At 70.4% G+C, this 43,521-nt stretch carries 62 protein-coding genes (1 of these 62 only partly in view); 57 read left to right on the top strand and 5 right to left on the bottom strand.

What is annotated here, in order from left to right; all coding sequences use genetic code 11:
- Nucleotides 1-197 precede the first annotated feature (197 nt).
- A complete protein-coding gene (locus ACIRJR_RS09610; protein ID WP_403776330.1) occupies nucleotides 198-1,433 on the bottom strand; it encodes an NADP-dependent malic enzyme in 1,236 nt (411 codons plus the stop codon).
- 527 nt (nucleotides 1,434-1,960) lie between these two features.
- Here ACIRJR_RS09610 and ACIRJR_RS09605 point away from each other — a divergent pair.
- Genes ACIRJR_RS09605 through ACIRJR_RS09595 form a run of 3 tightly spaced genes read left to right on the top strand, consistent with a single transcriptional unit; the run spans nucleotide 1,961 to nucleotide 4,649 of the window.
- Nucleotides 1,961-2,920, top strand: coding sequence for an ABC transporter substrate-binding protein (locus ACIRJR_RS09605; protein ID WP_403776327.1), 960 nt, complete (start codon nucleotides 1,961-1,963; stop codon nucleotides 2,918-2,920).
- A 29-nt stretch (nucleotides 2,921-2,949) separates the two neighbouring features.
- Nucleotides 2,950-3,891, top strand: coding sequence for an amino acid ABC transporter permease (locus ACIRJR_RS09600; protein ID WP_403694583.1), 942 nt, complete (start codon nucleotides 2,950-2,952; stop codon nucleotides 3,889-3,891).
- Complete coding sequence (locus ACIRJR_RS09595) at nucleotides 3,888-4,649, top strand: amino acid ABC transporter ATP-binding protein (protein ID WP_329040499.1); 762 nt, start codon at nucleotides 3,888-3,890, stop codon at nucleotides 4,647-4,649. The genes ACIRJR_RS09600 and ACIRJR_RS09595 overlap by 4 nt, the downstream gene beginning before the upstream one ends.
- 117 nt (nucleotides 4,650-4,766) lie before the next feature.
- Here ACIRJR_RS09595 and ACIRJR_RS09590 read toward each other — a convergent pair whose 3' ends face one another.
- Nucleotides 4,767-5,522, bottom strand: a complete 756-nt coding sequence (locus ACIRJR_RS09590) for a class I SAM-dependent methyltransferase (protein WP_403776324.1) — start codon at nucleotides 5,520-5,522, stop codon at nucleotides 4,767-4,769.
- A 102-nt stretch (nucleotides 5,523-5,624) separates the two neighbouring features.
- Here ACIRJR_RS09590 and ACIRJR_RS09585 point away from each other — a divergent pair, with 102 nt between their 5' ends.
- The gene (locus ACIRJR_RS09585; protein ID WP_403776321.1) at nucleotides 5,625-6,254 is read left to right on the top strand and encodes a CGNR zinc finger domain-containing protein; all 630 of its coding nucleotides are present in this window, start codon (nucleotides 5,625-5,627) and stop codon (nucleotides 6,252-6,254) included.
- On the opposite strand, the gene sodX is transcribed toward ACIRJR_RS09585, so the two are convergent.
- Nucleotides 6,158-6,595, bottom strand: coding sequence for a nickel-type superoxide dismutase maturation protease (gene sodX / locus ACIRJR_RS09580; protein WP_403776318.1), 438 nt, complete (start codon nucleotides 6,593-6,595; stop codon nucleotides 6,158-6,160). The two genes, ACIRJR_RS09585 and sodX, sit on opposite strands and share 97 nt — an antisense overlap.
- A 180-nt stretch (nucleotides 6,596-6,775) precedes the next feature.
- Between sodX and sodN the strand changes: the two genes are divergently transcribed.
- Nucleotides 6,776-7,171, top strand: coding sequence for a superoxide dismutase, Ni (gene sodN / locus ACIRJR_RS09575; protein ID WP_403776315.1), 396 nt, complete (start codon nucleotides 6,776-6,778; stop codon nucleotides 7,169-7,171).
- 124 nt (nucleotides 7,172-7,295) lie between these two features.
- On the opposite strand, the gene ACIRJR_RS09570 is transcribed toward sodN, so the two are convergent.
- A complete protein-coding gene (locus tag ACIRJR_RS09570; RefSeq protein WP_403776312.1) occupies nucleotides 7,296-8,663 on the bottom strand; it encodes a LysM peptidoglycan-binding domain-containing protein in 1,368 nt (455 codons plus the stop codon).
- A gap of 406 nt (nucleotides 8,664-9,069) precedes the next feature.
- Nucleotides 9,070-9,510 (bottom strand): hypothetical protein, encoded by a 441-nt coding sequence (locus ACIRJR_RS09565; RefSeq protein ID WP_403776309.1) that lies wholly within the window; start codon nucleotides 9,508-9,510, stop codon nucleotides 9,070-9,072.
- 175 nt (nucleotides 9,511-9,685) lie between these two features.
- Here ACIRJR_RS09565 and ACIRJR_RS09560 point away from each other — a divergent pair, with 175 nt between their 5' ends.
- The 52 genes from ACIRJR_RS09560 to ACIRJR_RS09305 form a co-directional block, all read left to right on the top strand.
- A complete protein-coding gene (locus ACIRJR_RS09560) occupies nucleotides 9,686-9,931 on the top strand; it encodes a helix-turn-helix domain-containing protein (protein WP_403776306.1) in 246 nt (81 codons plus the stop codon).
- A 10-nt stretch (nucleotides 9,932-9,941) separates the two neighbouring features.
- Nucleotides 9,942-10,163, top strand: a complete 222-nt coding sequence (locus ACIRJR_RS09555) for a helix-turn-helix domain-containing protein (RefSeq protein WP_403776303.1) — start codon at nucleotides 9,942-9,944, stop codon at nucleotides 10,161-10,163.
- A 94-nt stretch (nucleotides 10,164-10,257) separates the two neighbouring features.
- Entirely contained in the window at nucleotides 10,258-10,629 is a 372-nt protein-coding gene (locus ACIRJR_RS09550; protein ID WP_403776301.1) for a hypothetical protein, read from the top strand.
- Entirely contained in the window at nucleotides 10,626-10,994 is a 369-nt protein-coding gene (locus ACIRJR_RS09545; protein ID WP_403776298.1) for a phiSA1p31-related protein, read from the top strand. The genes ACIRJR_RS09550 and ACIRJR_RS09545 overlap by 4 nt, the downstream gene beginning before the upstream one ends.
- On the top strand, nucleotides 10,991-11,641 hold the full coding sequence (locus ACIRJR_RS09540; RefSeq protein ID WP_403776295.1) for a hypothetical protein: 651 nt from the start codon (nucleotides 10,991-10,993) through the stop codon (nucleotides 11,639-11,641). Before ACIRJR_RS09545 ends, ACIRJR_RS09540 begins: the two co-directional genes overlap by 4 nt.
- Nucleotides 11,638-11,763, top strand: a complete 126-nt coding sequence (locus ACIRJR_RS09535; protein ID WP_403776292.1) for a hypothetical protein — start codon at nucleotides 11,638-11,640, stop codon at nucleotides 11,761-11,763. Before ACIRJR_RS09540 ends, ACIRJR_RS09535 begins: the two co-directional genes overlap by 4 nt.
- Nucleotides 11,764-11,766: 3 nt before the next feature.
- A complete protein-coding gene (locus tag ACIRJR_RS09530) occupies nucleotides 11,767-11,976 on the top strand; it encodes a hypothetical protein (protein WP_403776290.1) in 210 nt (69 codons plus the stop codon).
- Entirely contained in the window at nucleotides 11,973-12,176 is a 204-nt protein-coding gene (locus ACIRJR_RS09525; RefSeq protein ID WP_403776287.1) for a hypothetical protein, read from the top strand. Before ACIRJR_RS09530 ends, ACIRJR_RS09525 begins: the two co-directional genes overlap by 4 nt.
- Nucleotides 12,173-12,580, top strand: a complete 408-nt coding sequence (locus tag ACIRJR_RS09520; RefSeq protein WP_403776284.1) for a hypothetical protein — start codon at nucleotides 12,173-12,175, stop codon at nucleotides 12,578-12,580. Before ACIRJR_RS09525 ends, ACIRJR_RS09520 begins: the two co-directional genes overlap by 4 nt.
- Nucleotides 12,573-13,304, top strand: coding sequence for a hypothetical protein (locus ACIRJR_RS09515; RefSeq protein WP_403776281.1), 732 nt, complete (start codon nucleotides 12,573-12,575; stop codon nucleotides 13,302-13,304). The genes ACIRJR_RS09520 and ACIRJR_RS09515 overlap by 8 nt, the downstream gene beginning before the upstream one ends.
- Nucleotides 13,304-14,878 (top strand): hypothetical protein, encoded by a 1,575-nt coding sequence (locus tag ACIRJR_RS09510; RefSeq protein WP_403776278.1) that lies wholly within the window; start codon nucleotides 13,304-13,306, stop codon nucleotides 14,876-14,878. The genes ACIRJR_RS09515 and ACIRJR_RS09510 overlap by 1 nt, the downstream gene beginning before the upstream one ends.
- Nucleotides 14,875-15,201 (top strand): hypothetical protein, encoded by a 327-nt coding sequence (locus tag ACIRJR_RS09505; protein ID WP_403776274.1) that lies wholly within the window; start codon nucleotides 14,875-14,877, stop codon nucleotides 15,199-15,201. Before ACIRJR_RS09510 ends, ACIRJR_RS09505 begins: the two co-directional genes overlap by 4 nt.
- Complete coding sequence (locus ACIRJR_RS09500; RefSeq protein WP_403776271.1) at nucleotides 15,198-15,389, top strand: hypothetical protein; 192 nt, start codon at nucleotides 15,198-15,200, stop codon at nucleotides 15,387-15,389. The genes ACIRJR_RS09505 and ACIRJR_RS09500 overlap by 4 nt, the downstream gene beginning before the upstream one ends.
- Entirely contained in the window at nucleotides 15,386-15,895 is a 510-nt protein-coding gene (locus tag ACIRJR_RS09495) for a hypothetical protein (protein WP_403776269.1), read from the top strand. Before ACIRJR_RS09500 ends, ACIRJR_RS09495 begins: the two co-directional genes overlap by 4 nt.
- On the top strand, nucleotides 15,895-16,308 hold the full coding sequence (locus ACIRJR_RS09490; RefSeq protein WP_403776266.1) for a helix-turn-helix domain-containing protein: 414 nt from the start codon (nucleotides 15,895-15,897) through the stop codon (nucleotides 16,306-16,308). The genes ACIRJR_RS09495 and ACIRJR_RS09490 overlap by 1 nt, the downstream gene beginning before the upstream one ends.
- Entirely contained in the window at nucleotides 16,305-16,625 is a 321-nt protein-coding gene (locus ACIRJR_RS09485) for a hypothetical protein (RefSeq protein ID WP_403776264.1), read from the top strand. The genes ACIRJR_RS09490 and ACIRJR_RS09485 overlap by 4 nt, the downstream gene beginning before the upstream one ends.
- Nucleotides 16,622-16,933, top strand: coding sequence for a hypothetical protein (locus ACIRJR_RS09480; RefSeq protein WP_403776261.1), 312 nt, complete (start codon nucleotides 16,622-16,624; stop codon nucleotides 16,931-16,933). The genes ACIRJR_RS09485 and ACIRJR_RS09480 overlap by 4 nt, the downstream gene beginning before the upstream one ends.
- Nucleotides 16,934-16,954: 21 nt before the next feature.
- Complete coding sequence (locus tag ACIRJR_RS09475; protein WP_403776258.1) at nucleotides 16,955-17,710, top strand: hypothetical protein; 756 nt, start codon at nucleotides 16,955-16,957, stop codon at nucleotides 17,708-17,710.
- A gap of 445 nt (nucleotides 17,711-18,155) precedes the next feature.
- Nucleotides 18,156-18,500 (top strand): hypothetical protein, encoded by a 345-nt coding sequence (locus ACIRJR_RS09470; RefSeq protein WP_403776255.1) that lies wholly within the window; start codon nucleotides 18,156-18,158, stop codon nucleotides 18,498-18,500.
- Nucleotides 18,500-18,652, top strand: a complete 153-nt coding sequence (locus ACIRJR_RS09465) for a hypothetical protein (RefSeq protein ID WP_403776253.1) — start codon at nucleotides 18,500-18,502, stop codon at nucleotides 18,650-18,652. Before ACIRJR_RS09470 ends, ACIRJR_RS09465 begins: the two co-directional genes overlap by 1 nt.
- A gap of 64 nt (nucleotides 18,653-18,716) precedes the next feature.
- Entirely contained in the window at nucleotides 18,717-20,027 is a 1,311-nt protein-coding gene (locus ACIRJR_RS09460; protein ID WP_403776250.1) for a DUF2637 domain-containing protein, read from the top strand.
- A 73-nt stretch (nucleotides 20,028-20,100) separates the two neighbouring features.
- Entirely contained in the window at nucleotides 20,101-20,658 is a 558-nt protein-coding gene (locus tag ACIRJR_RS09455) for a hypothetical protein (RefSeq protein ID WP_403776247.1), read from the top strand.
- Entirely contained in the window at nucleotides 20,655-21,167 is a 513-nt protein-coding gene (locus ACIRJR_RS09450; protein WP_403776244.1) for a hypothetical protein, read from the top strand. Before ACIRJR_RS09455 ends, ACIRJR_RS09450 begins: the two co-directional genes overlap by 4 nt.
- Nucleotides 21,164-21,745: a hypothetical protein gene (locus ACIRJR_RS09445; protein ID WP_403776241.1), complete on the top strand. Its 582-nt coding sequence runs from the start codon at nucleotides 21,164-21,166 to the stop codon at nucleotides 21,743-21,745. Before ACIRJR_RS09450 ends, ACIRJR_RS09445 begins: the two co-directional genes overlap by 4 nt.
- 102 nt (nucleotides 21,746-21,847) lie before the next feature.
- Nucleotides 21,848-22,042 (top strand): hypothetical protein, encoded by a 195-nt coding sequence (locus ACIRJR_RS09440; protein ID WP_403776238.1) that lies wholly within the window; start codon nucleotides 21,848-21,850, stop codon nucleotides 22,040-22,042.
- Nucleotides 22,043-22,120: 78 nt separating this feature from the next.
- Entirely contained in the window at nucleotides 22,121-22,264 is a 144-nt protein-coding gene (locus ACIRJR_RS09435) for a hypothetical protein (RefSeq protein WP_403776236.1), read from the top strand.
- An 8-nt stretch (nucleotides 22,265-22,272) separates the two neighbouring features.
- Complete coding sequence (locus tag ACIRJR_RS09430) at nucleotides 22,273-22,569, top strand: hypothetical protein (RefSeq protein WP_403776233.1); 297 nt, start codon at nucleotides 22,273-22,275, stop codon at nucleotides 22,567-22,569.
- A 209-nt stretch (nucleotides 22,570-22,778) separates the two neighbouring features.
- Nucleotides 22,779-23,024, top strand: coding sequence for a MerR family transcriptional regulator (locus ACIRJR_RS09425; RefSeq protein ID WP_403776230.1), 246 nt, complete (start codon nucleotides 22,779-22,781; stop codon nucleotides 23,022-23,024).
- An 18-nt stretch (nucleotides 23,025-23,042) separates the two neighbouring features.
- Nucleotides 23,043-23,282 carry a hypothetical protein gene (locus ACIRJR_RS09420; protein ID WP_403776227.1) on the top strand — a complete coding sequence of 80 codons (240 nt, stop codon included), beginning with the start codon at nucleotides 23,043-23,045 and terminating at the stop codon, nucleotides 23,280-23,282.
- Nucleotides 23,283-23,486: 204 nt separating this feature from the next.
- Nucleotides 23,487-23,711: an HNH endonuclease gene (locus tag ACIRJR_RS09415; protein ID WP_403776224.1), complete on the top strand. Its 225-nt coding sequence runs from the start codon at nucleotides 23,487-23,489 to the stop codon at nucleotides 23,709-23,711.
- Nucleotides 23,712-23,740: 29 nt separating this feature from the next.
- Nucleotides 23,741-23,956, top strand: coding sequence for a hypothetical protein (locus ACIRJR_RS09410; protein ID WP_403776221.1), 216 nt, complete (start codon nucleotides 23,741-23,743; stop codon nucleotides 23,954-23,956).
- 135 nt (nucleotides 23,957-24,091) lie between these two features.
- Complete coding sequence (locus tag ACIRJR_RS09405) at nucleotides 24,092-24,574, top strand: phage terminase small subunit P27 family (RefSeq protein WP_403776218.1); 483 nt, start codon at nucleotides 24,092-24,094, stop codon at nucleotides 24,572-24,574.
- Nucleotides 24,543-26,324, top strand: a complete 1,782-nt coding sequence (locus ACIRJR_RS09400; RefSeq protein WP_403776215.1) for a terminase large subunit — start codon at nucleotides 24,543-24,545, stop codon at nucleotides 26,322-26,324. Before ACIRJR_RS09405 ends, ACIRJR_RS09400 begins: the two co-directional genes overlap by 32 nt.
- A gap of 15 nt (nucleotides 26,325-26,339) precedes the next feature.
- A complete protein-coding gene (locus tag ACIRJR_RS09395) occupies nucleotides 26,340-27,680 on the top strand; it encodes a phage portal protein (RefSeq protein WP_403776212.1) in 1,341 nt (446 codons plus the stop codon).
- Nucleotides 27,677-28,375, top strand: coding sequence for a hypothetical protein (locus tag ACIRJR_RS09390; RefSeq protein ID WP_403776209.1), 699 nt, complete (start codon nucleotides 27,677-27,679; stop codon nucleotides 28,373-28,375). The genes ACIRJR_RS09395 and ACIRJR_RS09390 overlap by 4 nt, the downstream gene beginning before the upstream one ends.
- 2 nt (nucleotides 28,376-28,377) lie before the next feature.
- Nucleotides 28,378-28,653 carry a hypothetical protein gene (locus tag ACIRJR_RS09385; protein ID WP_403776206.1) on the top strand — a complete coding sequence of 92 codons (276 nt, stop codon included), beginning with the start codon at nucleotides 28,378-28,380 and terminating at the stop codon, nucleotides 28,651-28,653.
- Nucleotides 28,654-28,655: 2 nt separating this feature from the next.
- Nucleotides 28,656-29,483: an HK97 family phage prohead protease gene (locus tag ACIRJR_RS09380; RefSeq protein ID WP_403776203.1), complete on the top strand. Its 828-nt coding sequence runs from the start codon at nucleotides 28,656-28,658 to the stop codon at nucleotides 29,481-29,483.
- Nucleotides 29,480-30,766: a phage major capsid protein gene (locus ACIRJR_RS09375; RefSeq protein WP_403776200.1), complete on the top strand. Its 1,287-nt coding sequence runs from the start codon at nucleotides 29,480-29,482 to the stop codon at nucleotides 30,764-30,766. Before ACIRJR_RS09380 ends, ACIRJR_RS09375 begins: the two co-directional genes overlap by 4 nt.
- Nucleotides 30,767-30,768: 2 nt before the next feature.
- Nucleotides 30,769-31,119 (top strand): hypothetical protein, encoded by a 351-nt coding sequence (locus ACIRJR_RS09370; RefSeq protein WP_403776197.1) that lies wholly within the window; start codon nucleotides 30,769-30,771, stop codon nucleotides 31,117-31,119.
- The gene (locus ACIRJR_RS09365) at nucleotides 31,106-31,651 is read left to right on the top strand and encodes a mobile element protein (protein ID WP_403776194.1); all 546 of its coding nucleotides are present in this window, start codon (nucleotides 31,106-31,108) and stop codon (nucleotides 31,649-31,651) included. The genes ACIRJR_RS09370 and ACIRJR_RS09365 overlap by 14 nt, the downstream gene beginning before the upstream one ends.
- Nucleotides 31,648-31,992 (top strand): hypothetical protein, encoded by a 345-nt coding sequence (locus ACIRJR_RS09360; protein WP_403776191.1) that lies wholly within the window; start codon nucleotides 31,648-31,650, stop codon nucleotides 31,990-31,992. The genes ACIRJR_RS09365 and ACIRJR_RS09360 overlap by 4 nt, the downstream gene beginning before the upstream one ends.
- Entirely contained in the window at nucleotides 31,992-32,306 is a 315-nt protein-coding gene (locus ACIRJR_RS09355; RefSeq protein WP_403776188.1) for a hypothetical protein, read from the top strand. The genes ACIRJR_RS09360 and ACIRJR_RS09355 overlap by 1 nt, the downstream gene beginning before the upstream one ends.
- A complete protein-coding gene (locus ACIRJR_RS09350; RefSeq protein WP_403776185.1) occupies nucleotides 32,306-32,695 on the top strand; it encodes a hypothetical protein in 390 nt (129 codons plus the stop codon). The genes ACIRJR_RS09355 and ACIRJR_RS09350 overlap by 1 nt, the downstream gene beginning before the upstream one ends.
- Nucleotides 32,696-32,757: 62 nt before the next feature.
- Nucleotides 32,758-33,423, top strand: a complete 666-nt coding sequence (locus ACIRJR_RS09345) for a phage tail protein (RefSeq protein ID WP_403776182.1) — start codon at nucleotides 32,758-32,760, stop codon at nucleotides 33,421-33,423.
- 110 nt (nucleotides 33,424-33,533) lie between these two features.
- On the top strand, nucleotides 33,534-33,854 hold the full coding sequence (locus tag ACIRJR_RS09340) for a hypothetical protein (RefSeq protein WP_403776179.1): 321 nt from the start codon (nucleotides 33,534-33,536) through the stop codon (nucleotides 33,852-33,854).
- Between the two features lie 227 nt (nucleotides 33,855-34,081).
- Complete coding sequence (locus ACIRJR_RS09335) at nucleotides 34,082-34,276, top strand: hypothetical protein (RefSeq protein ID WP_403776176.1); 195 nt, start codon at nucleotides 34,082-34,084, stop codon at nucleotides 34,274-34,276.
- A gap of 46 nt (nucleotides 34,277-34,322) precedes the next feature.
- Nucleotides 34,323-38,642: a phage tail tape measure protein gene (locus ACIRJR_RS09330; protein ID WP_403776173.1), complete on the top strand. Its 4,320-nt coding sequence runs from the start codon at nucleotides 34,323-34,325 to the stop codon at nucleotides 38,640-38,642.
- A gap of 7 nt (nucleotides 38,643-38,649) precedes the next feature.
- Nucleotides 38,650-40,071 (top strand): hypothetical protein, encoded by a 1,422-nt coding sequence (locus ACIRJR_RS09325; protein WP_403776170.1) that lies wholly within the window; start codon nucleotides 38,650-38,652, stop codon nucleotides 40,069-40,071.
- Nucleotides 40,071-41,222 carry a phage tail protein gene (locus tag ACIRJR_RS09320; protein ID WP_403776167.1) on the top strand — a complete coding sequence of 384 codons (1,152 nt, stop codon included), beginning with the start codon at nucleotides 40,071-40,073 and terminating at the stop codon, nucleotides 41,220-41,222. Before ACIRJR_RS09325 ends, ACIRJR_RS09320 begins: the two co-directional genes overlap by 1 nt.
- A complete protein-coding gene (locus tag ACIRJR_RS09315) occupies nucleotides 41,219-42,145 on the top strand; it encodes a hypothetical protein (protein ID WP_403776164.1) in 927 nt (308 codons plus the stop codon). Before ACIRJR_RS09320 ends, ACIRJR_RS09315 begins: the two co-directional genes overlap by 4 nt.
- Before the next feature lie 11 nt (nucleotides 42,146-42,156).
- Nucleotides 42,157-42,768 carry a hypothetical protein gene (locus ACIRJR_RS09310; RefSeq protein WP_403776161.1) on the top strand — a complete coding sequence of 204 codons (612 nt, stop codon included), beginning with the start codon at nucleotides 42,157-42,159 and terminating at the stop codon, nucleotides 42,766-42,768.
- Between the two features lie 13 nt (nucleotides 42,769-42,781).
- Nucleotides 42,782-43,521: the 5' portion of a glycerophosphodiester phosphodiesterase gene (locus ACIRJR_RS09305; RefSeq protein ID WP_403776158.1), read on the top strand. The gene runs 1,069 nt beyond the window's last position; only the first 740 of its 1,809 coding nucleotides appear in the window; it begins with the start codon at nucleotides 42,782-42,784; its stop codon lies beyond the right edge, outside the window.

Below are 43,521 nucleotides of genomic sequence, written 5' to 3'. Positions count from 1 at the left end.
TTATTACCCGTCACTCTGTTTCACCACCCGCCCTAGCCCCCGGGGGGGGCCCCCCCGTGGGCTCCGGGCCGGCCTGTGCGCCGCAACGGTCGGCCCGGGGGGCCCCCCCCGGGCCGGGGCACTTCGTGGAGGGGCGGCCCGCGCCGGGGCCCCGCGAGCGTGCGGCTCGCCGGCGAACCGCCCCGCCCCGTGCGGTGTCAGCGTCGCGCGACGCCCTCGGCACGGGCGGCGGCGGCCACCGCGGCGGTGACTGCGGGAGCGACCCGCTCGTCGAACGGCGACGGGATCACGTACTCCGCGGCCAGCTCGTCGCCGACGACGTCGGCCAGCGCGTTCGCCGCGGCGATCTTCATGCCCTCGGTGATCCGGGACGCCCGCACCTGCAGCGCGCCCGCGAAGATTCCGGGGAACGCCAGCACGTTGTTGATCTGGTTGGGGTAGTCCGACCGCCCGGTCGCCACCACGGCCGCGTACTTGTGCGCGACGTCGGGGTGGACCTCGGGGTTCGGGTTGGCCATGGCGAACACGAACGCGCCGGGTGCCATCGAGGCCACGGCCGGCTCGGGGACCGTACCGCCGGAGACGCCGATGAAGACGTCGGCGCCGGCCAGCGCCGTCTCCAGCGAGCCGGTGATGCCGGCCCGGTTGGTGATCTCGGCCAGCTCGCGCTTGACGTCCGTGAGGTCGTCGCGGTCGCCGCTGACGATGCCCTTGCGGTCGGCGACGGCGACGTCGCCGATACCGGCCTCCAGCAGGAACTTAGCGATGGCCACACCGGCCGCTCCGGCTCCGGAGATGACGGCGCGCAGGTCGCCGAGCGTCCGGCCGGACAGCTTCGCCGCGTTGCGCAGGGCGGCGAGGGTCACCACGGCGGTGCCGTGCTGGTCGTCGTGGAAGACCGGGATGTCCAGGCGCTCCTGGAGCTTGCGCTCGATCTCGAAGCACCGCGGCGCCGAGATGTCCTCCAGATTGACCCCGCCGAAGGAGGGTGCGAGGCGCACGACGGTCTCGACGATCTCGTCCGCGTCGGTCGTGGCGAGCGCGATCGGCACCGCGTCGACCCCGCCGAACTGCTTGAAGAGAATCGCTTTGCCCTCCATCACCGGGAGGGATGCCTCGGGGCCGATGTCCCCCAGGCCGAGGACGGCGGTGCCGTCCGTCACGACGGCCACGACCTGCGACTTCCAGGTGTAGTCGTGGACGAGCTCGGGATGCTCGGCGATGGCGCTGCACACCTTCGCCACGCCGGGCGTGTACGCGAGGGACAGGTCGTCCTTGTCGCGGATCGGAACGGTGGCCTGCACGGCCATCTTCCCGCCGCGGTGAAGGGCGAAAGCCGGATCGAAGGGCTCGTCCGCACCGATGGGGCCGGTCGTCCCGGCCGTGTCGTGCGTCGTGCTGTCGCTGCGAGGATTGACGATCTCCGCTGCCATTGTGTTGACCCCTTAAGTCTTCATCAGTTGAGGGTGGCCACTCCTGGTTGAGGAGGGGTGGGCGGGCACCGCGTACGTTCCCGGCACTGAGCGGGTTGGCCCGCTCCGGCAGGGGAGACACGTACGCGCGGGCGCGCCGCACACGCGCCCTGAGCCCCGGATGAGGGGTGTAAAGGTCTTTCTTACCGGACGGACCGGGCCGCTTACGAGTCGGTATCGGCTCGGTGACATGACTCATAGCCGAAAATCTGGACAAGTCCACTAAGGGCTACGAAGGTCGTCCGACGGTCGAGACGCACCGGAGTTTCTCCGGAGAGGTGCGCACTTTCCAGCAGATGGTCCGGCCTTGCCGTACCGGCCCATTGAGGTTCGGGGGTCGCCCGTTACCCGATTTTGACATGCCCGGCCCCCTGATTGGGTGAGTCCGAATGGCAAGATGCCCTAATCACACAAGGTGGCGACACTCGAAGGTGCGTGCGTATCCACCTGACCTGCACTCTCTCCCTCACCGCCGGAGGATTCCGATCATGACCGCAAGCACCCTCTGTCGTACGGCCGCGAAGTCCCGGATTGCCGCGGTCTGCGCAGTCGCGGTCGCCGGCACCCTGCTGCTGACCGCGTGCGGCGACCAGACCGACAGCGCCGGCAAGAAGGAATCGGGCTCCGCCTCCGCCGACAAGGCGCCGCTCGCCGACCTCGTCCCCCAGGCCATCAAGGACAAGGGCGAGATCAAGGTCGGATCCGACATCGCCTACCCGCCGGTCGAGTTCAAGGACGAGTCCGGCAAGACGGTCGGTATCGACCCCGACCTCGCGGACGCCCTCGGCAAGCAGCTCGGCGTGAAGTTCGTCTTCGAGAACGGCACGTTCGACACCCTGCTCACGGGCCTGCGCTCGAAGCGCTACGACCTGGCGATGTCGGCCATGACCGACACCAAGGACCGCCAGGAGGGCGTCGACTCCGAGACGAAGAAGAAGGTCGGCGAAGGTGTCGACTTCATCGACTACTTCACCGCGGGCGTCTCCATCTACACCAAGAAGGGCGACGACAAGGGCATCAGCACCTGGTCGGACCTCTGTGGCAAGAAGCTGGTCGTCCAGCGGGGCACGGTCTCCCACGACCTCGCCAAGGCCGAGAGCGCCAAGTGCGGCGGCAAGGGCAAGATCTCCATCGAGGCGTTCGACAACGACCTCGAGGCCCAGACCCGCCTGCGCGGCGGCGGCGCCGACGCCGGTTCCTCCGACTTCCCGGTCGCCGCGTACGCGGTCAAGACCTCGGGCGGCGGCAAGGACTTCCAGCTGGTCGGCGACCAGGTCGAGGCGGCCCCGTACGGCATCGCCGTCGCCAAGGGCAACGACGAGCTCACCAAGGCCATCGAGGCGGCCCTGAACGCGGTCATCAAGAACGGCGAGTACGACAAGGTCATCGCCAAGTGGGGCGTCCAGGCCGGTGCGGTCACCGAGGCCAAGATCAACGGCGGGTCCTGAGCCGGGACCGGCGCTGAAAGGCATCATCTGTGACTGACATCAAGAAGGCGGGCCCGGCGGACACCCCGCCCACCCCGTCGGCGGGGCCGGAGGCGATCAAGGCCATACCGGTGCGCCACTACGGCCGGTACGTCTCTGCGATCATCACACTCGGCCTCCTGGCCACGCTCGTCTACGCCTTCGCCCAGGGCGACATCAACTGGGCGGCGATACCGGACTACTTCTTCGACGACCAGATCCTCGAGGGTGTCAAGAACACCGTCATCATCACGGTCCTCTCGATGATCATCGGTGTGGTGCTGGGCATCGTGCTCGCCGTGATGCGGCTCTCCAAGAACCCGGTGACCACGTCCATCGCGTGGGGTTACATCTGGTTCTTCCGCGGGACCCCCGTCTACGTGCAGCTGCTGGTCTGGTTCAACCTGGGTATCGTCTTCGAGTACATCAACCTCGGGCCGATCTACAAGGACGAGTGGTCGTCCTTCATGACCCCGTTCCTGTGCGCGCTGCTCGGCCTCGGCCTCAACGAGGCGGCGTACATGGCGGAGATCTGCCGCGCGGGCCTCCAGTCGGTCGACGAGGGCCAGACCGAGGCGGCGCACGCCCTGGGCATGAGCCACGGCAAGACGCTCCGCCGGATCGTCGTCCCGCAGGCCATGCGCGTGATCGTGCCGCCGACCGGCAACGAGGTCATCAACATGCTGAAGACCTCCTCGCTCGCGGTCGCCGTGCAGTACACCGAACTGCTGCGGTCCACCCAGAACGTCTCGCAGACCTCGGGTGCCACCGTGGAGATGCTGTTCCTGGCGGCCGCCTGGTACATGGTGCTCACGTCGGTGCTCAGCATCGGCCAGTACTACCTGGAGCGGTACTACGCGCGCGGCTCCAGCCGCAGCCTGCCGGACACCCCGTTCCAGAAGATCAAGGCCAACATGCTGTCGCTCGGACGCCCGAAGGGAGGGGCCGCATGACCGCCATGGTGAAGGCCGAGGGCGTACACAAGTCCTTCGGCCCCGCACACATCCTCAAGGGCATCGACCTGGAGGTCGCCCCGCGTGAGGTCTTCTGCCTGATCGGCCCGTCCGGTTCCGGCAAGTCGACGTTCCTGCGGTGCATCAACCACCTGGAGCAGATCAACGCCGGCCGGCTGTACGTCGACGGCGAGCTGGTCGGCTACCGGCAGAAGGGCGACAAGCTCTACGAGCTCAAGGACAGCGAGGTCGCGCTGAAGCGCCGGGACATCGGCATGGTCTTCCAGCGCTTCAACCTGTTCCCGCACATGACGGCCATCGAGAACGTCATGGAGGCGCCGATCCAGGTCAAGGGCGAGGCCAAGGCCGTCGCCCGGGCACGTGCGGAACGGCTGCTGGACCGGGTGGGCCTGTCCGACAAGGCCAAGAACTACCCCTCCCAGCTCTCCGGCGGCCAGCAGCAGCGCGTGGCCATCGCCCGCGCCCTGGCCATGGAGCCGAAGCTGATGCTCTTCGACGAGCCGACCTCGGCACTCGACCCGGAGCTGGTCGGCGACGTCCTGGACGTCATGCGCGGACTTGCCGAGGAAGGCATGACGATGGTCGTCGTCACCCACGAGATGGGATTCGCCCGCGAGGTCGGCGACGCGTTGGTCTTCATGGACGACGGCGTGGTGGTCGAGTCCGGCCACCCTCGCGACGTCCTGACGAACCCGCAGCACGACCGGACGAAGTCCTTCCTGTCGAAGGTGCTGTAAGCCACCGGCGGCGCCGAGGAGGGCGGCCCGGGCTCCTGGCCCGTGCCGCCCTCTCGCACGTCCGGCGCCGGGGCGGTCCGCTCGGGCGGACCGCCCCGGCCCTCCGCGCGCGCCGCCCTACTTCACGGCGAGGACCAGGCTGTCCGACGGCGAGGACCAGACCGTGCGCGCCTCACCGAAGCCGGACCCGCGCAGGGTGCGGGCGTGCCACTCGGCGGACGGCATGTCGCCGTCCGCGTGCTCGCCGTAGATCACGAACCGCTCGGCGGTGGGCGCCGCGAGGGCGGGGTCCTTCGCCGCCAGGGCCCACCACTCCCGCCAGTCCACGGCCCCTGCGGCCTTGGCCCGGTCCATGGCCGCGTGCCGGTGGGCCCGTTCGGCGGCGTTGATGCGGGGGGTGCCGGTGTCGATCATGTGGTCCGCGTTCATGAAGACCCCGCCGTCCCTGACCACTCCGCCGATCTGCCCGTAGAGGGCGGCCAGCGGTTCACTGTGCAGCCAGTGCAGAGCGGTGGCGGTGAGCACCGCGTCGTACGAGGTGTGGGGCAGCCGCTCGGTCCAGTCGGCGCTCTTGAGGTCGGCGGTCACGAAGGTGACCCGGTCGTCGCCCTCGAAGGTCCCGCGCGCGATGGCGAGCAGCGCGGGGTCCAGGTCGACACCGGTACTGGTGGCGCGGGGGAACCTCTTGAGGAGCCGGTCCGTAATACTGCCCGTACCGCACGCGAGGTCGAGCACCCTCGGTTCGGGCCCCACGACGGCCTCGACCATGTCCAGCATCACCCGGAACCGCTCCTCGCGGTCCGGCATGTACCACTCCTGCTGCCGGTCCCAGCTCTCCTGCCAGGACTGCCAGTCGGTACCCGTCACCGTCATTCGAACCTCCACCTGCACCCGCGTACGTAAGACTCATTAGTGGCGACCACCTATTACACTGGTCGGCACACCGACGATAGACCGACGCCGTAAGGACTACAAGTGGAACTGGCCTATTACTCGGACTACGCCGTGCGTCTGGTCAACACCGAGGAACCGGCCCGTGGCAAGGACTCACTCACCACGGTCGAGTCCGTCCGGGAACTGTTCGGTGCCAACGCCCAGGCGGCCCGCCGGGCGACGGACGCGGACGTGACCCGTTTCCGGTCCGTACGGGGCCGGCTGCGCTCGGTCTTCGAGGCGGCCGACGACGGCGACCAGACACTCGCGGTCGACCTGCTCAACTCCCTGTTGCTGGAGTTCCCGGTGAGCCCGCAGATCTCCGGCCACGACACCCGCGACGAGGACGGCAGGCCGGACTGGCACATGCACCTCGCCGACCACCCGTCGAACGCGACGGCGGGCTTCGCCGCGATCGCGGCGATGGGCCTCGCCTTCCATCTCACCTCGCACGGCGTGGACCGGCTCGGGCTGTGCGAGGCGGCGCCGTGCCGCAACGCCTACCTCGACACCTCCACCAACCGCTCGCGGCGGTACTGCTCGGACCGCTGCGCGACCCGGGCCAACGTCGCCGCCTACCGGGCCCGCAAGCGCCTGGAGGGCGAACGCTCCGGCGACACACGGCGCACCGCGGACGCCGCCCAGGCGAGCAGTCCGGGCAGCGACCGCTGATCCTTGCTCAAGGGCCGATAGCGGGCCCGCACACGGGCCAGCACCAGCTCCTCGGGCACCGCCCCGTAGTCCGTGCTGTCCCCGCCCGCGTACGCGTTGTCGCCCAGCACCCACCAGCCGCCGTCGCGTCGTTCGGCCGCCCGTTTGACGACCAGCAGATCCTGCTGGAACGGGTGACGCAGGATCACCACGTCGCCGGGGCGCACCGGCGCTCCGTGCTGCACGAGCAGCCAGTCCCCGTGGTAGAGCGTGGGCACCATCGAAGGGCCCGTCACCTCCACCACCTGGAACGGCCTGCGCTCCGCCCGCCCGTTCCACGGCTCCTGCGCCGGTTCCGGCATCTGTGGCACCTCCCGGTCCATCCTCCAGTACACGGCCTCGCGCACCGCTTCGTATTTTCGGCCGACGGTCTCGTCCTCACCCCGGACTTTTGGCCTAAGCCCTAGGGGGCAGCCGCTAAAAGCGGCTTCCTACGGAGTAATGTCCCACCTGAGAAGACGATCACGAGGAAGGACAGCTCCATGCTTTCCCGCCTGTTTGCCCCCAAGGTGAAGGTCAGCGCCCACTGCGACCTGCCCTGCGGCGTGTACGACCCGGCCCAGGCCCGCATCGAGGCGGAGTCCGTCAAGGCCGTCCAGGAGAAGTACCAGGCCAATGAGGACGCGGACTTCCGCACGCGCGCCGTTCTGATCAAGGAACAGCGTGCCGAGCTCGCGAAGCACCACGTCTCGGTGCTCTGGAGCGACTACTTCAAGCCCCCGCACTTCGAGAAGTTCCCGGAGCTGCACCAGCTGGTCAACGACACCCTGAAGGCGCTCTCCGCGGCCAAGGGTTCGAACGACCCGGCCACGGGCCAGAAGGCTCTGGACCTGATCGCCCAGATCGACAAGATCTTCTGGGAGACCAAGAAGGCTTGATCGGCCTCCCGTTCGGCTCCGGCTGGACAGCAGGTCAGAGGCACAAGACAGAGCGCCCGGCCGTACAAATCGGTCGGGCGCTCTGGGTTGCCTAGATCGTTTGGGAGACGTTTGGGAGACGAGGTCAGGCGGAGCGTCTGCCTCGCCACTCGGGGGCCTCGCTCACGTCCTCGCCCAGCGACTCCTCCCACGCTCGCTGGAGGCCCTTGGCGATACCGACCTCCATGTCCGGGGAGGTATGGGAGTACGTGCCCTCAACGCCTTTTAGGCGGTGACCCATCCGTTCCTCGACGGCAACGCGCGGATGGCCCTGCTCGTCCAGCCACACCTTGTGCCCGTGACGAAGGCCGTGCGGCACCATGTCGGCGATGCCCTCGACGGCCGGCAGCGCGACCTGCGCCTTGCGGCCGCGACGAACGGGCTCCGCATCCTGGCCCTCAACGATGGGATGCCAGAACCGGCCGTAGAACTGATCGTCCACCCGGAGCGGCCTACCACGCTGGGACTGGAAAACGAGGTGCTCGTGCCCGCCCTTCTGCGCCAGGAGTTCGGACAGCAGGTCGCCCAGGAACGGGGGCAGGATCAGGGTGCGGTACGAGGAGTACTTCGGCGGTAGCAGCGTGAAGCCCTTGGCCAGGAGGAGCTTCTGCCCGACGCGTACGCGGTCGCCCTCGCCCAGGCTGTTCGCCGTAGCGATGTCCGCGGCCCGCTTCGCGTCCGCGTGACGTAGCGCCGCGATCGATCCGAGCGTCTCCCCCTTGTTCACAGTGTGGGTCGCGGGCTCGGTCAGCCACTGCCCCTGCCACTGGACGCGCAGCGATTTCCCGTACTCGAGGGCGAGCAGCTGCAGCTGGTCCCGGCGGAGGCCGGCGACCTCTCCCATGCGGAGCCCGGTGTACGCGACGGTGAGGATCATGACGTACCAGGGGAAGCCCCGGAGCTCGCGCGCGTTTTCGGCCAGCGCCAAGGCCTGCCGAGGCGTGGGCCACACGTAGTCATCCTCGGCCGCGACAGCAATGTGCCGACCGCGCTTGCGCTTGGACCCTGAGGGCATCGGGTTGAACGGGATCAGCCGCTCCTCCACCGCGTCGTCCAGGAGCATGCGCATCAGGCCCTCGATGGCATCCACGTAGTTCTTCTTGTGCGCGTGCTTCAGCTGAGCCTGCCAGGCGCGGTACCCCATGGATGTGATGTCCCCGAGCGCCGTCTCACGCCACTTGGGCAGGATCACTGCGTTCAGGCGGCTGGCGTAGGTCTGCTTGGAGGTCTCTGCGACGTCCATGACCTGGCGCCATTCCTCGGCCCACTCGCCGACTGTCTTCCGCCCGTCGGACGGGTTGACGAAGACTTTCCGCTGGACGTCCGTCTCCTGCGCACGCCCCCAGTCCAGGGCGTCCTGCTTGGTCTCGAACCCACTCTCGGAGTCGTACTTCCCGCTGGGCAGCTGGTATCTGACACGCCAGCTCTTCCCGCGCTTCTCCGCGTATGCCAACTCTCGTTCATCCCCTCGGCGCGATGGCCGGCAGGCACCCCTGACTGCCGCTCATCATTCAGACGACGCCGTGACGACTAGCGGAGCGGGCAGCTCCGACAGTCGCAGGAGGCGCAATCGCCTCCTTGGCGCCGGACCAGTCTCCTTGCGGCGAGCTTCTCTGACTCGTCGGTAAGGACTCTCGGCGTCATGACACACACGCGCGTCTCGCCTACTCGACCCACGAGACCGACAAAGCCCGGCCCTTGGTCCAAGGTGATGAACTCGTGATGCATGGCCCTCCCTTCGGTGCGTTCGGAAGACCCGAAACATGAGCCTTACACAGAGACGCATGGCCGAAAAGAGATTAGGTGAGGCAACTATCGAACACACAGTAACGGTTTCGCTACACAAAATGGTTGTATGACTAAGGGCTTGCATCCCGGCCGCCGATGATGCCTCGCTTGCGGAGCTCCACGAGAATCGCCGTGGTCATCTCGGCCATCTCTCCGGCGGGCGTCTCCGGTCGCGTGGCGATGTAGGCATCCTGTACCGCCTGCCGCGCATCGTCATCCTGGCCGAGAGGCGCCGGCGCGTACCGCACGCCGTCAGCAACCTCCCCCGCCAACTGCGCCTCATTGGCACCCTGCAGGACTGCGTCACAGGCGCCAGGCGCCCAGCCGAGCGCGCGCTCGATCTTCGCGTAGGTCACGTCCCGGACCGGCAGGCCCTTCTCGACCCGCGCGTACGTGGTGATGGTGAGCTCCGCCGCGTTCGCCGCGTCGATCTTGTGCCAGCCCAGTTGAATGCGCCGCTGGATCACGAGATCAGCGAGCCTCTGCTGGCGGTCGTTGTCGGGAGTGGCCATGTGGAGATGTTCCCAGGAACTACTAGGAACCGCCAGGAACACCTTTCGGCCTGCGCCCATTCGGAGGATTTTTTGAGGTTCCGTTAAGGTCCTGAGCTGCCAGTTTCTAGTAGAAGCTGTTCGTTACTGGCCGGTACTGCTAGATACTGCTAGTAGATACTGTTAGCTTCTCGCTATGACAGCAGCGCCAGCCACCTACGAGGTGGACGGGGCGGCAATCCGGAAGCGTCGCATGTCACGCGGCATAAAGATCGCCGACCTCGCCAGTAACGCAGGTATCACCCGCAGCTACCTCCAGCGGCTGGAAACCGGCGTTCGGCGCCACATGCGCCCCCCGGCGTACGTGGCGCTCCGCTCGGCGCTGGACCTGCGACCCGACGACGAACAGCTCCTCGCCACGGGCGAGACCGATCCCGAATGAGGTGACCACAATGCCCCCCACCGCCGTGGAGGACTTCACCAACGTGGACGAGACCGCGCGCCGCTTGGGCATCGGCCCTCGACGCCTGAGAGACGGCGTCAACCACGGCGGATTCCCCGCACACCGCATGGGCCGCCGCCTGATGTTCAGCGCCCAGGACCGCGCCGAGATCGCCGAGATGCACCGCATCCCCGCCCGGCCGTCTAGGCGCCGGCGACCGGTCGCCGCCTGAGCTGGCGTACGCAACCGGGGCCGCCCCGGACCGGGCCTGGTCCCTGAGCGGCCCCTCTACCGGCATACCTCAACCCACTGAAATCGAGGTCACCGTGACCACTGAGACTACCGACTCCACCCTCACCCTGAGCACCGCGCCTCGGCCCGGACAGATGGACGCGCTGATGCACGCCCTGGCCGTCGCCGAGGAAGCCGTCAGCGTATTGAAGATCACGATGCCTACGGACGTGAGCCTGTCGGAGAACGGCGCCGTCTACGACGTCAGCCTGTACTTCCCCCAGCAGCCCGAGCGGGTCACCGAGTTCGCGAACGCGTGGGAGTCGCACGTCGACCACGTCCCGCACCACTCGCGCGAGGACGCCGAGTTCCTCGAGGTCACCATCACCATCCGGGGCATCCGTGTCCGCGCCTGGACCATCCCCGAGACGACCGCTGCCGCCGAGTCCACTGGCGGTGCGGCATGACGGCCACCCCGCAGGACTGGGTCCTGGATGGTGTGCCGTTCGACCTGACCCGCACGTGGATCGACGTCTACGGCTCCCGGTGGCACTGGAACGGCACCTGGGGACAGACGATCCTCCCGAACGGCACCTCGGCCACCGAGCCGCTCATGCAGTGCGACGGCCACACCCCCATGGTCCTGTCGCTCGTGTACGGCACGTACGGCCCCCTCATCCCGGCCCCGCGCGAGACCACTCACGCCGAGCGGTGCGCCGCCATCGCCCCGCCGGTCATCGCCGACCAGGACGACGAGGACCAGGCCGTCCCGACCCCGCGCACCTTCGCCGCGATCCTCCGGCGCCTGCGCGGCCGCGGGGTGTCGGCATGAGCGGTCTCACTGATACCTATCTCGCGTGGGACGAGCTGGGCCACGCCCCCGAGTGCGCCGACCCGCGATGGATCGTCGATGTCCGCACCGAGTTCCGCGCGTTCCGCGACCTCAGCAGCCAGTCGCACAACTGCCCGTCCGAGGGCTGCGGCCACAGCGACCGGTACGAGAAGACCAGCGTCCGCATCGTGTGCCGCTCCTGCGGCAAGGCCCGCATCATGTCCGGCGAGTCCGACTCCCTGCGGCAGACCAGCACCACGGCCCTCGGGTACGGGCAGCAGCCGCGCAAGACCGCCGGCCTGTGGTTGTACCCGGGCGAACCCCTTCTCTACGGCTGGGGCTCCGTTGGTGGTGACGAGCCGACCGGTTACCTCGCCACCCGCACCCGCGTCGACCGCGTCACCGGCGAGAACGTGATCGGGGCCATTTACCAGGAGCGCGGTCCCCGCCGGGGCATCAAGTGGGCTGCCACCGCGATCGTCGACGCGTTCGGTGAGTACGGGTACGGGCAGGTCCGCTGGGCGCGCAGCCAGAACGGCCTGCCGACCAAGGCCGCGGCCGCGAAGTGGATCGCCACCGCCGACCAGGAGAAGGACACCGCGGCCACGGTCGAGGCGACGTCCACTCCTGAGGACGCCGACGAGTGAACCCCGAGCCCTGGTTACTCCTCGCGCTCATCGCGCTCGGCCTTTTTGATCTGGCCGCGCTCATCACCGGGTGGCTCGCCGACCGGCACATCACCCACACCACCCGACACCGCAGGGAGTGACCGATGCCTGAGTGGATGCCCTACGCCCTGGCCGTAGTGCTGGTGCTCACCGTCGCCGCCCGCGTCTGGGCTGCAGCTGCCCGCCCGGCCGACAGCTCGGTGCGCACGCCGTGTGCCAGCACGGACTGCCGGGGCCTGCAGACCGTTCATCACGTCACCGAGTCCGGCGGGCTGCGCTGCGCCGAGTGCGGCCATTACGCCGGTACTTCGTGAGCGGCTCCATCCGGCCGTGCGAGACCCCGCCGCCGTGCGGCATCCGCTACGCCCGCCTGTACCCGCGGGGCTGGTGCTGCGACCGCCACACCCCCGCCGCCCTGCAGGGCCACCCTGAGCCCTCGCCGGGCCCTGGGTGGCCCGCCGGGTCCTACCTCCACCTCGCCCAGCTCGAGTCCGAAGAACAGGAGCAGTCGTGACCACTGCTGCAGCACCTCGAAGGCCGTCCCCCGGGGACGTTGCCCGCCGTGCCGCCGACCGGCGGTTGACCGCCGTCGGCCTCGCCCATCGGGCCGTGTACGAACAGGCGATCCTCGCGTCCGGCATGAACGCGAACACGCGGTACGTGGCGATCGCCCTGGCTACGCACGCCGACACCGCCGGCCACATCGAGCAGCAGCCGCGCCTGCTCGGCCTCGTCCACGACACCGGCCTCCGGCCGAATCAGGTGGCCGTCGCCCTCGAGACGCTCCAGCAGCGCCTGTGGATCCGGGCATCCCCCGCCGGTGCCCGGTACGACGTCGCGGACCTGGTCCTCACCATCCCCGACCACATCATCGCCCGCCTCCTCCGTAAGCCCATGGAACGGACCACCGATGCCTGAGCGCACCCAACAGCACTGGGCGGACTCGCTGTTCGACAGCGTCTACGCCCTGTACGAGACGGCCCGCGAGTACCAGACCGCGCACCGCGCCGCCCTCGTCGCCGTGGAGACGGTGGACGTCGACCGCAGGCAGCTCCACGAGGGTCACGTCGCCCTGCGCGGACTGCACGGCCGCATTGATGCCGACTACTACCGGACGAGCCGGGTCTCGCCGCACATGAAGGCAGTGTTCGACCTTTACGACCTGTACAGCCGGACTGAGCGGGAGCTCCACCGCCGGTACGAAGAGGCCGCCCTGCTGTACGCATCGGGCGCGGCCTGGGCCATCGCGGTGGTACAGGGCGATGAAACGCCGGCACAGGTCGACTTCAACACCGCCGAGGACGGCACGCCGGTGCTCCACCGGCTGAGCATCACCGGCCTGGATCGCTATGCCGGGGCCGGGGAACTCGCTGCCGCGTACGACCAGGTACGTAACCGCATGGATGCCGCCGAGTACGCCGGGGATCTGGCGGACCGAGGCGAGCTCAGCGACCACCAGGCCGGAGAGTTGGACCACGCCATCGGCGTGGCTATGGGTCTGGCTGACATGGCATTCGCCTACGGCCTCCTGGCCCAGCGCGCCGTGTCCTTCGTGCTCCTGGAGCCGCGCCGTGCCCGGGCCGCCGAGCTCGCCTACGCCCGGGCCGTCGCCCAGCAGACCGCCGAGGAGCCGTCGGCCTGATGTCTGCTGGTCTGCTCGCTGCCGCTGAGCCCCGCCGCATTCGCGGCGGGGCCGGTGGTGTTCGCTTCAACCGGCCCCGCCGGCGCAGCGAGCAGACCGTATGGATCCCCGAGTCCCTTTTCCGCGGTGCGCACTTCAACGACGAGGCCGTGACCGTCTACATGAAGGTCGCCGCCCTGGACGCCCGCCGCTCCTTCCCTGGCGCCCGCCAGGGAACCGACCCGTGCACCGCCTCCACCGTCGAGCTCGCCGACATGCTCGGCATGTCGGAGTCCGGTGTGGAGCGCGGCCTGAAACTCCTCAACCGGCCCGGCCCCACGAACGAGGAGCCGTGGCTCCGTACGAAGCAGCGCACCCACACCGGCGGCCGCGGCCGTACCGCGCTGCGCTACGCCCGCCTGGTGCCCCGCGACGCCGCGGCCCTCGAGGTCCCCGTACGGGTCGCCGAGGCGCTGTCCCCGCGCCGTCTGCGCGCCTACCTGCACCTGGCCCGGGCCACCGCGAAGGGCCTGCCAGTCACCGGGGCCGAGCTCGCCGGAGAGCTGTACCACCACAGCGGCAAGTCCGCCGGGAAGACGCTCAGCCGGAAGACCGGGCTGCGGCTCCTGGACGAGCTCGAGGACCTCGGCTGGCTCACCCTGAACCGCAGGGGCGGAGAGCGCGGCCGCCACGCCGTCACCGTCAACACCCACCCGCTCCACACCGTCCCCGACGCCGAGCAGCTGCCGCTCACCAGCGGGCAGCCGAGTGTGGACAACCACGGCGGGGTGGGTCTGGCCGATCATGACGGGTCCCTCGCGTCTAAGGAAGACACCTCCCCCTCTACTGACGTCGTCGCACAGGCTGGTTCGGGGATCCGCCGGAGGCGCTCTACCGGTAGTAAGCCCGCCCGCCCTGTGGATAACTCGGTTCCGGCCACGTTCCGGGGTGCGGGTCACGGCAGAAAGCGCAGCAACACCAGCAGGCCGCAGATCGCCGAGGCCGGTGGGCACCTGACCCGCCGCTCCTGGCAGGTCCTGCAGCCGGTGCACCACCTGCTGCCCGGCCTGTCCGCCTGGGTCCTGCGCCGGATCGATGCGGAGATCGGCCGCCAGCTCGCCCACGGCACCGGCATGGAGCGCCTCACCGCCCGCCTCACCGCCCGCTACGCCTCCACCGAGACGCCCCGGGATCTGGGTCAGTGGATCCTCGGCCCGGGCCTGGTCCGCCGCGGCTGCCACCACCCCGGCTGCGAGTCCGGCGCCATGTGGCACACCGGTCTGCCCTGTCAGGTCTGCCTCGAGGACCAGACACCCGCCGAAGACGCCGCCGGGGCGCAGCAGCCGAGCCCTGTACGGGTGCAGCCACCGGTGCGGCCGGTGGACGTGCCGTCGGTGCCGTGGACGCCCCCGGCCGCCGACGGCCCGCAGCGGCCCGATCTGACCCGGGAGCAGCTGGCCGAGCTCCGGGCGGCCGCCACCCCCGACACCATCCGCCAGGCCGTCGCCGAGCACGGGCGTGCCTGTGCTCTCTACCTCTACGGCCACGCCCTGGTCCTGCCCCACCTCGCCGCCCTCGAAGGGAACCCAGCATGAAGCCGAGCCGAGCACACATCACGAACTGCCGCCGCTGCCACGCCCGGATCTGCTGGGCGCTCACCACCGCCAACGGCCGTCGTCAGCCCGTGGACGCCGAGCCGACCGCCGAGGGGAACTTGGCGGTGATGCAGGGCGCAGACGGTGTCCTCTACGTCCGCTCCGTCACTGTGGCCCGCCCGGAGATCCGCCCCGGGGAGTGGCAGGCCATGCCCCACCACGCCACCTGCCTCGCCCCGCCCCCGCCCCGGCGCAGCAGCGGTACGGGGCAGCGTGCTCGTTCCGGGGTGCGGCCGGTCCCGTGGCAGGGGCGTCAGCCGTGATCAGCGAGGACGCCACGACGCTCGCCCGGATGGAGGCCGCCCTCGAGGAGTTCCCCGACGGCACCTACGGCGGGCCCCGGGGCAGGCGGCCGGACCCACAGGCCGCCGAGCACGTCCAGGAGCTCCTCGAGGGCCTGGACGGATGGCTCCTCGGCGACCGGGCCAAGCACCCCTGGCCCCCGGCATGACGATCGCCGCCCTGCAGCGGCTCCTGGCCGAGGAGCAGCCCGACATCGTCCGCCACCCGGCACCCGAGATCCCTCACATCACCCGAAGGAAGAGGAAGACCATGCAGCAGTCCGTACCCGGTCCGCGCAGTCCGGAGCAGTCCCCCTTCGCCGGCACTGCCGGAGCGCTCATTGCCTGGGCTTCCCAGCACACGGACAAGACCATCAGCCGACTCGGCAAGGAGGCCCACACCGCCCTGGGCGAGCTGCGCGCCCGCAAGGCGGGCGAGGAGGAGCTGATCCAGGTCGACGCCGAGGAGGCGCGCCTGGTGGAGCAGCTTGCCGAGGTCCGCGCCCGCAAGGACAAGCTGCGCCCCACACAGAAGAGGAAGTCCCCGACCCGGGACTATGTGCCGGCCGAGGTTCGCGCCTGGGCGAGGAAGGCCGGCCTGGACGTCCCTGCGGCCGGGACCGTGCCGAACAGGATCGTGGATGCCTGGCGCGGGGCGACCGGCGGTGCGCAGTGATGGCGACGCCTTCCGAGCTGGTTACCCGAGCTCTCGAGATGGCGGCGGCCGGCTCCTCGGACTCTGAGGTCGCGGCTGCGATCGGGGTGTCCTCGCGCACGGTCATCCGGATACGGCAGCGCCACGGCGTGCCGAGCACTTGGCAGCCTGAGACGGCTCTGTGCGGGTCCCCCGGCCGGTACAAGGCGGGCTGCCGGTGCCCGGTCTGCTGCAAGGCGCACGGCGCGCGCCTCCGTACGGCGAAGGCCGCCCGCTACGCCCGGCGCAGCGAGGGCTTCACCGGGTTCGCCCACGGGGCCAGTGCGTACAGCAACTGGGGCTGCCGGTGCCCGATCTGCACCACGGCCCACGGCCTCAAGTCCGCCCGCTACAAGCGCGACCGGAGCGCGGCGCGGAAGGGAGGCAACCAGTGATCTCCGCTCTCCTGCGCTACGTCGCGCTGGCCCTGGCCGGGTCCACGTTCGCTGTCCTCGCCTACCTGTACGCGGCCGCCGGCCACCCGGTCGCGGTCGCGCTCTGCCTGATACTCACCGGCGCCTGCTGGGAGGCCTGCTCGTACGTCCGCCGTGCCGCCGAGCAGCTGCAGGACCTCCACCACCAGGCCCGCCGCCGCGCCCGCGCCGAGATGCGGTCCGGGGTTGAGCCGTGGGCCAGCTGGTGCTGCGCGGCAGGGTTCGTCACCCGCGGCCGAGACCACGACTCCACCGTCTGCGCCCGGGAGCAGCCGTGAGCCTGTCCATCGTCATCAGCTGCGAACAGCCCTTCCCGTACGGGACTTGCGCGGCACGGTTCCACACCAGCGCCACGACGGAGGCCGAGGCGTACGCGGCCGCCGAGCGTGCCGGATGGAACGCCGGCCGAGGCACCGACCGCTGCCCCGGCCATGCGCCCCGCCCTCGACGCCGCAGCGGCCCGCCCGGCGGCAACAACCCCCAGACGCCCCTGGCCCCCGGCGACCAGGAGGCCGTTGCCGAGTTCAAGGACTACTTCAAACGCCGCGCGGCCGGAGCTCCGCCCGCCGCGCCCCACACCACCTGACCCACCGCACGGGAGCACGACATGGACGACACCTGCCGGATCTGCCACCACACCATCGCCGAGGACCGCTACCTCTGCGACGGGTGCGAGTACCGGGCTCACCGGTGGCTGCGCGGTATGCCCGGGCAGGCCGCTCTCCTGCAGGCGTGCCTGCAGCCCGCGGCCGGCACCGCTCAGCGAGGCGGCACCGGCCGCGCGCACTCCCCGCTGCCCCTCGATCTCCGGTCCCTGGACCTCCTCGGCCCCGGGCAGCCGGTGCCGCCCCTCGATGACCCGCACGGCGACCAGACCGGCGGCATTCCCATCACCGCGCTCCTCGCCGGATGGGCGCACTACATTGCCGCGGACATCCCGGCCGCCTACCGCGACTCGTACGGCACCGAGCGGGTCGAGCGGCAGGGGCACGCGGCGGCCTGGCCGCGGACCGGCACGGGCATCGCCGCCTGGTCGACGTGGCTGGTGGGCTACCTTCCGTACGCGGTGACCCGCCCGTACGCCGAGGAGCTCTACACCCAGCTCGAGGACCTCATGAGCCGGATCCAACGGATCACCCACACCGAGGAGCGCCGCACCGTCAAGGACGCGCCCTGTCCTGCCTGCTGCGCTTTCGCCCTTGTCCAGCGGGAGGACGCCTTGCACATCACGTGCGACGTGTGCGGGCACCGGCTCACCCCCGAGGCGTACGACGCCCACCGGGCCGCCGTGATGCCCGCGCTCGCCCGGACTGCCCTCCTCATGCAGGCCGCCCGCGAGACCGCCCGCCAGGTCGCCGCCTAGGCTGCAGACGCAGCTGCGCCCCGCCCAACACTCCTGGGCGGGGCGCAGCTGCGGTTCAGTCCTGCGGGCCCTGCAGGTCCGTGCGCCGCCCCTGCGTCATACCAGCCTGCCTCTGCGCCCAGTACTCATCGAACCAGGCCACGTCATACTCCGGGCGGCTGCTCCCCGGGCGGAACACGGGGGCCGGCCATCCCTCGGCCGGGTTCGTCGCCAGCCGGTGAATCAGGGTCCGGCTCCTGCCGACTCGCTCGGCCAATCGCGGGATCGTCATGGTCCTCTTCTCCGGCTCTGGGCCCTCGGGCGGTTCGGGCATGCGGACATCCTCTCGGAGAAGTGTGGACAATGTCCACACTTCTCGCTACGGTCGTACTCGCCAACAACACGGCCCCGGACGGAGTTCGCACCTCCGGCCGGGGCCAGCCATCCGCCTGATCCACCAGGAGTGATGACCGTGACCGATCGTATCCGCGGGGCCGCTGTACCGGCAGCCCGCACCGAGATGGACGCCCGCCTGCAGGAGCTCATGGCCCTGCCGAGCCTCGCCGCGCAGCTCCTCCTCCACGCCGCCGAGCAGCTCACCACGAGCTGCCCCGGCGAGGACCTCACCATCACCGGCTGGGGCCGCACGCTCGCCCGCGCCGACCAGCGGATCCTCAGCGGCTACCCGCAGGCCGTCGCCCAGCACGCCGCCCGCCGCGCGATGAGCGCTCTCTCCGCCGAGCTGTGGGCGAGCGCCCGCACCCGCGGCGAGTGGGCCATCTGCCTGCGCTTCGCCGCGAAGACCGTCTGATGGCCCGCAAGCAGGAGCAGCCCGCCGAGGGGCGCGTCGTCCTCGGCCGCGAGCAGCGCGCAGCCCGCGAGCAGGACCGCCAGGACTACCGCGCCGCCGAGGACCGCCGCCAGGAAGAGAGCAACCGCCGGCCCTTCCTCGGCCTCGGCTGACACCACGTCGTACGGCCGGGCCCGCCCAATACAGGCCCGGCCGCTCAACCCGGGAGATCTGATCGTGTCCCGTCCCACCCTGACCCGCCTGCAGCGCGGACTCATCTACACCATCGGCGCCCTGGTCCTCGTCCTCGCCGCGATCGGGTTCACCGGCTCGTACGCCGCCGTGCGCGGCCTCGCCAAGGAGCAGGGCTTCGGCCAGTTCGCCCTCGTCTTCCCGGTCGGCATCGATGCCGGGATCATCGTGCTCCTGGCCCTCGATCTGCTGCTGGCCTGGCTGCGCATCCCGATGCCGCTGCTGCGCCACACCGCATGGCTCCTCACCGCGGCAACGATCGCGTTCAACGCCGCCACCGCCTGGCCCGACCCGCTGGGCACCGGCATGCACGCCGTGATCCCGATCCTGTTCGTCGTCGCCGTCGAAGCCGCACGGCACGCCGTGGGCCGGATCGCGGACATCACCGCCGACAAGCACATGGACGGCGTACGGCTCGCCCGCTGGCTCCTCGCCCCCTTCCCCACGTTCCGACTGTGGCGCCGCATGAAGCTGTGGGAGCTCCGCAGCTACGAACAGGTCATCAAGCTCGAGCAGGACCGGATCATCTACCAAGCCCGGCTGCAGGCCCGGTTCGGCCGCAACTGGCGACGCAAGGCACCCATCGAAGCCCTGATGCCGCTGCGCCTGGCCAAGCACGGCGTGCCGCTCGCCGACACCGCCCCGGCCGGGCTCGCCGCCGCCGGCATCACGACCGCGCTGCAGCTGCACCCGGCTGCACCCGCCCCGGTGCAGCCGCAGCCGGACGCACAGCCGACTGCACCCGAGGGCCTGCGGCCGGACGCAGCCGACGCGTTCGACGTCGCCGCGGACGAGGCGCTCGCACTCGCACCACCCGCGCCCCCTCCCGCGCTCGAGGCCGCGCCCGCAGCCGAGGCGCAGCCGGATGCACCCGCGACTGCAGTCGTTCAGACGGACGCACAGCCGACTGCACCCCCGGCGCCACCGAACACAGCACCGCCCGGGGCGCGGCTGCTCCCGGTCATCTGCAGGCCCGTCCTCGGACGCAAGGGCCTCCACCTCGCCCTCGCCCCCATGTACGGCCCGTCCCCCGATGTCACCTCGGATGCGCATCTGCCGCCGGTGCAGCCGCAGCCGCGTCTGCCCGCGCAGGCGACCGACGAAGAGCTGATCGCCGCAGCCGTCGCCCTGGCAGCGAAGCAGCCCCTGTCCGAGCGGCTGCTGCAGCGCGAGCTCCGTGTGGGTCAGACGCGGTCCAAGCGCATCTGCCGCGCCGCCCGGGAGCGTGCGGCCGCAGCCGCAGCCGCAGCCGCAGCCGAGGAGCGCAACCGCACCGCACTCGCCACCACCGGCTGACCGCAGCCGCACCCGACCGCGCATCCGACTGCACCCGGCTGCGCACCCGCATCCACCACCGAGGACTGCACCCATGACAGACCGTCCGATCATCCCGACCCGGATCATCCCGGCCGGCGCACCCCTGCCCGACCGCGGCCCGCTCCCCGGTGAACTCCCGCCCTGGTGGAAACCGCCCACCCCACCGGTGCCGCCCCCGGCCGCCACACCACCGCCCGCACCCGCCCCTGCTCCGCTGCCCGTCCCGGTGCCGCAGGTGCACGTTCACCTCGTCGCCCCGTACTACGAGGCGCCCGAGCCCACCCGCCGGGAGCGCCTGTGGGCATGGGTGCGCACCATCGGCCGGCCCTGGCAGGTCTGCGGCGCGCTGTTTCTGGCCTTCCTCCCCATCGTCGGCGGGGACAGCGTCGCCACGCTCTGGGCCTCTGTCGTCACCGAGGCCCGCGCCGAGGGCGGCCAGAGCGCCGGCTACGCCCTCGCGCTGACCCCGCTCGCCATCGCCGTCATCCGCATCACCACCGACGGCGGCACCCTCAAGCGCCTGCTGCTCCTCGCCATCAGCCTCGTCGGCCTGGCCGGCGCCATCGACCTCTACGACCCCGTCACCTGGATCACCGGAGTACGCCCGTGAACACCACTCAAACCATTGGCGCCAGCCTCGCCGGATGCACGATCGCCATCGTCATCCTCCTGTTCACCCTCCGGACCTGGTGGACCGGCGGCCGAGCCCTGAAAGACCTGGTCATCCCCGTACAGGGCTTCCTCACCGGAGGCCTCGCCACCATCTGCGTCGGAGGCCTCGCAGGCTGGCTGTCCGGCTGCGCCGTCCAGGTCGTGAGCGGCGCCGGCGGCACCGCCATCAGCAGCACCACCGGCACGGACGCGGGCGCGCCCATCGCCACCGGATCCCTCGGCCGGCTCACCGAGGAGGGCGGCGTCGTCACCTTCGTCGTGTTCCTCGCGCTGATCGCCTCGTACAAGGCGGCGCCGAAGGCCGACAAGGGACGACTCCTCGGCTGCCTCGCCGCCGGAATGGTCCTCTGCGTCACCGCCGGAATCGCCGGAGCCCTCGACGGCCTGCCCGGCCTCATCAACGAAGCCGGCAGCGCCGCGCGCGGGCTGCTGGAGAGGCAGCTGTGACCGACACTCAGCCTCAGCCTGGCACCGCGGCGCAGCGCCAGGCACGCACCCTCACCGCCGGAAACCGGCTCCTCGTCCAGCGCCTCGCCGGGCGGGCCACCGCCTGGGTACGCGCCGGACGCCGCGAAGACCTCGAGGGCATCGCCGCCGCGCTCGGCCCGATCGTGCGCACCGCCGTCCTCGCCGCCGGCCTGTACGTCGGATGGCGCGTCATCCGGCACTGGCCCGCACTCCTCTGGGCCCTCGTCCCCCTGTGGATCTGGGCCGCCGTCCGCGCCATCCCCGACGAGGCCCCCGACGCAGCCGAGGTCAGCACCGAGCAGCGCGAGCAGCTCCACGCCCTCATCCGCGACCTCGTCGGCGACCGCCCCGGCGTCCACCTCTCCACCCTCCTGGACCACCTCCAGAAGCACGGCCAGGGGGAGGGCTGGACGGTGGCCATCCTGCGCACCCGTCTGCCGCTCCTCGGAGTGCCCGTCAGACGGTCCGTGAAGGTGGCCCGCCGGGTGGCGTACGGGGTGCACCGTGACGACCTCCCGCAGGCCTTCCCAGCCGAGGGCGAGCAGCAGGCCGCGTAACCGTCTACCACCCCGGTCTACCTGCGGATCTACCACCGCAGCGACCCCGATCTACCGGCCCATCTACCGCCGATCTACCCCACGTTCGAGGAGAGCTGACCCATGGACGCCAACGAGATCGACCGCCGTATGGCAGAGGCCGCGCAGGCCGAGGAGCACGGCCAGTACGACCAGGCGACCCACCTCTACGACCGCCTCGGCAAGGACGTTCGGGCCCAGTGCGGGCGCTTCGACACCCGGGCGATCGACGCCTTCGAGGGCATGGCCCGCTCCATCCACAAGAGCACCCGCGCATAGCCCCCGGGGTGGCCGCATCACTGCCAGGCGACCGGCCGCCCCGGGCCCCATCCCCATCACAGAGACAGGACCCGCATCATGGCACTCCGCAAGACCATGCCGACCCGCGATCCCGAGCGCGCCGCAGCCGAGCCCCAGCACTCCCGCGGCTACTCCGCCAGCCGCGGCGGACACGTGGAGGCCCCGCCCAAGCCGGTGCCCGGTGCCTCGAAGAAGGGATGATGGCCGCTATGGACACTCAGGACGACACCTTCGCCGCCATCATCGACCGCGACCAGTCTGAGGAATGCCGGGCCCACCCCGGCGTTGTCCTCCCTGCGGCCCACGGGATGTCATTCGAGACCCCTGACGGGAACCACTTGGTTCAGCTCGACAGCATTGGCATGCTGCCTATCCCGGAGCAAGGGGAGACGATCGTGCTCCACGACCAGCCCGTGATCGTGGACCGCATCGAGACCGCGTATACCCGCCTCGAGACCGGACGCCCGCAGATCTACACCCAAGTCGTCGTTATCCCCGTCCAGTAGCGGTGTCAGTGCTGCGCCATACGGTCTGAGACGTCCAGGTGCTCGCTTGCTACTCGGACCCGCGCCCCCGCCCGGAGCTTCCCGGACGGGGGCGCACCGCGTCCCGCTGGACAAGATCGCCACTTAGCGCGACACTCGTGCCAGCACCACACGTATGTCCGAGCCCCCGCCCACCGGCAGGGGCTCTTCGCGTTCCCGGACGGAGGCCCATGGACACCGACCTCCTCACCACCGCCCAGGCCGCCGCCCACGCCGACCGGGCACGCCAACTCCTCAGCGCTGGCGCCGCCCACGTCCGCCCCACCACCATCCGCGACTGGGCCAGCCGCGGCCGCCTCGAGCGGGCAGGACTCACCGAGGCCGGCCACCCGCTCTACCGCCTCGCCGACGTCGCCCGCGCCGAGCTCGCCACCCGCAGCCGCGCCCTACGCCTGGTCGGCATGCCCGAGACCTGACCCCTTGGAGGCTCACCCATGGCCGAACTCACCACCGCAAACGTCGTCCTACACACTCTGCGCCTCACCCCCGAGGAGCTGCGAGCCCTGCGGAAGGCCGCGAAGGCCGCCTTGGGCGCCTACCTGGACGCTCCGGAGGCCGAAAGGGCAACCTGGCAGACGTTCATCGACCTCGGGAAGCCCAAGACCCGGGGCCGCACGGGGTTCGTGGAGCAGCACTCCAACCCCCAGTTGATCGGTACTACCCCAGGCCCTTGACCCAACCCCACCTCACCCCCCTGGGAGGCCCCCACCATGCCCTCCCGGCCCCCCACCCGATGCCCCGAGCCTGGGTGCTATGCCCTGGTGCCCAAGGGGCGCTGTGAGGATCATCAGCGCATCCCATGGGCAGGCAGGGACGACAAGCAAGCGCGGTACGGGATCAGCTCAGGCAGATGGCGCACGCTGAAGAGGCGCGTGACCATGCGCGACAACGGATGCTGCTACCGATGCGGCATCGAGCAGCCCGACCTCGACGACGATCCGGACAGCGAGCATCAACACCAGCTCGACCACGTCACGCCCATCGCTGAGGGCGGAGCAGCCGAAGACCTCGACAACCTCGGGCTCATCTGCGAGCCGTGCCACCTCGTCAAGAGCAAGGCGGAGGCTGCGAGGGCCAACAGAGCACGTCGCAAGGCCCGCTGAGCCCTCTCAGAGCCACTTGGAGGCCCCAAATGCCCGCTGAGATCACCAGCCCGGTCCGTCTGAGCGTCGAAATCGACAGCCAGGACCTCTCAGCAGACGTCGGAGCGATCACCGTGGACGTTCACGGCGGCCTCGTGGCCATGCCGGACGTCCGCGCAGCCCTCGCCGACCTGCTGACCAGGGTCGCCGCCAGTCTCGATGTCGATCAGTCCGATTTCGCCCTGGCGGCCCCCTCCCAGGGGTAGGGGAGTCCAGATTTCCAGGATTTTTTTCTGGGGGCCCGGCGCCGTCAGCTCGGCACATACACGCTCAGAATTGTGAAACCAAAACTGGGGAAATGACGGAGCGTCACCAGTGATTGGGCAGGTCAGGAGGTAGGCATGGGACGCACCGAGCGGCCTGCAGCGCTCAAGTTGCTGACCGGTAGGGGCGAGGGGCGCGACTCCGGCGGCCGTACGATCAAGCCCCCGCCGGCCTTCCGGCGCATCCCTCCGAAGCCCCCGACGTGGCTCTCCCGGGAGGCCGCCGCCGAGTGGCGCCGCATCGTCCCCGGCCTGCAGCGCCTGGACCTCCTGAAGGAGGAGGACCGGGCGATGCTCGCCGCCCACTGCGAGACCTGGTCCATCTTCGTGTCCGCGACCCGTGAGGTGACCCTGACCGGGCTGACCGTCCAGCAGATCACCACCCGGCCCGACGGATCGTCCACCGAAAAGACGGTGCCCAACCCGTCCGTGGCGATCGCGCGGAACGCCGGCCGCGAGCTCCGCGGGTTCGCCGCCCAGTTCGGCCTCTCCCCCTCGTCAGAGCAGGCCCTGGCGAGAGGGGCCGACGATGGCAACGAGGACGACAACCCGTTCGCGTAGGAAGGCCGCCGAGCAGGACGAGGCGGCCCCGGTCCCCGGCGCGTTCCTGGACGATGCCGAGCTGGAGCGCCTCAAGCTCTCCCCAGAGGTCGGGTGGTACCTCGTCTCCCGGGGCATCGCTCTCCCGGACTGCCCGCCGCTGATCAAGACCCCGGAGCCCCGGGACGTCCCCGGCGCACGGTTCGACCCCGAACGCGTCGACAAGGTCATCAAGTCGTTCTCCCTGCTGCGCCACACCCAGGGACAGTGGGCCGGGCGCCCGCTGATCCCGGACCCGTGGCAGGTCGCATGGATCTTGGCCCCCGTCTTCGGGTGGGTCCACTGGGACGACGACGCCGACATGTACGTCCGGATCATCTCCGAGCTGTACGTCGACGTGCCCCGCAAGAACGGCAAGAGCACCTTGTCCGGCGGCATCGCTGTCTACATGACGTGCGCGGACGGCGAGCCCGGCGCCCAGGTTGTTGCCGCGGCCACCACCAAGGCGCAGGCCGGTTTCGTCTTCACGCCGATCAAGCAGCTCGCCGAGCGAGCCCCGGCACTGAAGGGCCACGTCAAGGCCTACCAGGGCAAGATCATCCACCCGAAGAGCGGCAGCTACTTCGAGGTGATCGCGAACGCGGCGGACGCCCAGCACGGAGCGAACCTCCACGCCGGCATCATCGACGAACTGCACGTCTACAAGAGCCCGGACCTGGTGGAGGTCATCGAGTCCGGAACCGGCTCGAGGCGTCAGCCCTTGATCGTCATGATCACGACGGCGGACTCCGGGAAGCCCGAGACGATCTACGCCCGCAAGCGCACCCGCATCGAGCAGCTGGCGCGCGGGGTCCTCGAGGACCCGTCGGTGTACGGCGTGATCTTCGCTGTGCCGAAGGACGCCGACCCTTTCGTCGAAGAGACCTGGCGGGCAGCCAACCCGGGATTCGGGATCAGCCCGACCCGGGCGTACCTGGCCCGCAAGGCGCGCGGTGCTCAGCAGTCGCCGGCCGACCTGGCTGCCTTTCAGCGCCTGCACCTGGGGATCCGCACCAAGCAGGTCACCAAGTTCCTGGACCTGGACGCCTGGCGTACCAATCAGGCCCTGGTCGACGAGGTGAAGCTCCGCGGCCGCGAAGCGTACGGCGGCCTGGACCTCGGCAGCGTCTCCGACCTCAACGCGCTGGCGTGGCTGTTCCCCGACGACACCGACGGCAGCCTCGACCTCGTGTTGCGGTTCTGGACACCGGAGGACAACCTCGCCTCCCTGGACAAGCGGACTGCCGACGCCGCGTCCCGGTGGGTGAAGGAGGGGTGGCTGCGCACCACCCCGGGCAACGTCACCGACTACAACGTGATCGGCGCCGCCATCCGTAAGGACCTGGACTCATTCGAGGTGAAGGCCCTCGGATTCGACCGGTGGGGCAGTACCTCGCTGACGAACGACCTCGAGGGCGAACGCGCACCGATGGTCGGCGTGGGCCAGGGCTACAAGACGATGTCGCCCGCGCTCAAGGCGATCAAGCGGCTGCTGCTCCTCGGCGCGAAAGGCCCGCCGATGCTGCGCCACGACGGCAACCCCGTCATGACGTGGATGGTCGACAACCTTGCCGTCGCCATGGACACCGCGGGAAATGTGAAGCCGGACAAGGCATCGGCCGCCGACAAGATCGACGGGATCAGCGCCCTGTGTGACGCCATATCCGAGGTCCTGGCCCGGCCGCCCAGGCGCACGTCCGCGTACGAGGACAGCGACTTCGAAGTGATCTGAGAGAGGAGACGGCGTATGCCCTGGTGGCGTCGCAGCAAGGGGGCCTCCGGTCAGGTCATCGACCAGTCCGGCGCCCTCGTCCCCGTGAAGAGCGAGCAGTTCGACGACCTGGCCGAGCTCGGCCGGTACGTCACCGAGAACGGGATCCGGGTCGTCGACCCCGGCGTCCCGCTGTCCAACTACGCCGGCACCGGCGCCGCACTGAACGTGTGGGAGACCCAGCCCAGCGTCAGGAAGGTCACGGACTACATCGCCCGGGCCCTGTGCACGATTCCCTGGCAGGTCTACGAACGGGTCTCGGACACCGACCGGCGCAGGGTCACCGATCACCCCCTGGCCCTGCTCCTGTCGAACCCGGCCCCGTCCGTCCCGCCGTCCCGCCTCTGGCACTCCGTGATCCTGGACTGGCTGATCCACGACCGGTGGTGCGTGCAGGTCCTGCCGAACGCAGACACCCCGTCCGGGTGGGAGCTCCGCCGCAAACCGGCACGGCGCATGCACATCCTGGCGGACGACGACGACCAGCCCGCAGCCCTCTATCTGATCTCCTCGCGCGGCCCCGCGGAGGTGGTGACGCTGCCCGCCCGGTACCTGTTCGACCACGGCTACGCCACGGTCGGGGCGGACGGCACCAGCCCGATGGAGACGATGCAGCAGATCCTCGCCGAGCAGGCCGAGGCAGTCGCCTGGCGCCGCTCGGTGTGGAAGAACGGGGCCAGGGTGCCCACCGTCATCGAGCGGCCGGCGGACGCACCGGGCTGGTCAGCCGCCGCGAAGGCCAGGTTCCAGGCGGCGTTCAACGCGTTCATCGGCCGCGGCTCCTCGGCCGGCGGAACGCCGATCCTCGAGGACGGGATGACGCTCAAGACCGTCACGGCGTTCAACCCGCAGGAGACCCAGGACATCGAGGGCCGCAAGCTCACCGACGCAGAGGTCGCATCGAGCTACCACATCCCTCCCGAGTTGGTCGGTGCCCGCGAAGGGACGTTCTCCAACGTGGACGCGTTCCGCCAGATGCTCTACACCCACTCGGTGGGCCCGGACATCACGATGCTGCAGGACGTCCTCAACACCATGCTGGTGCCGATCCTGGCCCCCGGCTCGAACCTGTACATCGAAGCCAACGTCGAATCGAAGCTCCGCGGCTCGTTCACGGAGCAGGCAACGCTCCTGCAGACCGCCGTTGGCGCTCCGTACATGCTGCGCTCCGAGGCTCGGGCCGTGCAGAACCTTCCGCACGTCGACGGCACGGACGAGCTGATCACCCCGCTCAACGTGGTGGTCGGCGGCCTGGCATCCCCGACGGACACCGCCCCACCGCCCGCCCTCCCAAAAGGGCAGGGCCGCCCGGCATGAAGGCAGGGCGGCCGGAGGACCTGGCCACGTTCGAGACGGAACGCGACGCCTACACCGAGGCGCTCACAGCATGGGCGCAGCGTCAGGCGGACGGACTGCTGTCCGCGGCTGATGCGAAAGCGGACGGGCCGCCGGACTTCTACGACCTGTGGGACGCGTCGTCCCCGGAGCGTCAGCAGCAGCTCGCCGCCCTCATGGCCGGGTACGGGTTCCGGCTCGCACAGATCGGCGCGTGGGACGTCCTCGGGGTGTGGAACCCGGAGGCGGACGGCTGGGACCCGGTCGTGATGGAGGCGTGGCTGGCCAAGGCTGCCGAGTCGCACGCCGTGCAGTACGAGCAGGCGGCGTTCACCGCGGCGACGTCCGCCGTCGCCAATGAGGGTGACTGGCGCGACAACCTCCGCACAGGCCTGGCGTCATGGGTCACGGCCGCTGCGGTGCGTGCGGTCACCTCGTCCACCGAGGCCCGCAGCTTCGGCGGCCACGACGCGGCCGGCGCCTCCGGACTGACCCACAAGGTGTGGCGCACCGGGGGCAAGAACCCGCGCGCCTCGCACGTGCGCCTGGGCGGCGACTCCGTGGAGCTCGGCCGCGTATTCGACAACGGGCTGCGCTGGCCCGGCGACGCGAACGGCGACGCGGCCGAGACCGCGAACTGCAACTGCCGACTCGACTACTCACGAGAGGGGGGCTGACCGTGAAGCCCACCGTTGGCCGCATCGTCCACTACGTCAGCTACGGCACCCCCGGCGGCGAGTACTCCTCGCAGTGCCGGGCCGCCATCGTCGCGGGCGTTCCCGAAGGGGCCCTGCCCGCCGCGGACACCGAGCATGCCCAGGAGTGGGAGAGCGACGCCATCGTCCTGGACCTGGCCGTACTCAACCCAGGCGGCATGTTCTTCAACCGCTGCCCGCAGTCCGAGCCGATCCACCGCGGCGGTACGTGGCACTGGCCCGAGCGAGAGGGGATCTGACCGTGCCCCGTACCAAGGAATGCACGGCGAAGATCAAGGCTGTCGGCCCCGCCGACGGGCTCGCCGAGGGCGAGTTCATCGCGATCGTCTCCGTCTTCGGTAACGAGGACTCCATGGGCGACGTCATCCGTTACGGGGCGTTCGGCCAGGTCCTTGCCGAGTGGAAGGCCTCCGGCGACCCGATCCCCGTCGTCTGGGCCCACAAGTGGGGCGATCCGTTCGCGCACATCGGCATCGTGGTGGAGTCCGAGGAGATCCCCGAGGGCCTGAAGGTCCGCGGCCGGATCGAGGACATGGACACCAACCCGACCGCCCGGCATGTGCACGGTCTACTCAAGGGCCGCCGCATCAAACAGTTCTCGTTCGCCTACGAGGTAGGAGAGGGCGGGTGGGTGGAGACCGACGACACGGTCAACCACCCGTGGGGCGAGTACTACGAGATCAAGCGGTTCAGCTCGCTGTTCGAGGTGGGGCCGTGTCTGGTAGGTGCGAACCAGCAGACGCAGCTGCTCGCCGCGAAGGCCGCCGATCTCGCCCACACCGCGAAGGCCGGCCGTGTGCTCAGCCAGTCCAATTACGACGCGTTGGCGTCGGCACACGCCTCGATCGGCGATGTCCTCGCCGCAGCCACACCGGAGAAGAACCGGACCCAGACTTCCCCGCCCGCACCCGCGGCCGGGGCCACACCCGAGCAGGAGACCGGCCAGCAGCCGCCCGAGGAGACCGCCGCCGCCGAACAGGCCGCCGCGAAGGCTCCCGCGCTCACGCCCGCCCAGGTATCCGCATGGGTCACCACGCAGGAACTGATGACCATGAGGAGCACAGGATGACGCTGCGCGAGAAGCTGCAGGCGCTGCTGAAGGAAGCGGCGGACATCGTCGCCAAGTCGCAGGAGGGCGAGGGCCGGGACTTCACCGAGGACGAGGTGGCCCGGATCAACGAGATCAAGTCCGAGTCGGACGACGTCGCCGCGAAGGTGAAGGCCGCCGACGACGCCCAGGCCGCGGCCGCCGCGATGGCGGGCAAGGCCGCCGAGCGGCCCGGGCCGAAGCTGTCCGGCGTGAAGGACCGCCAGGAGGACGGCGACGTCCTCACCCTCGGCGGCCGGTTCGTGAAGTCGGGCCTCTACGCCGAGTTCCGCAAGCAGCACCCGTCCGGCCTGGGCGAGGGCTCGGCGGTCGACATCGGCCGGACCCGCGTCGGTTCGCTCAAGGAGTGGATGGCCGGCCGCAAGGCAACCGCCGCCCCGCTGCAGGTCGCTCTCGGCCACGTCGCCCCGATCCGCATGCCGATGGTCGACCAGGTCGACCGCGACAACCTGAGCATCCTCGACCTGGTCAGCCGCGGTGAGTCGTCCGGCCCGTTCGAGTACCTGCAGGTGACCGGGGTGACCCGCAACGCGGCCGTCGTCCAGGATGAGATCCTGCCCGGCGACGCGTCCACCGCGCTCAAGCCGACGTCGACCATCACGACGGAGCTCGCTGACGCCAAGCCGTACACGTACGCGGATGGCTACGACGTCACCAACGCCCTGCTGTCCAACGCCCCGGCGCTGGCGACGTACATGAACAACGAGCTGGAGTACTCGCTGGACTCCGTCGTCGAGGACAAGCTCCTCAACGGCTCCGGCACCGGCGGCCAGCCCAAGGGCATCCTCAACACCACCGGCGTGCAGGAGCTCACCTACACCCCGGGCGCGGACGCCATGGCGCAGGTCAAGGCCATCCGCCAGGCGATCACGAAGATCACCACACTGCCCGGCGGGAACGTCACCGCGGCCCTCATGTCGCCCGAGGACGACGAGGCGTGGGACCTCCTGCAGGACGCGAATGACCGGTTCTTCGGGCAGGGCCCGTTCGGCCAGGGGCCCAACACGTCCTGGGGCCGCGCCCGCGCGCTGTCGCAGCGCCTCGCCCCGGGAACGGTGATCCTCGGCGACTGGCGGCAGGTCGCCCTCCTGGACGTGGAAGGGCTCTCCGTCCTGGCGTTCAACCAGCACAAGGACTACGCGCAGCGGAACCTCGTCTACGTGCGGGCCGAGCTGCGCGCCATGCAGGTCATCTGGAAGCCGAACCGGCTGATCGTCATCAAGCCGGCCGAAGAGGAGGGCTGATCATGCCGCAGCACAAGATGGTCACCATCGACGGTATCCGGGTGCGGTCGGACGAGGCGGCCCGCTACCGGGCGCGTACGGCCCCGCCCGCGGGCGGGCAGGCGCCCCCGCTCACGGCCGCGCAGGCGGACCCCCGCACGCAGGAGGAGCAGGACCCGGACGCGTTCGACCCGGCAGAGCACACCGTGCTGCAGGTCATCGCGCACCTGGCCGAGGCGGACGAGGCGGAGACCGCCCGGGTCCTGGACGCCGAGGCCACGGGCGAGCAGCGCAAGGGCCTGCTGGAGCGCCGCGAGGAGTTCCTGATCGAGGCCCGGCAGCGAGAGTCTGGCGGTCCCGGTGGCGGGGCCTGAGCCCTACCTCGCAGACCCGGCCGACCTCGCCTCGTTCCTGAACCTCCCGGCCGATGATCTGCGGCTGCTGGCCGCGCTGCGGGCCGCCACCCGGCGCTTCCGCGGCGCGGTCCGCCACCCGGTCTCCCTGGTCACCGACGACACGGTGTTCCTGGACGGGACGGGGCGGGCGGTGCTGCAGTTGCCGGCCGCCCCGGTCGTCCGGCTCGGCGAGGTCCTGGTGGACGACGTCGTGGTGGAACGGGTGCGGGCCAAGCGCCGCTCGGGTGTGCTCCTGCACCCGGGCGGGTGCTGGCCGGACTGGTCGGAGATCGCGGTCACCTACGACCACGGCCACGAGGTGATCCCCGAGGAGGTGGCGGAGGCGGTCATCGACCAGGCCCGCGCGATCTACCGACTAGACCCGGCGATCCAGCAGATCACCACCGGCACCGAGTCCGTGTCGTTCGCGGCAACGGCCGCAGTGGGGATCACCTCGCAGTGGGCGGCCGCCGTGGAGGCGCACCGCCTGAACCGGGGGGACGACGCGTGACGGCTCCGATCGACAACCCGCTGCGGCGGGACACCGTCACCGTCATCACCCGGGTTCTGGTGGGCGAGGACGACCGCGGCCAAGACGTCTACGAGGACCAGGAGCGCGACGTCGACCACTGCAACATGCAGCCCGCCTCGAGCACCGAGGCCACCGACGACCGGGTGCAGGTCGTCACCCGGTGGCGCCTGGCCGGACCGCCGGACATGGGGCTCACGAACATGTCCCGCATCCGGTTCAAGGGCGTGCTGTACGAGGTCGACGGGGAGCCCGGACAACACGGCAGTTTCGCCGGGCTGATGGATCACACCGAGGCATTCCTGAAGGTGGTGACCGGCTGATGTCCGGTATCCGATTCGAGTTCGACCCCCGGTCCATTCCGGGGATCATGCAGTCCCAGCCGGTCCGCGCCGGACTCAAGGCCGAGGCGGACCGCATCGCCCCGGTGGCAAAGGCCATCGCCAGGAGCGAAGGCCTCGAGGAGTTCGCCGCCTCGATCGAGGTGGTGGAGGAGATCCGCCCCCGGGGCCGGCCGACCGCCGCAGTGGTCGCCGACCGCGAGGACGCCGTCGACCACGAACACGGAACCTCACAGACCCCGCGCCGCCGGATCCTTGGCCGGGCCGCTCATACCCGCATCGACGGGGTGACGTGATGTGGGCGGACATCGAACTGGCCGTGATGACCGGCATCCGCCCACACCTGCCCGGGGTGAAGGTGGCCGACGAACTCCCCGACAAACTGGAGACCCGGCTGCCGCTGGTGTGGGTGCAGGTCGCGGGCGGCGGCGACGACCGAGTCACCGACACCGCCACCGTCGACGTGCACAGCTTCGCCGCGACCCGGGCGGCGACCTGGGACCTGGCCGAGCAGACCCGGAAGGCGATGCACGCCCTGGCCGCCACCCACAACCCCGGACAGAAAGCCGTCATCGACGACGTGACGACCCAGCAGCGGCCCGCCCTCGTCCCGTACGGGAACCCGGCGCTGCGGCGCGCAGTGGCCACCTACACGGTCTCCATGCGGGAACGCGCGGCCACCTGACCCACAACCGTCCTTCGGCCCCTGGCGTCCGCCCGGGGCCACCGTCATGAAAGGGGCCAGCTATGGCCGCCGGAAACTTCACCACCATGGCGGATCTGCGCACCTCGCTGATCCGCAAGGCCTTGCGCTACGCGATCTTCGCCGCCGACACCACGGCGGACGCGGTCGAGGACCCGTTCGACATCGCGGGAATCCTGCAGACCCTGCCCGCCGGCTACGTCCCCGTGGGCTACACCACGACCGATGGCGTCACGTTCTCCGGGGACCTGTCCAACAGCGATGTGGAGTCCGGGCAGTCCTCGTCCCCGACCCGGTCGGACGTGGAGACGGATATCCAGACCGCGCAGTGGGTGCCGCAGGAGACGAATGCCGCCGCCGTGTCGCTGTACGAGAACCTGCCGCTGACCGGAGCCGGCGCCCTGCCGGCAATCGGCACGGCGGCCTGGACCTGGTCCCGCCCGCTCGTTCCGCCGACCCTCTACCGGCGTCTCATCTTCATCGCCGAGGACCTCAACAAGGTCACCGGCGAAGCGCTGTACATCGTCCGGCACTTCCCCAGCGCGCTGCGCTCGGGCCGTGAGGACGAGCAGTGGACCCGCACGGCGGAGATCTCCCGCGGCGTGACCTACCAGGCCTACGTGGACGAGGCGGCCGGCACCGATTCGCTCACGTGGATCGACGGGCCCGGCTGGCGCAGCTTCGCCCCTGAGGAGGAGGGCGGCGCCTGATGCCCTCTCCCCGCACACCGGCACCGAGGCGGCGGCCCAGGGTGAGCCCTGCCGCCTCGGTGCCACCACCGGCTCACCCACCGGCCACCCAGAGACGAGAGACCAGCACCATGAGCAAGCCCAACAAGAAGCGCTACAAGCTGTCCGAGGTCAAGGCCCAGTACACCGAGGCCGTCGGCGGCGACACCGTGGAGTTCGAGACCGACAAGGGCGACGTCCTGACCTTCCCTCACCCGCTGTTCGCGGACGACGACTGGACCGAGGCGGTCGACGGGGCGGAGACCTCGAAGGACAAGGCCCTCGCGATCCTCGGCACCGAGCAGTACGAGACCTACGCGGCCGCCGGACACGGTGACGGCGATATCGGGCTGCTGTTCCTGGCCGTGCAGCAGGACATGCAGGGGCAGATCAAGCGCCGCCCTACTCGGTAGTCGACGTCCTCGGGACCCACCCCGAGGCCGTCGAGGCGGACCTCTGCCACCACTACGCGCCGCGCGATCCCATCGCCGAGTTCTGGCAGGGCCGGATCACGCTGCGCAAACTCCGTGTCCTGGTCGAGGGCCTGCCGCCCAACGGGGCCCTGGCGCGGGCCGCGTCCAAGTCCCCGTGGGCCACCTCCGAGTACCAGTTGGCGGAGCTCCTGGACCGAACCGGCCGCATGGAGACGGATTTCCGCAACGCCAACCGGGCAGAGAAGAGCGCCCAGCAGCCCTACCCGGAGCCGATGTGGCGGCCTGGCGACCCGTCACCGAAGCAGAAGGCCAAGGCCGCACGCGCAGAAGCGCGGGACGGCCGCCAGGGATATCAGCGGATCGTCGCCCAGGTGACACCGCAATACGCAGAAACGGGGTGATCCGATGCCCCGCGCTGGCGCTGTGTGGGTTGACGTCCTGCCGAACATGTCCCGGTTCGGCCAGCAGCTGGACCGGGAGATCGGCGAGCCGGTTGCCCGCGCCACGAACAGTGCGGGGCAGGCCGGCGGCGAGTCCCTCATGGCGGGGATGAAGGGCAAGATGCTCGCCGGGGCTGCGGTCATCGGTGTGGCCACCGGCGCCGTCCTCATGAAAGGCATCGAGGAGGCCGTCGACAAGCAGAAGGCCACCGGCAAACTGCGGGCCCAGCTCGGCCTGTCCGCAGCTGACGCGAAGAAGGCCGGCGCGGCCGCCGGGAAGCTGTTCACGTCCACGGTCACGGAGTCCGTGGACGAGGGTGCGGCCGCGGTGCGGGCCACCATGGCGGCCGGGCTGGCCCCGCCGAAGGCCACGACGAAACAGCTCGCCGAGATCAGCACCAAGGTCCAGGACATGGCCACCCTCTTCGAGGTCGACCTGGGCCAGGCCGCGAACGCCGCCGGGCAGGCCGTGAAGAACGGTCTCGCGAAGAACAGCACCGAGGCCCTGGACGTCATGTACCGGGGATTCCAGACCATGGGCCCCCGCGCCGATGACCTGGCGGACACGTTCAACGAGTACTCCACGATCTTCCGGTCCCTGGGCCTGGACATGAAGACCGTCACCGGGCTGTTCTCCCAGGGCATGCAGGCAGGCGCGCGCGACACCGACGTCGTCGCCGACGCCCTGAAAGAATTCCAGATCCGCACCACCGACGGCAGTAAGGCGTCCGCCGAGGGCTTCAAGCTCCTCGGGATGAACGCCGAGAAGTCCACGGCCATGTTCGCGAAGGGCGGCGCCGGTGCGGCCGCAGGGCTGCAGACCATCCTGGACAAGCTCCGCGGGATGAAAGACCCGGTCGAGCGGAACGCGGCCTCCGTCGCACTGTTCGGCACGAAGAGCGAGGACCTCGGCAAGGCTCTCTACGCTCTGGATCCGTCCAAGGCAGTCTCTGACCTGGGCGCCGTCGGGGGCGCGGCGAAGCGGGCGGGGGACGACCTGCGGGACAACGCCGGCGCCTCGTTCGAACAGTTCAAGCGGCGCTCCCTCATGGTCGTGGGAGACGCTGCGACGAAATACCTGCTGCCGCGCCTCATGGAATTCGGCCGCTTCCTGAGCGCCGATGTCCTGCCCAAGGTGAAGGACTTCGCCGGGTGGGTCGACGCCAACGTCGTGCCCGTCATCCGGACACTCGGCGACACGTTCATGTCCGGCGCCCGGTGGGTGAAGGAGTACGGGCTCTGGTTCACCCCGCTCGCCATCGCCATCGGCGGTGTGACGCTCGCCGTGTCGGCGAACGCCATCGCCACCGGCATCACGATGGGCATCATCGGCGCCTACTCCATGGCGATCCGCGGTGTGGCCGCTGTGACTCGGGTCTGGGCGGCCGCGCAGGCCCTGTTCAACGCAGTGATGGCCCTCAACCCCATCACCTTGATCATCATCGGTGTGGTGGCCCTCGGCGCCGCCCTGGTCGTCGCGTACAAGAAATCCGAGACGTTCCGGAACATCGTCAACGGCGTCTGGTCCGGGATCAAGGCCGGGTGGGACGTCCTGTGGACTGCCATCAAACCGGGCGTGGACATGTTCATGGCCGGGCTTTCGGCGATCGGCTCGGCCGCGATGTCCATGTGGTCGGTCCTGAACCCGGTGTTCGGGTTCATCTGGACAGCCATCAAGGTCCTCGCCACCATCTACGCGGTGCTGCTGATCGGCCCCTGGATCCTCGGGTTCAAGCTGATCGGCGCGGCAGCCTCATGGCTGTGGGGCTCGGTCCTCTCCCCCGTCTTCACGTGGATCGGGGAAAAGGCCGTATGGCTGTGGGAGAACGCGATCCGGCCCGCGTGGGACGGGATCATGGGCGGGATCAAGGCCGTCGGCGCGATGGCGTCCTGGCTCTGGGCCAACGTGTTCTCGCCCACGCTGTCCTGGATCGGCGACAAGGCCGCATGGCTCTGGACGCAGAAGATCAAACCGGCCTGGCAGTTCATCCAAGTCGGGATCGGCCTGGTCGGCGCCAAGATCAAGGACCTGTGGAACACCTACGCCAAGCCAGTGTTCGGCTTCATCGGGGACAAGGCCGCCTGGCTCTGGGACAAGGCCCTGAAACCCGCGTTCGAGTCCGGGAAGAAGGGCGTTGCCACCCTCGGCGACGCCTTCGGCAAGGCCAAGGACGCCATCAAAACCGCGTGGGAAAAGCTTGAGGGGATCGCGAAAAAACCGATCCGGTTCATCATCGACAAGGTCTACAACGGTGGCATCGTCCCCGTGTGGAACAAGGTGGCCGGCGCTTTCGGGGCACCCAAGTTGAAGGAGCAGAGCCTCAAGGGGTTCGCTCGAGGCGGCGTCTTGCCGGGACAGTCGTCGTGGCACCAGGGTGATGACCAGCTGGTGCCGATGCGGCGCGGTGAGGGCGTCTACGTCTCCGAGGCGATGCGCGACCCGTACGAGCGGGCACGCCTGCACGCGGTCAACCGGGCCGCGATGCAGGGCCGGTCCCTCGCCGGGTTCCGCGGCGAGGGATTCGCCAAGGGCGGCATCTTCGACTGGGTGAAGTCGACCGCGTCCAGTGGTGTGGACCTCGCCAAGTCCGGTGTGTCCTGGCTGAAGGACGGCATCAAGGCCAGCGCCGAGGCCGGGCTGAACTCCGTCGTCAGGCCGCTGCTCGACAAGATCAGTGGCAGTGCGTCGATGTACCGGGACATGGTCACCGGCATCCCGAAGAGGATGATCAAGAACATCATCGGCTACTCGGGCAGGGCCGACTCCGAGATGGAGAAGGCCGGCATCGGCGGGAAGGGCTTCAAGGGCGCTCTGTCCTGGGCGCGCACGCAGGCCGGGAAGGCCTACCAGTGGGGCGGCAACGGCAACCCGTCCTGGGACTGCTCCGGGCTCATGTCCGCGATCGAGTCCGTGATCCGGGGCCAGAAGCCTCACCGCCGGTGGGCTACCGGCGCGTTCTCCGGCGCGACGGCCCCGCCCGGATGGGTCCTCGGCGCCAAGAGCCCGTTCATGATCGGCATCACGAATGCGGGTGTGGGCCACACCGCCGGCACCATCAACGGCGTCAACGCCGAGTCGCGCGGCGGGGATGGCGTGGTCGTCGGCTCGCGGGCCCGCAGCTACATGGACCCGCTGTTCACCCACCGGTACGGGCTGCGCGGGTTCGCCGACGGCGGGTCCCCGCGCCCCGGTGAGATCGCCTGGGTCGGCGAGAACGGCCCGGAGCTCATGGAGTTCCGGGGCGGGGAGGTCGTCTACTCCAACGCCGAGTCCATGCGCATGGCTGCTGGGCTGGGCCCGGTGCGCGGGTTCGCGAAGGGGACGGCGAAGGCCAAGAAGCCGAGCAAGATCGCCACCGACCTCGTGGGCTTCAAGGACTCCCTCACCGGGACCGCGTCGAAGATCGCGACTGCAGCGAAGAAGCTGACGACCGATCTCACCGCGGCTGGCAAGGCCGGAAAGACCATGGCGAAAGCCACGGCCGCTGCGTCGACCAAGCTGCAGAAGATGGCCGGCCAGCGTGACGCCGTGACCGCGAAGATCAAGGAGGCCAAGTCCTACGCCGCCGACAAGACCGGCGGCATGGCTGACTTCCTCGGGGTGTCCAACTTCGCGGACGTCACCTCGGTCGGCGGTCTGATCTCCGGACTGCAGGACCGGCAGGCGACCGCCCGGGGGTTCCAGGCGTCGCTCACCAAGGTGCAGAAGCGCGGCGGCTCGAAGGAGCTGATCGCCCAGCTCGCCGAGATGGGACCGGACAGCCAACTGGCAGGCCTCGTGTCCGGGGCCAACGGCGCGGACCTCAAGCAGATCAACGCGCTGGTCAAATCCGGAGGGTCCCTGTCGAAGTCCTACGGCAACGGCATGGCGGACCTGATGTTCGACGCCGGGAAGGACGCCTCCAGGGGCTTCCTGACCGGTCTGGTCGCCGAGGAGAAGTCCATTCAGAGGGCGATGGCCACGCTCGGCAACAGTGCGATCAAGGCGATCCGCAGCAAGAAGGGCATCGACGCGCACAGCCCGTCCCGCAAGGGCGCGGCCGCGGGTGCCGATGTCGGGGCCGGCGTCGTCGCCGGGATGGCCGCGATGGCCCCGGCGGTCGCCACGGCGGCCGAGCGGCTCGGTCAGTCCGCGGTGCCGGCGTCCGCGCTGGTGCCGGTCACCTCGCAGCGCTCCGGGACCGACCCGGCCGCTGCGCTGGACGGGGCGGCCGTCGCCCTGGTCCTGGACGACGGAACGACGCTGGCCGCGCACTTCGACCGCCGCGTGGACGCCAAGCTGTCGACCGCCCGCCGCACCGCGCGTGCGGGCACCAAGGGAAGGTAAGCGCAGCATGCCGATGATCGTGGATCCGTCCGCGCCGCAGATACAGCCGCCGGTGCGGGTCACGTCCCCGGACGGGTACCTCGCCGCGGTCGTGGACGAGGTATGGGCGGGGGTGGTCCTGTCGTACGACGCGGCCACCCCCGCCGACACCGCCCAGAATCTGGCGCTCAACCCGTCCGTGGAGGTCGACACGGCGGACACGGAGACGTACACCGGCAGCCGCGCCAGGGTGACGACTGACGCCCGGTACGGGTCGGCGTGCGTGCGCAGCACCCAGACCTCCGGCACTTTCAGCGGGGTGGCGTGGCTGATCACCCCGCAGGGCGCGGACACAGTGCTGCGGGCCTCGGTCTGGGTCAAGGTGCCGGGCAGCGGAACAACAGTGTTTTTCGCCTTCCGGTCGGCGGGCGGCACCCTGGGGACCGTGTCCGTGGGCACCCCCGCAGCCGGTGAATGGGTGCGGGTCACCGCCCAGTACACCGTGCCCGCGGGCCAGACCTGCGACCGTGTGGCGATCGCCTACAACGCACCGGCAGGTACGGGTGCGGTGTGGCTGGCGGACGCGATGATGGTCGAGGCGTCGACCGGTGCGGCCGCGCCCTACGTGGACGGGTCCCAGCCCGGGTGCGTCTGGGACGGGGCGGCGCACGCCTCCACGTCCCGCCGGGTCACCACGGACATGGCCCCGCAGGACATCCGGCGGGTGCGGATCGTGCGCCAGGACCCGGGCGCGGCTGCCCCGGTCCCGGTCCGCTCCGCCGACCCCGCCTGGGCGCTCGAGGGCGTCGGCACCGCCTACGACCATGAGGCGCCCCTGGGCGTGGCCGTCGTCTACACCGCCACCCCCATCTACGCCGACGGAACGACCGGGGCGTCCTCGGCGCTCGCTGTGACCGTGCCCGCGCCTCTGCCCGGCGAGCCCCGGGACGTGTGGCTGAAGAGCGTGGATGACCCGTCCCTGTCCCTGCGGGCGGTCATCGTGGGGAAGCCGGAGGCGTCCGCGGTTGGCCGCCAGGACGTCGCCGAGGTCCCCGGATCCCCGTACCGGGTCGTCGCTTTCGACGAGCACGCCGCCGAGGCATACCCGCTCACCATCGACGTCCCCCCGGCAGCGGTCGAGCAGGTGCGCCTGCTGCTGCGCTCCGGGGTACTGCTCCTGCAGACCAGGCCCGGCTACGTCACGCTGCCCGACGCGTATCACGTGCCCGCCGACATCACCGGCCCGATCTCCACCGGCCGCCTGGGTGCCTCCACCGGCTACCAGTTCAGTTGGTCGGTGGAGCCGGTGGACCGCCCGGACACGGCCGAGCAGCCCATGAGGATGCCCGCCTGGTCCTACGAGCAGCTCGCCGCCCGCTACGCCACATCGGACGCGGCCGTCGCCTCGTACTCCTCGTGGGCATCGCTCAGTACGGACGGAGTCACCTGATGCTGCAGGCCTCCGCCCGCGCCTTCGCCGCGGTCACCCAGGCGGCCCGCCGGCCGATCCGCGCCGCCTGGTCCAACGACAGCGGGCAGACGTGGGTGCCGGTGCCGCGCCTGGCGGCGGCCGAAGTGCGGCCGGACCGTACCGCGGAATGCCGCTACTCCGGCACCGCCGACCTGATCGGCGTGCCCCTCGGCCCGTCCGGCGTCAACAGCGTGATCACGCAGGTGCGGCTGTGGCAGGGCCTGCAGGGGCCGCGCATGGACGTGGAGTGGATCCCCGCCGGGGTGTACGTCATCGACCAGCTCACCCGCACCCGGCACGGCGCCACGGTGGAGCTCCTCGGCCGCGAGGACGCGATCCGCTCCGCGCAGCTCCCGGTACCCCGCACGGTCGGCCCGGACTCCGCGCAGGCCCTGGCGGAGGTCCTCATCGGCGAGGCCCTGCCCGGTGTTCCCGTCGCGTGGCTGCCCGGGGCGACACCGGGCACCGGCGTGCCGGCGTTCGTCGTCGAGGAGGACCGGTGGGGCGCCCTGTCCGGGGGTACGGACACGACCGGGGTGGGAACCGGGATCGCCGCCGCGCTGGGAGCCGACGTCTACGCGGACGCCGACGGCGTCATGACCTTCGCCCCGGTGCCCACGCTCGCCGACCCGGTGGTGTGGCGGATCCCGTACGGCGTGGCCCTGGTCGAGCCCGCCGAGCAGGAGACCGCCGAGGGCCTGGTGAACCTCTGGGCGATCAGCGGCGACGGCGGGGACGGGGCCGAGGCGGTGGGCCCCGTGTACGTGTGGGACGACGACCCCAACAGCCTGACCTACGCCGGGCCTGACCCGGTCGCTGATCCTCTGGCCCCGCAGCGGGACGGGCTGACCGGGGTCCGGATCCGGTCCGAGCGGTACGCCTCGGCGCTGATCACCGACATAGGGCAGGCGTACGACGTCGGGCGGGCCCGCCTGGCGGACTCCCTCGGTATTCAGGCGTCGCTCAGCTTCACCTCGGCGTGCAATCCGATGCTGGAGCCCGGCGACGTCGTCGAGGTCGAGGTCCGGCCGGGCGAGTGGCAGCGCCACATCATCGACTCCTGCCCGTACTCCCTCGGCTCCGCCACCCAGTCCTGCACCACCCGCACCACCACACGGAGGCTGACGTGAGCGACCCCGCCGACGACCTCGGGCGTCTCCTCGTCCCGCAGCCGCAGACCGGTCTGCAGACCCGTTCGGCGCAGGTCGACGGCGTCACCGACCGGGGCGTGAACCTGCGCATCGGGGACGAGCTGCTGCTCGACATCCCGTGCTCCGAGGGCTACCGCAACCGGGCGGCCGGCGACTGGGTGGCCGTCACCAAGAGCGTCCGGCCGGTCGTCGTGTGGCGGCTCGGCGACGATCCGGGCGAGGCGACCGAGGACGAGGTCCGGGAGATCGCCGCCGACACCGCCTCCGACCTGCAGGTGGTCCGCGCCGTCACCTGGGGCACCGGTGCACCGTCCGGGACCGGGTGGCAGGCAGGTACCACCGTCCATGCCCGGAAGAACAGCGCGGGCAAGGTCGAGTTGTACGTGCAGCTTTCCGCCGTGACGGACACGTCGCCGGACGTCCCGCCGGGCCGCGCACCGAGCCCGGTCACCGTCACCCCCAACAGCTCCGGGTCCTGGCGCAACGGGCGCCCCGACGACTACGCGAACACCCCCATGCAGGGCGACTGGACCGGCGGCGGCAACAGGCGCGGCGGCTGGTTCTACGGGGCGAAGATCGCCTCGGCGTGCGCGGGGAAAAACGTCTCCTCGATGACTGTGGCGTTCACCAGGACCCGCGGCTCCGGAGTCAACGCCAAACGGCCCATGCACCTGTACCTGCACGACTACCAGAGCGAGCCGTCCGGGCAACTCGCTGTCGGCGACGGCCCTGAGGAGCTCCTGCAGCTGTCCGTCGGGGCGCGCGGCTCCGCGACGCTCCCGGCTTCTTGGCGCACCGCCCTGGCCTCCGGCACCGCCCGGGGCCTGGCCATCTACGCCTCCGGCCGCACCGACTACGCCGGGTTCACCGGCGGTCAGATCACCATCCGATTCTCACCCTGACAGGAGGCCCGATGGCCACCATCGGATACGCCCAACTCCCCGTGCCGGGCGGCGGCGACGCCCCGACGTGGCCGGCCGCGCTCGCCGAACTGGCTACCGCGATCGACCCGCACCTGTGGCAGCACGTCACGAACAAGGCCCAACGCGACAGCCTGTACGCGGGGGCACCGGTCGGAACCGCGGTCACCGCCGCGAACGGATCCCTCTGGATCAAGACCGTCACGGCGGGAAACACGTGGGCGACGATCTACGAGCCTGTCGAGGCGTGGCGGGCCGTCACCCCGGCCAGCGGGTACCAGGGCGGCGAGTTCGCCCCGCTGGTGCGCAGGATCGGCATGCAGGTCCACCTGCAGGGCCGCCTGCAGCGGGTCGACGGCACCGTTTTCCCCATCTCCGGCATCAAGATCGGGTCGGTGCCCGCCGACTGCAAACCGGCAAAATATGGACAGTGGGCGGGCGGGGCATCCCTCACCGGCGACGCCGCGATCGGCGTCGGGCGCATGGAGGTCCTCGGCCTGGCATCGAGCACCTCGGTGGGCGTGGCCGGAGACATCATCTGGTACTCGCAGGACGGCACCGGCGTCCCCTGGGTCGACCTGTCCGGCTCCTACTGGCTCGACTGAAAGGCTCACCCCCGTGCCCCTCTACACCTACGGCGGCACCCCCGGCGAGGTCCTCACCGACCTGCAGGGCACCGTCGTCCCCGACTACCCGATCAACGTGCGCATCGCCAACTCCGGTGAACTTGTCACCGCCCTGTACGAGGCCGACGGCGTCACACCGATCGGTCAACTCCGCTCGAACGGTCCGGCGTCCACGGCCCCGGGCGCGATACGGCAATGGCTCTGCGAGTGGCCGCAGATCGAATACGAGTACCTGGCCACCGGCGGGCGCACGGTGCGCTGGTACCAGACCGGCCGGGAGGTCGCGACCGAGGCGCTGCAGGCCGCCACCGGGGCCGCCGTCCTGGCGACGACGGCGGCCGAGCAGGCTACGGCCGCGCTCACCGCGTCCGGGACTGCCGCGGCGCTCGCCACCACCGCCGGTACGACAGCTGACGCGGCCGCCGAGGACGCGGCCGCCGCGATCGCCGCCGTGCAGACCCGGCTCGGCACCGCCGCCACCGTCGACACACTGCCCGCCATCGTCATTGACGCGCACCGCGGCGGCGCCGGCGAAAACCCGGAGAACAGTCTTGCCGCGCTACGCGCCGCCCGCGCCTACTCCCAGGTCCTCGACATCGACGCCCGCCTTCTCGCCGACGGCACGCTCGTCAGCATGCACGACGCCACGATCGACCGCGTCACGAACAAGAGTGGGACGGCGTCCGCGATGACGGCATCACAGCTCGAGGCCGCCCGCCTCGACCCGTCGAC

This window comes from Streptomyces sp. NPDC102402 (assembly GCF_044765765.1).
In the GTDB taxonomy this organism is placed as follows: domain Bacteria; phylum Actinomycetota; class Actinomycetes; order Streptomycetales; family Streptomycetaceae; genus Streptomyces.
The sequence above is the reverse complement of the archived record's forward strand: the minus strand, read 5'-3'. Positions and strand labels throughout refer to the sequence as shown.

Coding starts and splice junctions, on each gene's coding strand:
- ACIRJR_RS09610 (WP_403776330.1), bottom strand. CDS start 1,433: ATGGCAGCGGAGATCGTCAATCCTCGCAGCGACAGCACGACGCACGAC.
- ACIRJR_RS09605 (WP_403776327.1), top strand. CDS start 1,961: ATGACCGCAAGCACCCTCTGTCGTACGGCCGCGAAGTCCCGGATTGCC.
- ACIRJR_RS09595 (WP_329040499.1), top strand. CDS start 3,888: ATGACCGCCATGGTGAAGGCCGAGGGCGTACACAAGTCCTTCGGCCCC.
- ACIRJR_RS09590 (WP_403776324.1), bottom strand. CDS start 5,522: ATGACGGTGACGGGTACCGACTGGCAGTCCTGGCAGGAGAGCTGGGAC.
- sodX (WP_403776318.1), bottom strand. CDS start 6,595: ATGCCGGAACCGGCGCAGGAGCCGTGGAACGGGCGGGCGGAGCGCAGG.
- sodN (WP_403776315.1), top strand. CDS start 6,776: ATGCTTTCCCGCCTGTTTGCCCCCAAGGTGAAGGTCAGCGCCCACTGC.
- ACIRJR_RS09565 (WP_403776309.1), bottom strand. CDS start 9,510: ATGGCCACTCCCGACAACGACCGCCAGCAGAGGCTCGCTGATCTCGTG.
- ACIRJR_RS09560 (WP_403776306.1), top strand. CDS start 9,686: ATGACAGCAGCGCCAGCCACCTACGAGGTGGACGGGGCGGCAATCCGG.
- ACIRJR_RS09555 (WP_403776303.1), top strand. CDS start 9,942: ATGCCCCCCACCGCCGTGGAGGACTTCACCAACGTGGACGAGACCGCG.
- ACIRJR_RS09545 (WP_403776298.1), top strand. CDS start 10,626: ATGACGGCCACCCCGCAGGACTGGGTCCTGGATGGTGTGCCGTTCGAC.
- ACIRJR_RS09540 (WP_403776295.1), top strand. CDS start 10,991: ATGAGCGGTCTCACTGATACCTATCTCGCGTGGGACGAGCTGGGCCAC.
- ACIRJR_RS09530 (WP_403776290.1), top strand. CDS start 11,767: ATGCCTGAGTGGATGCCCTACGCCCTGGCCGTAGTGCTGGTGCTCACC.
- ACIRJR_RS09515 (WP_403776281.1), top strand. CDS start 12,573: ATGCCTGAGCGCACCCAACAGCACTGGGCGGACTCGCTGTTCGACAGC.
- ACIRJR_RS09510 (WP_403776278.1), top strand. CDS start 13,304: ATGTCTGCTGGTCTGCTCGCTGCCGCTGAGCCCCGCCGCATTCGCGGC.
- ACIRJR_RS09505 (WP_403776274.1), top strand. CDS start 14,875: ATGAAGCCGAGCCGAGCACACATCACGAACTGCCGCCGCTGCCACGCC.
- ACIRJR_RS09495 (WP_403776269.1), top strand. CDS start 15,386: ATGACGATCGCCGCCCTGCAGCGGCTCCTGGCCGAGGAGCAGCCCGAC.
- ACIRJR_RS09490 (WP_403776266.1), top strand. CDS start 15,895: ATGGCGACGCCTTCCGAGCTGGTTACCCGAGCTCTCGAGATGGCGGCG.
- ACIRJR_RS09475 (WP_403776258.1), top strand. CDS start 16,955: ATGGACGACACCTGCCGGATCTGCCACCACACCATCGCCGAGGACCGC.
- ACIRJR_RS09470 (WP_403776255.1), top strand. CDS start 18,156: ATGACCGTGACCGATCGTATCCGCGGGGCCGCTGTACCGGCAGCCCGC.
- ACIRJR_RS09465 (WP_403776253.1), top strand. CDS start 18,500: ATGGCCCGCAAGCAGGAGCAGCCCGCCGAGGGGCGCGTCGTCCTCGGC.
- ACIRJR_RS09455 (WP_403776247.1), top strand. CDS start 20,101: ATGACAGACCGTCCGATCATCCCGACCCGGATCATCCCGGCCGGCGCA.
- ACIRJR_RS09440 (WP_403776238.1), top strand. CDS start 21,848: ATGGACGCCAACGAGATCGACCGCCGTATGGCAGAGGCCGCGCAGGCC.
- ACIRJR_RS09435 (WP_403776236.1), top strand. CDS start 22,121: ATGGCACTCCGCAAGACCATGCCGACCCGCGATCCCGAGCGCGCCGCA.
- ACIRJR_RS09430 (WP_403776233.1), top strand. CDS start 22,273: ATGGACACTCAGGACGACACCTTCGCCGCCATCATCGACCGCGACCAG.
- ACIRJR_RS09425 (WP_403776230.1), top strand. CDS start 22,779: ATGGACACCGACCTCCTCACCACCGCCCAGGCCGCCGCCCACGCCGAC.
- ACIRJR_RS09420 (WP_403776227.1), top strand. CDS start 23,043: ATGGCCGAACTCACCACCGCAAACGTCGTCCTACACACTCTGCGCCTC.
- ACIRJR_RS09415 (WP_403776224.1), top strand. CDS start 23,487: ATGCGCGACAACGGATGCTGCTACCGATGCGGCATCGAGCAGCCCGAC.
- ACIRJR_RS09410 (WP_403776221.1), top strand. CDS start 23,741: ATGCCCGCTGAGATCACCAGCCCGGTCCGTCTGAGCGTCGAAATCGAC.
- ACIRJR_RS09405 (WP_403776218.1), top strand. CDS start 24,092: ATGGGACGCACCGAGCGGCCTGCAGCGCTCAAGTTGCTGACCGGTAGG.
- ACIRJR_RS09400 (WP_403776215.1), top strand. CDS start 24,543: ATGGCAACGAGGACGACAACCCGTTCGCGTAGGAAGGCCGCCGAGCAG.
- ACIRJR_RS09395 (WP_403776212.1), top strand. CDS start 26,340: ATGCCCTGGTGGCGTCGCAGCAAGGGGGCCTCCGGTCAGGTCATCGAC.
- ACIRJR_RS09390 (WP_403776209.1), top strand. CDS start 27,677: ATGAAGGCAGGGCGGCCGGAGGACCTGGCCACGTTCGAGACGGAACGC.
- ACIRJR_RS09375 (WP_403776200.1), top strand. CDS start 29,480: ATGACGCTGCGCGAGAAGCTGCAGGCGCTGCTGAAGGAAGCGGCGGAC.
- ACIRJR_RS09370 (WP_403776197.1), top strand. CDS start 30,769: ATGCCGCAGCACAAGATGGTCACCATCGACGGTATCCGGGTGCGGTCG.
- ACIRJR_RS09355 (WP_403776188.1), top strand. CDS start 31,992: ATGTCCGGTATCCGATTCGAGTTCGACCCCCGGTCCATTCCGGGGATC.
- ACIRJR_RS09350 (WP_403776185.1), top strand. CDS start 32,306: ATGTGGGCGGACATCGAACTGGCCGTGATGACCGGCATCCGCCCACAC.
- ACIRJR_RS09345 (WP_403776182.1), top strand. CDS start 32,758: ATGGCCGCCGGAAACTTCACCACCATGGCGGATCTGCGCACCTCGCTG.
- ACIRJR_RS09340 (WP_403776179.1), top strand. CDS start 33,534: ATGAGCAAGCCCAACAAGAAGCGCTACAAGCTGTCCGAGGTCAAGGCC.
- ACIRJR_RS09335 (WP_403776176.1), top strand. CDS start 34,082: ATGGAGACGGATTTCCGCAACGCCAACCGGGCAGAGAAGAGCGCCCAG.
- ACIRJR_RS09330 (WP_403776173.1), top strand. CDS start 34,323: ATGTCCCGGTTCGGCCAGCAGCTGGACCGGGAGATCGGCGAGCCGGTT.
- ACIRJR_RS09325 (WP_403776170.1), top strand. CDS start 38,650: ATGCCGATGATCGTGGATCCGTCCGCGCCGCAGATACAGCCGCCGGTG.
- ACIRJR_RS09320 (WP_403776167.1), top strand. CDS start 40,071: ATGCTGCAGGCCTCCGCCCGCGCCTTCGCCGCGGTCACCCAGGCGGCC.
- ACIRJR_RS09310 (WP_403776161.1), top strand. CDS start 42,157: ATGGCCACCATCGGATACGCCCAACTCCCCGTGCCGGGCGGCGGCGAC.